This window comes from Flavobacterium davisii (genome assembly GCF_019565505.1).
In the GTDB taxonomy this organism is placed as follows: domain Bacteria; phylum Bacteroidota; class Bacteroidia; order Flavobacteriales; family Flavobacteriaceae; genus Flavobacterium; species Flavobacterium davisii.
Genome location: NZ_CP067378.1, coordinates 2651811 through 2709481, shown reverse-complemented (window position 1 = coordinate 2709481; position 57671 = coordinate 2651811). Strand labels below are relative to the sequence as shown.

Below are 57671 nucleotides of genomic sequence, written 5' to 3'. Positions count from 1 at the left end.
GAACTTACTTATTTTTTTGTCTATCTAAAGACTAAAGATGAGCAAACTATCACAATACCCAATTCTTTATTTTTGCAAAAATCCGTTTCTATAACCGAAAAACAAATTCCATCTATTTAAAAAAGTTATTAAATATTAAAACAAGTTTGTTTCTTTGCTTTTTATCTAAGAAAAGAACCTTAAAAGATTATTGATGAACGTTATTACAAACAAACCTTTACTTATGCTAACATAGCATTCAAATAGTCCTAAATAAATTAGTATTAAACAAAATTTTTCTTAGCCATTAAGATAATATAATGACTCGTATTTAAAATATAATCTTATGATAAAATTCTTCCAATACACAATATTTGTTTTTATTTTTTTGATGACCATACAATGCAAAAAAAACAATCATCAACCTGCTATTAAGAATCAAACAAATAATAGTATAACAGATGCCAAGGCTTTTTGCTTATATGAATATAAAGATTATTCTATCCTGAGAGTTACTACTCCATGGCCTGATGCCCAAAAATCATTTACTTATATTCTCAAAAAAAACAACAAAAACATCCCTGATAGTTTAAAACAATACACTCAAATCAACGTTCCTATTAAAAGTCTTGTGGTTACCTCAACTACTAATATTCCTTTTTAGAAATCTTGGGTGCAGAAAACAAGTTAATAGGATTTCCACATACTGATTATATTTCTTCTCATAAAACGCGGCAATTAATTGAATTAGGAAAAATCAAAAATTTAGGTGAGAATGAAAAAATTAATGTAGAACAATTAATTGATTTATCACCAAATGCTTTCGTTACTTTTGAAATAACTGGAAACAATCCTAGTTTAGATATTATCAAAAAAACAGGAATTCCTGTTCTAATTCAAGCCGATTGGATGGAGCAAACACCTCTGGGAAAAGCAGAGTGGATTAAATTTTTTGGTGCTTTAGTTGGAAAAGAAAAAGAGGCTAAAAACTATTTTGAACTAGTTAAAAAGAATTATTTAAAAACATTAGAAATCACAAAAACTACCCAACAAAACCCAACTGTGCTTTATGGTAAAATATATCAAGATCAATGGTATGTTCCCAAAGGTAATAGTTGGACAAGTGCTTATATACAAGATGCTGGAGGCTCCTATCTATGGAAAAATCTAGAAGGTACAGGAAGCAAACCTCTTAGTTTTGAAGAAGTATTTGAAAAAGGGCAAAATGCTTCAATATGGATTACTACAGAAGATGTTACGGATTGGATAAAGTTAAAAAAAATAAATACTCATTATGCTCAATTTAATGCTTATCAAAATAAAAAAGTTTTCACTTTTGAAGGTAAAAAGGGAAAACGGGAGGTACAATTTTCTTTGAGCTTTCACCTAGCCAACCTGACAAGGTTTTAAAAGATTATATTAAAATAATACATCCTGAATTATTACCTGATTATCATTTTACCTTCGTAACTCCCATACAATAAAAGTTTTGAAAAATAAGAAGCTGCTTTCTGGTTTTATTCTCCTAGGTATAATTCTTTTTGTATTAGATATATGCCTAGGTGTCGTTCAAATCCCTATACGTGATACGTTTCAAGTTTTAATTGGAAATAATGCTTCAAAACTTACTTGGCAGTACATTATTTTTAATTTTAGACTTCCAAAAGCTTTGGTAGCTATAACAGTAGGTGCAGCGTTACCTATATGCGGATTACTTATGCAAACTCTTTTTAAAAATCCATTGGCTGGCCCTTATATTTTAGGATTAAGTTCTGGTTCGAGTCTGATGGTAGCCTTCGTTATCATGGGAAGTAGTTACCTCCCTTCTTTTCTTATTCCTTTTTTTATCTCAACCTACGGAATTGCCATTGCCTCTATTATAGGATCCTTAATTGTTTTGATAGCCGTAATTTTAACCGCCCAAAAAATTAAAAATACAATGTCTATTCTTGTCATTGGATTAATGTTTAGCCATTTCACAAGTTCTATCATCAATATCTTAAGTTATTTCTCATCAGCTGAACAATTACAAAAATTTACTATTTGGTCTATGGGAAGTCTGGGAAATGTTAGTTGGCATAATCTTTATTTCATCCTTATCATTTGTGGTTTTACTTTACTTTACACAATAAAACTTCTTAAAAATTTAGATGCTCTTTTGTTAGGAGAAAATTACGCTAAAAGTTTGGGTATCCCTTATAAAAAAACAGTATATAAAACTATTTTAATAACAAGCATACTAACAGGTGTTCTTACGGCTTTTATCGGTCCTATAGCTTTTATCGGCTTTGCTATTCCACATATTTCAAAAATTATTTTTCAAGACAATCAACATCTTAGTTTGTTTACAACTACTATTTTAACAGGAATTTGTATTATGCTACTTTGTGATATTCTTTCACATAACTTTGAAGTAGCCATTCCTATCAATGCTATTACCTCTATAATAGGTGCTCCAATAGTCGTATGGCTTTTGGTAAAAAAACGTACTTTTAACTAATGGAAAATTCAATTATTATACAAACAAAACAGCTTAGTATTGGTTATACAATCAAAAATATCCAAAATTGTATTGCTCAAAATTTGAATTTAAATTTTCAAAAAGGAAAACTAATTACACTTATAGGGGCTAATGGAGTAGGTAAATCTACTCTTTTAAAAACACTCACTTCTATTCAAAAACCTCTTTATGGAGAAGTTATTTTAAATAATTTAAATATCCATCGATATACAGATCTTGAATTAGCTAAAAATTTGAGTGTCGTTCTTACTGAAAAATTACCTCCTAGTAACTTAACTATTTATGAATTAGTTGCTCTAGGTCGTCAACCTTATACCAATTGGCTAGGAACACTTACTGAAGAAGATCATACCAAAATAAAAGAAGCTCTAATATTGACCGAAATCACATCTATTCAACACAAAAAACATTATGAGATAAGTGATGGTCAATTACAAAAAGCATTAATAGCAAGAGCATTAGCTCAGGATACCTCTTTAATTATTTTAGACGAACCTACAACACATTTAGACTTACATCATAAAGTTTCTGTTTTTAAATTATTAAAGAAATTAGCCCATGAAACCCAAAAGTGTATTTTATTTTCTACTCACGATCTTGATTTAGCTATTCAAATAAGTGACGAAATGGTGGTTATGACTCCCGATTTTATTATACAGAATGAACCTTGTTTACTAATTGAAAAAGGAATTTTTAATCTCTTATTCAAAGATCATGATATTACTTTTGATAATGAAAAGGGAAAATTCTTATTTAAATAATTAAGATTTTATTCACATATTTCTGTTTCCAAAAGACTATATTTATTCTTCAAAATTTGAATTATGAAAAGCATCGTTTATTCTATATTTTTAATTATAAATTCTTTATTCATAAATGCTCAATTAAAACCAGTTGCTTATGCTGATGGCGATCAAAAACTTGAAGGCCTATTAGCACAACCCAAAAAAGAAGTGAAAAATAAAGCAGGTGTATTATTACTTCCTGCATGGATGGGCATTGATAACAATGCCAAAGAAAATGCAATGGAACTAGCCAAAATGGGCTATATTACTTTTGTTGCAGACATTTATGGTGTAGACAAAAGACCTCAAAACACAAAAGAAGCTGGACAACAAGCTGGATACTATAAAAACAATTATCAAGACTATCACAAACGCATTCAATTAGCCTTAGACCAACTTATACAAGCAGGTGCTAATCCAGACAAAATAGCAGTAATAGGCTATTGTTTTGGTGGTACTGGCGCTATTGAAGCTGCAAGAACAAACTTAAAAGTAAAAGGAGTGGTTTCATTTCATGGGGGCTTAGGACGAAATCCTGATAGATATATCGAACCTATAGTTCCAAAAGTCTTAGTATTACATGGTGCAGATGATTTTTTTGTTCCAGAAGCGGAAATCAAAGCGTTTCATGATGAAATGAACAAAGCTAAAGCGGACTGGCAAATGATTTATTATGCAGATGCAGTGCATGCTTTTACGCACAAAGATGCTGGTAACGACAAAAGTAAAGGCGTAGCCTATAATGAAAAAGCCGCAAAGAGATCTTGGGAGGCTATGAAACAATTCTTTGCTGAAATCCTTAATTAGAAAAAATACGGTATTTTTTTGTTAATTTTATCCAAAATCCACCAAAACAATATCGCCGTAAAAGAAACCAAAAAATATTTCACGACTATAAAACCGAAGGTTTTTTGAGGAAACATTTCATATACTAGTCGCATTGCATAAGGATGGGTTAAGTAAATCCCTAAGGAAAATGTACTATTAATTGAAGCATCTGAAAAGGATGCTTTTTCTTTTACGATACTAAAAGTCAACATACTCAATAAAGGTAAAACCAATAAAAAATCCATAGCTTTTACTTGCAGTTTATAATATACACCTGCCTCTATTAGCAATACAAGCCAAAATAAAGAATAATACTTTTTAAATTTTGAAATAACTCCTCTCCATTGATCATATAAAGTTCCCAAAAGCATCATTGGAAAACCAAAAAACAAAAAATTACGAGCAGTTCCTATACTTTCATATAAAAACTGAACTTCTAAATTGTGTATGTTTCCTGATTGCATTCCTATTTGATATCCATAACCAATCCCTAAAAGCAGGACTAGCAAAAGAAACTTAACGTTTAGCGAATAATTACGACTTAAATACAACAGACCTACAGCAATAGCTGTAGCTAATAAATACCACAAATGCCAATAGCCATAAATCAATTTTAAAATCATATTCCTATTAGAAAACCAACCCAAATTATAAAAGCGATATAAATCTGGTAAATAGATAATTTGCCAAACCACGTACAATAACAGTATTCGCTTAATATATTTCCATAAATAAGCTGTATCATTTAGTTTGTTTCGCAAAAAATAACCTGAGATTAAAAAAAATGTGGGAACGGCAATTCTGGTAATACCACTGGCTATTTCATAAGAAATCAAACCTTGGATACCTCCTATTCTAGAAACAGGAAAAATATGCAAGGCAATAACAAGAAATGCCATCAGTATTTTAAGGATGTCGAGGTTATTGTTGCGCATTACTTAATCTATATTTACGGATTTCAACATATTAAGTCCAGCTTTTGCCAATTCACTTTTCGGAAATTCCCTAATAGCTTTTTCATAGTATTCAATAGATTCGACTCCTTTTTGAATTTGACTATAACAAAATGCGATATTACAAAGTGTCTTTTCCCTGTAAGATATTTTTGAAGAGCTTAAAAGAAATAAAACCCTATAATCATCTAGCCATTTATTTTTTAAAAAAAAATCATAGCTTTTTTTAAATTCTGGAATTGCTTTTTGAAAATCTTTTTCTTTACAAAAGTTATTCCGTTTCTATGATTTTTAGCAATACCAAAACGTAATACAAATGCAATTACTAAATACGTTAGAATCGCATATAAAATAGGATCAGATATTTCTATCTTTTCATAGATATACAGAAAACTAAACATCAATAGAGCTTGCGGTATTAATGACAACCAGTTTACCTGTCTAATAATTGGCAAATTTGATGACATATTATTTCAATATTTTATTTATTTTCAAAATTTCTCTACTTCCACTACCTCCCCAGCTTTCAATCCATCTAACCCAATACTTCCTACACGTACACGAACCAATCTTAATGTAGGAAATCCAACAGCTGCGGTCATTTTACGTACTTGTCTAAATTTTCCTTCGGTAAGCGTAATAGAGAGCCAACTGGTAGGTCCGTGGCGTTCGTCACGTATACGCCTACCTTCACCTATATACTCAGGCAACACATCTATGATTCTGGCATCACAAGGCTTTGTGCTATAACGAACCCCTTTAACACCTATTTCTACTCCATTTTTCAGTTTTTCAATAGCATCAGGCGTTACAACACCATCTACTTGTGCATAGTATTCTTTTTCAACCGTTTTACTTCGCACCATTTCGCTCATCATTCCATCTGTGGTGAGCAATAAAACCCCTTCTGAATCTTCATCTAACCTACCTATTGCCATTGTACCTTCTGGGAAATCAAATAATTCGCCTAACTTTTTCTTATTTCGTTTTTTCTCGTAAATAAATTGGCTTAAATAGCCATGCGGTTTGTGCAATATAAAATGACGGTGTTTACTCATAAGGCAAAAATACAACAAAAGACCTAAAGGTCTTTATACAAGGCTTTCAAGATTTTTTTTCATGATTCCAAACACACAGCATTAATAATACATGCCCTTTTGCTTTTAAATAATTCTTAAGACGAAAATCCTTTATCAATAGTCTATAAAAATTAATACATTACTACAAAAATAATAATAACTCATTCATCTAAATTAACACAATATTAATTATAGAAAAACGTTATTGATATGCAATAAATAGTATCTTTGTATACTGAGACTTAAATAATACAAATGAACTTCAAATATTTTAAATACGGTTTTTTTGCGGTTTTTGGTTTATATTCCATTTCTGAATTATTACCTAAATCTAAAGGTACGAATACAGCTATTTTCTCATATTGGAATAACGTAAGTGTTCTTTTCAAAAAGATTTTTGATGAACAAGCAAAAGAATTACAAAGAAAATAAAAACCGGGGTTTAGAGCATTCAAAAGGCAAGTTACTTTTGAGTCAAACTTATGAAGGGCAATTACCCTCTCCAGAAATGATGGAAAAATACAACCAATTAGATCCTACCTTCGCAAACAGGATACTAATTATGACTGAAAAGGAACAAATTCATCAACATTCAATAGATAAAAGAAGCCAATTTGGAATCTTATTTTCTATGATAATTGGTATGTTTTTTGCTTTTTCAAGTGTATTAGTCATATCATATTTAGTATACTTATGTATTACAAAAGACTACCCTAAAACAGCCGCGACAATCGCTGTAGGAGTTATAGTAGGTATTGCAGGGGTGTTTCTATACAGAAGAAATACTTCTAAAAAAGAAGACTTATAACGCTATTTAATGAATTAATTTGACAATGTAATTCAGTCTATTTTTTATTATAAACAGATTTATAATAATTCCGAATTAATAATAAAAAACAAACAAGGTTATAATAAATCATACAATTATTTTTATGTTATCAATATATTTTTAGTATTATTCCCTTCTTTTTGATAATCCCTCTTTAATATCTATAAATGAATTGTAACTTCTTTTAATTTTTAGAAAATCTGATTAAATCCAAATTCAGCATTAGAAATCTATTTCACTTTATTTTTCTTCAAATTCAAGCACGTACTCAAATTTTAATCATCAAAATAGTTCACTATTTCTTCTTCTAAAATTTTCCGTGAGCACTTGAATTTATTGAAAATTTTTGTTTCACAACCAAGTCTAATGCGGAATCTGGGTTAAATTTCATTTTCAAATAAAAGAATCATTAATTACACTTTTAGTCTTAGTTGTTTTTCGAAAAACTTACACCTTCAATAGGTTTATTTTACTAACTCCCTCATTATGTAGAATTTTCATTACTCAAAAAAACAAACTTCAAAATAATAATAACTTCACACACAACTCACTTATTCCTTTACAAAAAAACAAACAAAAACTTAAAAACAAATTCCTAAATTTACACTTTGAACAAAAAAACAGAACCATGTCAGACACCCTTATTGTACTAGCCACATTCATCATTGCCTTAGGAATAGGAATTTACTTGGGAAAAATCATCTTTTCGGCTTCAGCAAAAACTACTACTGCTACTTTTGAGGAAAAAATTAACGGATTGCTTTCCCAAATCGAACAATTAAAATCACAATTTCAGTCAGAAAAAGGGACTTGGGAAAAACAATTATCTCATCTTAATCAAGAAAAAGATGGTATTCGCAATGAAAAAGAAGCCTTAGCTATTCAATTATCAAAAAAAGAAGTTGATTTTGATAATTTGTTGGAACGAAATAAAGAACAAAAGCAAGAAGTAGAACAACTTCAAGAAAAGTTTACTAAAGAATTTGAAAACCTTGCCAACAAGATATTAGAAGAAAAATCGACCAAGTTTACTGAGCAAAACAAAGAAAATATAAAAAATCTCCTTTCGCCATTACAGGACAAAATCCAAAACTTTGAAAAAAAAGTCGAAGATACCCACAAAGAAAGTATTGATTATCACGCTGCCTTACGCCAACAAATTTTAGGGCTACGCGAAATGAATGCACAAATGAGCAAAGAAACCCTTAACTTGACCAAAGCTCTAAAAGGCGATAGCAAAATGCAAGGAAATTGGGGCGAACTAGTATTGGAACGCGTACTCGAAAAATCAGGCTTAGAAAAAGGTAGGGAGTACGAAGTACAACAAAGTTTTACAAACGACGAAGGGCAACGCCTACAACCCGATGTCGTTATCAACCTGCCTGATGGCAAAAAAATGATTGTCGATTCGAAAGTTACCTTAACAGCTTATGAACGTTTTGTAAACGAGGAAAACGAAACCTTAAAAGAACAATACCTAAAAGAGCACGTACTTTCTTTAAAACGACACGTAGAGCAACTGGGCGAAAAAAACTACCACGATTTATACAAAATAGAAAGTCCAGATTTTGTATTGCTTTTCGTACCCATAGAACCCGCATTTGCACTAGCCTTACAAGAAGATGCCACCTTATACAACAAAGCGTTTGAACGCAATATTGTTATAGTAACTCCATCTACCCTACTGGCTACTTTGCGAACTATTGACAGTATGTGGACCAACCAAAAACAACAGGAAAACGCTTATGAAATTGCGCGTCAGGCGGGAGCTTTATACGATAAATTTGAAGGATTTGTTCAAGATTTAATCAAAATAGGCAAACGAATGGATGAAGCTAAAAATGAATATTCAGGCGCTATGAACAAACTAATAGAAGGTAAAGGAAACCTCATTACCAGTGTAGAAAAGCTAAAAAAAATGGGGGCTAAGGCTAAAAAATCACTTCCTGAAGCCATCATCAATAGAGCAGAACAAAATGAAAACAACTAAATAAAAAATAGTATATGCTAAAAAAAATTCTTTGGATAAGTCTAAGCACTCTTACTCTTTGCTTTGCTTTTTACTTTACCATTTTATACTATGCCTCTTATAGTGAAGGCACACGTACAGGTGAACTAATTAAATTTAGTAGGAAAGGTTATATCTTTAAAACTTGGGAGGGTGAATTAAGTCAAGGTCTTTCAGGTAATAAAATTTTTTCTTTTTCTATATTAGATAATGAAGACAACACGATTCAAAATTTAAAAAATCTAGAAGGTCGTTACGTAAAAATAACTTATATAGAACGTTACAAAACGTTTCCTTGGTGGGGAGATACCACTTATTTTGTAACGAATGTACAAGAAGAAAAATCACCTATTTTTAACCGATAGCATAGTACCCCTGTCTACCCTATCAAACAAACCCACTAACCTATATAATATGCTTTTTTCAAAAAAACACATGATGATGGGTATATCTTTTTCTATCTTCTTACTTACAAGTTGTAGTAAAGTAGAAGATGAACAAGCTATACAAACAACTGTGAAAGAGAATATAAGTAACGAATCAAAAGTAAAGCTCAAATTTTTAGATGAATACATTTATCCATTAAATGAAAACTTTAAAAATTTACCAATTGGAGGATTATCTGGTATTGATTATGATTTTGAAAACGATTTATATTATATCGTTTCTGATGATCCTAACAATCCTAGATATTACACAGCAAATATTGATATCAAAAACAATAAAATCAACAAACCTATTTTTACAGACATGTTTGTTTTTGATAAAAAGGCTCCTTTTTACTCTTCTACATTTTTAGATTTAGAAAGTATCTTATACCTAAACAATCAAATAATTATATCATCTGAAGGTAATATTTACGGACATCAAAAACCTAGCATATTTAGCTCTGATAAAAAGGAAATTTTTTATCAGAATTTACAGTTCCTAATATTTTTTTACAAGAAACACGCAATAATGGCTCATTTGAATCATTAACGAAGAGTTTTGATAAACAAGGAATATGGAGTGCTAATGAATTGCCTCTAAAAACAGATGGATCAGAACCTGATTTCCCTCAGACGAATTCTCCTGTTCGATTTACTTATTATGATCAAAACACAAGACAAGCCACAAAAGAATTTATTTACGAATTATCAGCTCTTACTCAACCAAGAATAAATGGTAATGATATGAACGGCGTATCAGATATTTTAGAGTATAAAAAAGATCATTTTTTAGTAATAGAACGAGCTTTTCAAAATGAAAATATTGTAAAAATATTTGACGCATCTATCACAACTAACTCTACCAATTCATTTGGCACAAAAAGTTTGAAATCAGAAAAATATATTCCTATGAAAAAAGAATTAGTTTTGGATTTTAATGATATAAAAAAGTTTTTAAAGCAGACTAAAATAGATAATATTGAAGGGATTACTTTTGGCAAAAATCAACCTAACGGCAATAGAACTATCATCGTTATATCAGATGATAATTTTCAACAATTTGGTCCCCAACTGAATCAATTTATTTTATTTGAATTAATTGAAAAATGATTATTAAGATATTTTTTTGTAATGAATAACACTTTTAAAACCGTAAATGATTCTAGAATAGTCATTTCAGAACTTATGCTCCCATCACATAGTAATTTTAGTGGTAAAATACATGGCGGTTATATTTTATCATTATTAGATCAAATTGCCTTTGCCTGTGCTTCTAAATTTTCAGGTCATTACTGTGTAACAGCATCAGTAGATACTGTAGATTTTTTAGCTCCAATAGAAGTGGGTGAATTAGTAACCCTTAAGGCTTCTGTAAATTATGTAGGTAAAACTTCTATGATTGTTGGCATACGTGTAGAGGCTGAAAACATACAAACAGGAGTAGTCAAACATTGTAATTCTTCTTACTTTACAATGGTTGCAAGAGATAAAACAGGGCAATCAACACCCGTTCGGGGCTTATTTTGAGCAACTTTGAAGATGTTAGACGCTTTTATAACTGCATTAAAAGTATTTCTAACAGAAAGGAAAAGCAACAACATGAGGACTATTTTAATTATAAAAGCCCAGAAGCTTTGACTCATTTATCAGCATACAACGTAAGGGTTAATTTTTAATCAATAAAGAGACTATTCTAAAAAGTATTAATTTTGTACTAAATCGCCAATCTAGTAGAAAGAAAACGAAACAAAATTAAGCAGCAGAATAAATACAAAACTTTTAGAAAAGTCTCTTTATTTCAGAATAATCTTAAAATACTCTTACTAAATTAAAACCAAAACTGATTTCTCCTTTGCTCCAATCACCTGCTGTTCTACCTAAATAACCTGTATCGTGCATGGCATTAGCATTGGTAAAAAACATTTGAAATATATGGCCTCCTGTTTCTAAATCTACTCCTACAGAAAGAGGATTTTTGAAATTTGAATTTTTAACCCTATTTAAGTGCGCAGCATAATCTACGTTTAAAGAAAATCGCTTACTTAACTTATAACGGCCTCCCATACCTACTGCAAATTGTGCATTTTTTTGCTCGGGATTAAGAACAACATTTTCATAGAAGAAAGTAGGAGCCAATTGTAATGTTAATTGATCATTAAACTTTCTTGACACTAATAATTGGGAATTATAAGAAAGTCTGTGCTTAAACTCTAGTAATGGATATGCTTCTTTTTCATAGCTGAATTAATCGCTAAAGCATTATATCCTACTATCGTAAAAGGAAACCCCTCTTTCTTTTGATTCATAATTTTGTACTTAATTCCCGCATCATAAGTCTTACCAAAAGTACTTCTTGAAAAATGTATAGTAACATCATCTACTAATCCATAAACCATTTTTAATTGAGTAGTTGCACCATCTAATCCAAAAAAGTTTTCAAATCCTGAATTTAAAAATCCAAAACGATGGGAAACTATAAAATACAAATCTCCTTTTGATGCCAATTTTGTTGACTCTAAATTTACAATCTTTAAAGATTTAAATGCTGATTCAACAACTTGTGAATCGTTATTTTCTACTCCTTTTAACAAATCATCTTGTGCTTGTAAATTATTACTTAACACAATTGAAAGTCCTAATAAAATTTTTTTTAACATACTTTTTAGTTTTTTAACATCTAAACATCAAATAAATAAATTACATTTGCTGTCATTTGTATAGACAAATATATAAAATTAATCACTAAAATTATTTATTATGAAAAAAACATTTTTGTTTTTAAGCTTTTTAACAATCGGTTTAGCAAGTTGCTCTAAGGACAATGAACCTGCTATTTCAACCCCTACCACCACTACCACGACTACTACTGGAGCAAAAGTAACTTATGAAGCAAACGCTAAAGCCGTTTTTACAAATAACTGTATACGTTGTCATGCTGCTTTTGATTCGTATAATGTTGTAAAAACAAACATCGATAAGATCTTAGATAGAATACAAAGAGATGGAGCTGGAGTTATGCCTAGTTCAGGAAAAATGCCTCAAGTTAATATTGATATTATAAAAAAGTGGCAAGCTGATGGCTTATTAGAAAAATAATTTTTTATAAAAAACTAAAGAAGCACACTTACCCCTAAAGTGTGCTTGTTAAAAAAATCAATTAATAATTCACTACTATTAAAACTATATATAAATTATGAAAATACTGTTTTACGCATTAATTCTATTTAGTAGTTTACATTCTTTGGCTCAAGAAAAAAGTATAGCAAAAAATGGGATTGTAACATTTGAGGCATCTGTTGCTACTTTTGAAGAAATAAAAGCGACTAGTTCCTCTGCTGTATGTGTCTTAAACTCTAAAACTGGGGATATAGCTTCTATAATAAACATTAAAACTTTTAAATTTAAAAACAGTTTAATGCAAGAGCATTTTAATGAAAACTATATGGAAAGTGACAAATTTCCTAAAGCTATTTTCAAAGGAAAAATAGAAAACTATAATACTTATAATTTTGATAACCAAACAAAGGTTCAAATAAATGGGACTTTTGAGATTCATGGAAAATCAAAAAACATGCTAGTTCCTGCTATATTAAAAAAAGAGGGAAATAATTATATTCTCAGTGCTAATTTTATTTTAAAACCAGAGGAGTTTAATATTGACATACCAAGTGTTGTTGGTTATAAAATTGCAAAATCAATAGAGGTGTCTACTACCTTTAAGTTAGTAGCCCAATAATTTCAAAAGAGGATTCTATTTTGGTTTTATTTTCTGTTTCTTAATCTATATTTCAGTATTTTCAAATTGATTTAAACGATCTATATGCAGAATTGTTGAGGTAAAATTATTGTTATGCTCATACATGGGTTTAAATTTAGCTCCATATATTATTTCATCAAATGTATAAGAAGTTCTTTTTACCACATTATTACTGAACATATCATCAAAAGCTTTTAAAAAAACCAATACTTCTCCTTTTTTAAATTTAAAATCATTTTCGGAAAAACCATAAAGTGGGCTATTTTCATCAATTATATGTACTAAAGTCCAACTTAGAGTCAATACATTTACATGATCATACTCAAGTTCTAATGGATAAAACTTATTTACCCACTTTTCTTTTTCCTTTACTTTTAAACCCAATGTTATTTTTGCTACTGCGTCTGTTAAAGTTGTATTTTTAAAGGGAGCTACTCTCATCATTAAAGCCAGACCTCCTTGAAAAGGCGTAACTAGTGCATTATGAGAAAATTTCAAATAAGCCCTAGGTTTACTAAATCTACCATACAGCAAACCAGTTGCTAATGCAAAAGCTAACAATCCCATAAGAGCTTCAATAGAGGCTATTGCACTTGTTAGAAAACCCTCTGGATTTATATGGCCATATCCTACTGTTGTAAAAGTTTGTGCACTGAAAAAATATGCTTGTCCAAATTTTTCTAATTCACTTACGGCCGTAATTCCATTCAAATGTTCAATCCCAATAATGTAATATATAGAAGCAAATAAAAAATTAATGATAACAAATACAGTTAAGATTATAAGATGAAATTTCCAAATAGGCAATTGTAATAACGTATGAAACCAACTAATTTGGTCAAATAAGGGGATTCCTGTTTTTACAACATTTGCCGATCCATCCTTACTAACAAAACGACCTCCATAATTTTCAGGATCAGAACCAAAACCTGTATGTTCATCAGTTGTTAGCTTCCTTGTTTTCCTTCCAAATACTGCCATCATTTTTTTTTTCGTAAATTTACCATATTTTTATAAAAAACATTAACTGTGAAATTAACTAAATTATTCCAATCCTTTTTTGAAAGTGAAAAAGCCAGTGGTATCATCTTAATATTCTGCACCATATTTTCTATAACTATAACCAATTCAACTTTTGGAGAAAATTATTCTCATTTATGGCATACTAAAATAGGTGGTTTTTCAATAGAGCATATTATTAATGATGGTTTCATGACTATTTTCTTCTTAATGATAGGCCTAGAACTAGAGCGTGAAATTTATATAGGAGAATTATCTAAAATTAAAAATGCCTTATTACCTATTTTAGGAGCCTTAGGAGGCATGATTGTTCCAGCAGGAATTTACTACCTCACCAATCAAAATACGCCATATACAAATGGAATAGGAATTCCTATGGCTACCGATATCGCTTTTGCCATTGGGATATTATCTTTATTAGGCAATCGAGTTCCTGTTTCTTTAAAAATATTTTTAACAGCTCTTGCCGTTATTGATGATTTAGGAGCTATAGTGGTCATTGCTTTATTTTATTCAACTGATCTGAACTGGATAAATTTAGGAATTGCTATGGGGATTTTTGGAATACTCTTAGTAATGAATAGAATGAAATTTTATAAACTTTGGCCTTATTTAATTTTAGGTATTATCATGTGGTATTTCATGTTGCATTCAGGAGTACATGCAACTATTACGGGTGTTTTACTAGCTTTTGCTATTCCATTTGAAGATGGAACGGAAAATACTATTTCGTACAAATTAGAACATGTATTACACAAACCTGTCGCTTTTTTAATACTTCCTATTTTTGCTCTAGCCAATACAGCCATTACACTATCTTTTGATAACAATGAAGGTCTATTGCCCAGTTATGGTTTAGGAATTATTCTGGGATTATCATTAGGTAAGCCATTAGGTATCACTTTTCTTTCTTGGCTATCTGTTAAGCTAAAATGGGCAAAACTACCAATAGATTTAAATTGGCCTACCATTTTAGGAGCTGGTATATTAGGAGGAATAGGATTTACTATGTCCATTTTTATAGCTCTATTAGCTTTTACAGATGCTACTATAATCAATAATTCTAAATTATATATTATTATTGGTTCTTTATTAGCTGGCATTACTGGTTTATTTTACTTAAAAGCCATTTTAAAAGAAAAAAAATAAGATTTTATATAATAAAACTTAAATCTATCCAAAAAGATTTAGATACCTCTCTCAACACAAGAACCTTATTTATACAAAATCAAGTACTCTAAAAAATAAAACAATAGATTTCTAAAATAATTCTATAAATTAAAACACGATAAAGTTATTCTTACTAAATAACCTTATCGTGTTTTATACATTATACTATTTTTATAAAAAGAGCACTTGAATCCAAATTCGGTATTATACCATTTAAGCTTCAAATTTACTATAATAAGATAGTGTAATTTCTCTTGATCGTGTATTCTGTAGTGAGTTTTGGTTTAGGTAATTTCAAAACTAAAATGATATTAGATATTGAACTTTGCAATGAAGATAAAATAGTACAGAAATAAAAATATAGGGATTTTTTTCTTGTAGCATGCGGGCAAAGACCGTAATTTAAACCAGATTACGCATTAGACTCGAACGAAATAAATTGGCAAAACAAATCTGTTCAACTTTACTTCTCTTCAAATCCGAATAAGTACTCAATTTTTAATCATTAAAATAGTTTATTATTTTTCTTCTAAAATTCTCCGTGAGCACCTAGATTTATTACTAAATTTTGTTTCTCAACGAAGCCTAATATGAAATCTGGGGTAAGCCGTATTAACCAATAAAAAGGAAATCTTTAAAAAAAATAAAAAGGTTGTCCAAAGGTAAAAAATCGAAACGTAATAGATTAAAAGTAAGTATCTAAAAGCAACTATTATACTTTTAATTCACCTCCTTTAATAATAGAAAAACAACATTATTATTTCATCATAATAAATTTAACTTTATCCTACTATTTCCAGAGCACCACCGCTCTTAAAAACTCTCCCTTAACTAAAAACAGCTAAATGGAGTTAAGTAACTTTTTAGACAACCTCTTTAAAGTTGGAGTTAACTAATAAATAGGTCTTTCTTATAGACTATTCATTTTTCTTATTTCTATAGTGTCTTCATAAAAAAAAACAAAATGGAAGGTTTTCCAGATTAGTAACAAGCAACTAACAAAGTCAGTTACAAAAACAAAACAACTATATATATAACCCAAACTCGTAATAATTGTAACGGGAAAACCTAACCATTTTGACATTCAAATTATAAAAACAGAAAAACTCTTTTTAAAATTAATTATCATGCACCATTTTCAGATCTTTTAAAATAGTTTCATAAGCTAAAATTGCATTTATAATATTATTTTTATCAGCAAAAGGGGTTATAGATTTTTGACAGCTTTCTGTCTCTGATATAAAATTTTTAATTGCTTCATGTTGTTTATCTAAAAATTTATTATATCCTGAATTTTCAGGTATCCCTACATCTTGCATAGATATACCTGCCTTATTAGTTAGAGCTATAAAAGGGATTCTGTTTGTTAAAACCCGAATACGCTCTAAGTATAGTTCTACCAAGCCCCCTTTTTGCATTTGTTCTAATTCCTTCTTTTCGTGAAATCTAGTAACACGTGCCGTCGGATCAATTATACTTTTTGAAACATTTTTATTTTGAGCGCTTAGATTGTTAAAAAATGTTAAAACAAAAAAAGCCAGAGTTAAAATCTTCTTCATTTTATTAATACTTTTACATATCACAAAAATAAATAACCTTTATTTTAACAAAGTTGACCGCCGTCAATATTTTAAAGAAACTATTTTTTCATGAGCTTTGATATAACGAAATATACTTTTAGAAGTCACGAACTTCTTAAAAACGTAAAACCAAAATTTTTACAAGAATTAAATGCTAACAAAACAATTGAAAGTTATCATAAAGGGCATATTCTTTATGAAGAAGCCACGGAAGCTAAAGCTGTATATAAATTAATAAAAGGAAAAGTAAAAATTGAGCAACTAAATCAAGATGGAAAAACCAGAATTGTGTACATTTTTGTTGAAGGCGAATTTTTTGGCTTTAGACCTTTATTGAGTAACGAGAAACATCCTGTAACAGCCATTTTATTAGAAGATAGTAAAGTAGAAATTTACGAAGGAAACAAGTTTATCGAAGTAACTAAAAAATCGCCCAATTTATCATTTAACTTAGTTCAAATTTTAAGTTTCGAATTCAATGTTTGGATCAATTTAATCACCTCTCTCTCTCATAAATCCGCAAAAGAAAAAATTGCTTTAATTTTACTTATTCTAGATGAGAAATATAAATTGGAAAAAGAAGAATATGAAATATCCATGACAAAATCAGATATAGCTAAATACTCTGAAACTTCTGAAGAAACAGTCGTTAGGGTAATTAGTTTTTTCGAATCAGAAGGACTTTTAGTCAATCATAGTAGAAGTATAAAAATTGTTAATATCAAATTACTTTCTATTATTTCTGAAGGGTTTTAACTTTTAAAAATCAGTTAATTAATAGATTTTTAAAAGTTAATCTGTAATTTTCTAAAATTTTAATCTTATCTAAAACGCCATAGAATTTATTATTTTTAAGAACAACCAAATGATTCGTTTTTACAGTATCGAATTTGTTCATTATATCATCAATATCTTCATTAATATTAACGACTAAAAAAGTTTTTGACATAACCTCTTCTACTTTTGTAAACTTAGCTTGAAAAGGATTAAACAAAAGTTTTTTCACTGTATCATAATATACCACACCTAATACTTCTTGTTCTTTATTTAATACCGGAAAAATGGTTTGTTCACTATCTACTATTACCTCTATAATCTTATCTAACAGATCTTCTGGAGATACCGTTTGAACACGAAGATCTATCAATTTTGCTACTTCTATACTTTGTAATACATTTTTATCTTTATTACTTGTAAAGACATCACCAGAATCGGCTAATACTTTTACATCCATAGAATGTTCTTCAAATCGTTTAGAAACTGCATAACTTACAGATGATACGATCATGAGGGGGATCATTAAATCATATCCTCCTGTTATTTCACCAATCAAAAAAATAGCCGTCAAAGGAGCATGAAACAAACCGCTTAATATACCTGCCATTCCGACTATGGTAAAATTCGTTACAGGCAACTGCGAAATATCTAGTACATTAATTATTTTTGCTACTACAAAACCTAAGTAAGACCCTACAAATAAAGATGGTGCAAAATTACCTCCATTACCTCCACTACCTAAAGTAATTCCTGTTGCTATAGATTTCACAAAAACAATAACTCCTACAAAAAAAATAAGAATCCATTTCTCATTTTTCACACACTCTAACAATGTGTTTTCTAAAATTTTTTCTGGATGCGCTGTCGATAAAATTTTAATACTTTCATAACCTTCTCCAAATAAAGTTGGAAAAAAGAAAATTAGAACAGCTAAAACTAGGGCGCCAAAAATGGCTTTTGCATAAACTCGTTCCGAAAAATGATTAAAAAAATGCTCTATTTTTCTAAATGTACGAGCGTGATAAACAGAAACTAAACCAGCTAAAACGCCTAATAGGATATAAAAAAAAGTATTGGAAAAATTAAATGGTTGTACTTTTTGAAAACTCAAAATAACCTCGCCACTAATTATTATTTTACTAACTAAAGCGCCTGTTGCAGCAGAAATCATAATAGGGATAAACGCAGAAATAGATATATCAGCTAATATAACTTCAATAGTAAAGAGAACTCCTGCAATAGGTGCATTAAATGCTGCTCCTATACCAGCAGCTACTCCACAAGCTAATAATAATATTCTATTTTTTTTAGATAATGAATAACTTTGCGCGTAATTGGAGCCGAATGCTGCTCCTGTAATAACAATTGGGCTTTCTAATCCTGCTGAACCACCTAAACCGACCGTTAAAGAGCTGGTCATAATTTGGGCATACATTTGTTTTCTGGGTACAATTCCTCCTTTTTTAGCAATAGAATGCAAAATTTTTGCGCTTCCCTTTTCTATACTTCCTCCTAAAAATCGTTTGATTACGAAAACTGTTAAAATCAAACCAACAATTGGTAGTATACTATTAGGATAAGGCAACTTTAAGTATTTATTGAGTAAATTAGCCCAAATAAAAACTTTATGAGCAAACGTTTTAAGGAAGATTACAGCAAAGGATACTGAAATAGCAATTGCTACACTAGATAAATACAAAAAATTCCGCTCTGAAAGCATTTCTTTTGCTTTAAAAAGAAATACTCTAAACGAGCAAAAAGGGTTCTAAAAAAAAGTTGGATTTTAGCTGAAACTCTCCTAGGCATAATTTAGTTTATAGTATGCCAAATATAAATAATAATAAAAGAAAATTTTGATAAAAAAGAGGTTCTACAAAAAGAGTGAGTTTGTTTCAACTCTCTTTGTTGTTCTCAAAATAAAAACAAGTCACATTATAATAGTAATAGTGTGACTTGTTTGGGTTAAAGGTATCTATAAAACATTGAAAATACTTCTTTTAAGATATTTCTTTGTTATACATTATTTTGTTAGATACATTTTTCTTCTAGAATATAGCTCATAGAATTGATCGTCTTTTAAATCGTCAATAAATAAAATACTTTCCCCTGTTGATTTCATCTCTGGTCCTAATGCTTTATTAACTCCCGGGAATTTATTGAATGAAAATACGGGTTGTTTGATAGCAAAACCGTTTAATACTGGGTTAAAATTAAAATCAGTAACTTTTTTCTCTCCTAGCATTACTTTAGTAGCATAATTTACATAAGGTTCGCCATAAGCTTTTGCAATAAATGGCACGGTACGGGATGCTCTTGGATTGGCTTCTATTATATAAACTGTGTCTTCTTTAATGGCAAATTGAATATTAATTAAGCCTACTGTTTTTAATGCTTTTGCAATTTTTTCGGTATGATCTTTTATTTGTTGCATTACAAACTCTCCTAAGTTAAATGGAGGCAATGTAGCATTACTGTCACCAGAGTGTACACCACAAGGCTCAATATGCTCCATAATTCCTATTATATACACATTCCCTTCTGCATCACAAATAGCATCTGCTTCTGCCTCAATAGCCCCATCTAAATAATGGTCTAACAATAATTTGTTATTTGGTATATGTTTTAATATTTCAATTACGTGTTCTTCTAGTTCTTGTTTGTTGATTACAATTTTCATTCCTTGGCCTCCTAATACATACGAAGGACGCACTAATAATGGAAAGTCTAATTCATCGGCTAATCGTACTGCTTCTTCAGCATTTTCAGCTACTCCAAATTTAGGAAATGGTATATCTAATTCTGTTAATAATTCTGAAAAACGTCCTCTATCTTCTGCTAAATCTAAAGCATCAAAACTTGTTCCGATTATTTTGATACCATATTTACTTAATTTTTCAGCTAATTTTAAGGCGGTTTGACCTCCTAATTGTACAATAACGCCTTCTGGTTTTTCATGACGAATGATATCGTAAATATGTTCCCAAAATACGGGTTCAAAATATAATTTATCAGCGGTATCAAAATCAGTCGAAACTGTTTCTGGATTACAGTTAATCATGATTGTTTCATAACCACATTCTTTGGCTGCTAAAACACCATGAACGCAAGAGTAATCAAATTCAATTCCTTGACCAATACGGTTGGGGCCAGATCCTAAAACTACTATTTTCTTTTTATCTGAAACAACACTTTCATTTGCTACATAATGAGAGCCATCTGCTTTTTCAATTTCTGCTTCAAAGGTGGAATAATAATAAGGTGTTTGTGCTTTAAATTCAGCTGCACAGGTATCTACTAGTTTATAGACTCTCTGAACATTCATTTCCTCTCTTAGAGTGTGTATCTGACTTTCTAAACAGCCTAACATGTGTGCTATTTGACGATCACCGTATCCTTTTTGCTTAGCTTCTAGCAAAAGTTCTTTTGGCAAAGTATCTAATTTGTATTTAGATATTTCTTTTTCTAATAGATAAAGGGCTTCATATTCTTTCAAAAACCACATATCAATTTTTGTAATTTCATGAATTCTTGATAATGGAATACCCATTGCAATTGCATCATAAATCACGAAAACGCGATCCCAACTTGCATGTGTTAACTTATCGATGATTTGTTCATAATTTTTATATCCTTTACCATCAGCACCTAACCCATTTCGCTTAATTTCTAAAGATTGAGTAGCTTTATGTAATGCTTCTTGAAAAGAACGTCCAATTCCCATTACTTCACCTACCGATTTCATTTGAAGTCCCAATGTTCTATCAGAACCTTCAAATTTATCAAAATTCCAACGCGGTATTTTTACAATGACATAATCTAATGTAGGTTCAAATAGGGCCGAAGTTGATTTTGTAATTTGGTTTTGTAATTCGTCTAATGTATAACCTAAGGCTAACTTGGTTGCTATTTTAGCAATTGGATACCCTGTAGCTTTAGATGCCAATGCTGATGAACGTGACACGCGAGGATTAATTTCAATTGCTACGATATCTTCTTTATCATCTGGAGAAACAGCAAACTGAACATTACAACCACCAGCAAAGTTTCCTATACTTCGCATCATGTGCATAGCCATATCGCGCATTTTTTGAAAAGTAGTGTCGGATAAGGTCATAGCAGGTGCTACTGTAATACTATCGCCAGTATGAATTCCCATAGGATCCATATTTTCAATCGTACAGATAATTACTACATTATCATTTTTATCACGTAATAACTCTAATTCATATTCTTTCCATCCTAAAAGTGCCTTATCTATTAATACTTCATGTATGGGGGAAGCCTCTAAACCACGAGTTAACAAGGCATCAAAATCTTCTTTTTTATGAACAAAAGCAGCTCCTGTTCCTCCTAATGTAAAAGAGGGACGAATTACTAATGGAAAACCAAATTCTTGTGCAATTTCTTTACCTTTTAAAAAGAATTAGCTGTTTTAGCGGGTGCTTGAGGAATGCCTATTTTGTTTAATAGATCTTTAAACTGATCTCGGTCTTCTGTAATATTAATTGCATTTACATCAACTCCTATTAATTTAACATTAAAATCTTTCCAAATTCCTTTATCTTCCGCTTCCAAGCATAAATTTAAAGCTGTTTGCCCTCCCATTGTTGGTAAAACCGCATCAATTTGTGGATGCGCTTTAAGGATTTCGATAATAGATTTTGTAGTTAATGGCTTTAGATAAATATGATCTGCCATAGAAGGATCCGTCATAATGGTAGCGGGATTGGAATTGATTAAGATTACTTCAATTCCTTCTTCTCTTAATGAACGAGCAGATTGAGAACCTGAGTAATCAAATTCGCAAGCTTGACCAATAATAATAGGTCCTGATCCAATAATTAAAACCGATTTAATAGAGTTGTCTTTAGGCATTTTGTGTGTTGTTTGGCGCTGTTAACCAGCAATATTAGTTGTATGAAATATTGATTTGTAATAAAATTAAAAAAATATTATCAGAATTAAATTTTTAAAAAAAGGCGTTACCAATAAAAGTAACGCCTTTGTATAGATTGTCAAACAATCATTATTTTTTGTGTCTTGGTTCAGAAGAAACGGTTAACTTATGTCTTCCCTTAGCACGACGACGAGCAAGAACTTTTCTTCCGTTTGCAGAAGCCATTCTTTCCATAAATCCGTGTTTATTTCTTCTTTTTCTTTTCGATGGTTGAAATGTTCTCTTACTCATAGCTTTTTATCTTTAAAATCCTGTATATTTATCTAGTTATTTGGTTTTCTCAAAACCGAGTGCAAATATACAATCATTTTTTATTCCTGCAAATGCTTTTTCAAAATAATATCAAAAAAACATACAATTTTTACCAAATGACTTAAAAAGTTCACTTTATTTCTTAATATAACTTTTCTATATTTGCAGCATATTAAAAAGCAATTAACATGTTTCACAGAAATATTAAATTAGTATTAGCAGCTTTGCTAATTGTTACAGGAATCTGGCAATTTACAGAAAATAATATCGGTAATGGTATCTTCTTATTTTTACTGTCTATAATCCCTATATTTTTATATTTTCGTAATGAGTATATTTTACTTGCATTCTTAAAATTAAGAAATCAAGATTTTGCAGGAGCTAAAAATTGGCTAGACAAAATCAAGAATCCTGAAACAGCTTTAATCCAAAAGCAACAAGGTTATTACAACTATCTGAATGGATTGATGGTTTCTCAAACCAACCTAAATCAAGCTGAAAAGTTTTTCAAAAAAGCTATTTCATTAGGTTTGTCTATGGATCAGGATTTAGCATTAGCCAAATTAAATCTAGCAGGAATAGCATTATCTAGGAGAAGGAAAATGGAAGCTACTACATTTTTGAATGAAGCCAAAAAATTAGACAAACATAATATGTTAAAAGATCAGATAAGTATGATGAAAGAGCAATTGAAAAGAATTTAACTACAAAATATGTTAAAGTTTAAAAACCGCACCTAACAAATGCGGTTTTTTTAGTATATTTAGGGTAGATAATCGAAAAAAATACTGTTAATCGAATATTTTATTCCATTAAAAGTGAGCGGTTTATCTTCGCAGCAAATAATAAACATGAAAAAGTTATATTTCTTAATAGTTGCGTTATATTCCCTTTTTAGTTTTTGCCAAGATAAGGTAATAACTATAAGTTTTCCTGACGCATTAAGAGCTCATTTAGCCAAGTATAATGAAAAAGTTAACTATGCTTACGAAAAAAATGATATCAAAACTTCTAAAATGTTATTTGATTCTTTAGTTAAGTTTCATCTAAAAGGAACGCATTTTGAAGACTATACATTCAAAACATTCGAAAAAAGAACAATCCAGCTAAGTAGCATTCAAAAACCTATCTTTATTTTAACCTATGCCTCTTGGTGTGTTCCTAGCAAAGGAGAATTTCAAGCTTTAAATAAATTAGCAGAAAAACATGCCAAGGATATTAAGTTTATTTTATTATTTTGGGACAAACGAGAAAATATTAAAAAAATAGCTCGAAATTTTAACCATAACATTGAAGTTTGCTATGCTAATGAGTCTTATAAAAATGATGCTCCTATAGTAGCTCATTTAAAACATACATTAGGATTTCCTACTTCCTATTTTTTAGATGAAAAACTAAAAGTAGTTGATATTAAACGAGGAGGAGCACACCCTCAGTCTAATATCAGTTTTTCAAATGCTTTAACAATGAACTACGACACGTTTAATCTTGGTTTAAAATCTATCTTTACTGAAAAAGAATGATCGAAACTCAAATTTCTGATTCTAACTAGTTATTTTTCTAAAAACATTTTACTTCCTATAAGAATTAATATAATGCTGAAAACTTTTTTCAGCATTTTTTGATCTAAACTAACGGCTAACTTGCTCCCTACATAACTTCCTACAACAAAAAACAAAGCAATAACAGCAGCATATTTCCAATTTATATAGCCTTCTTTATAATAATTAAAAACAGCTAAAGCTGTAACAGGCACGACCAACACCGCCAAACTAGTTCCTTGTGCTTGATGTTGTGAAAAACCTAAAACAAAAACCATCATAGGCACCATTATTATACCTCCTCCTACTCCTACCAAACCACTCAACACACCTGCTAATAAACCTGTAATTACTAAAACAATTATCGTTATTATATTCATACGCTCAAAATTTTATTTACACCCATTCTTTTTTATTTATTAGTCTTTCTTTCTGACAAACCTTTTCTGATAATACTCTACTATTTTCATTTCATTGGCAAATCTAAAATATACTTTTTCTTATTTGGATTATCCAGCTTTACATCTCGTAACCATGGATTCATTAATTTCAATTCTTTGTAATTAACACCTTGACTTTTAGCAAATTTAGCTAAATCTGTAATAGTACTGTCGATTTCTATCTTTTTTATCTTTAATGGCTTATATAGATCATTTTCATTTAAGCTAAATCCGTAATGTTTAGAATTTTCCATAATTTCTTTGAGTGCTAAAATTCTAAAAACATATCGAAATGTTTCATCTGTAAGTAGCAAATCGTAATAATTAGTAACCAATTGTTGATTAATAGCCTTTTGTAAACCATTCATACCTCCATTATATGAAGCTGCTGCTAAAGTCCATGAACCAAATTTTTCTTTTGCTTTCAATAGATATTCACAAGCAGCCTGCGTTGCTTTTTCTAAATGATAACGTTCATCAACTCCTTCTGTAATTTCCATGCCTTTTTCTTTAGCAGTTTGAGGCATAAATTGCCAAAATCCTTTTGCACCTGAAGGAGAGGTTGCATTTGTTAAAGAACTTTCTATTACGGCTAAATACTTAAAATCATCTGGCACATTATTTTTAGCTAAAATAGGCTCTATAATTGGAAAAAAACGGTACGCTCGTTTAATAATCATGATAGTAGAACCGTGCATATATTCATTAATAACCAATTCACGATCTAATCTTTCACGAACATCAGGTATATCTAGGGGCACTTCTTCTCCACAGAAATCAATTTTTACAGGAAAAAAATGGTTATTCTTCCAGCTTACTAATCCAAGACCAATACACAAAACAAAAAAAACAATAATTTTAATCTTCATTTTATTCTACTATTAATTTAGGTAAATTTTCATTTAACCATTTATATTTATTTAAAATCATAATATGAGTACCTCCTCTAACATTTATCCATTTTTCTATATTTTTTACAGGAAAGACTTCATCCGCATCTCCTTGAATATGAATTACTTTTAAATCAGGTTGATCTCTTTCCCAACAAACAACTTGTTCTATAGCCCAATCTAGATATTCTTTTTCTGTACGAGTCATAAATTTTTTGTACAACTCAATTCTTTGCTTTACAATTCCTTTTCCAAAAACATATTTAGCTAATGTTTCTATATTTTTGCTAACCCAGTAGGTAATAACTTATATAATTTCGTTGCCTTTGCAATTTTCATTCTTTTAGGCAATTCTTGATTACTTTTTACACTTGAAATAATGATTACTTTTTTAGGCTGAACAAATTGGGCCATTTCTTGTACTAGAATACCTCCAAACGAAACGCCTATCAAAATAATATTTTCTCCTACTATTTTTTCTGATATTCTTTGAGCATAATGTACAAGAGGTTCTTGAAAATGTGGCATTTCCCATTCTAAAAAATGCACATCAAAAAAATCTTCTGGTAATTGAATTCGTTCAAAAATTTTTGAACTGGCTGCCATTCCCGGCATAAAATATACTTGAAACTTAGACATTACTGTATTTTATTAAATTTTGACTAAATTATTTATTCTAGCGATAAAACAGTAGCTTTAAAAAAACTTTTTCTTTAAAATTGCAAAAAAAATAAAATGAAAAATTTAGTTCTTAAGTGGAAAATAGCTTTTAAAATTTTCCCTATTATTTTGATTGTTGGAATTTTTAAATTAATGAGTCATTACTACAATTTTGAACTAATGGAACTCAATGCGCTTTTTACTAGTTTAGTAGCTGGAACTATTTTTTTAATTGGTTTCTTGATTAGTGGTGTATTATCCGACTATAAAGAAAGCGAAAAGTTGCCTACAGAACTAGTTGTTTCTATGCGTACTTTACAAGATGATACACTTACCATTATTAAATCTAAAAATTCTGAAGCAGCGAAATTTTTTTTACAATACCAAAAGAGCTCCCATTTTTAATTAAAAAATGGCTTTACAGAACAGAAAAAACTTCCGCTATTTTAGCATTTATCAGCAATATTAATGAACATTTAGTTCATCTTGAAGAAGAAAATATTCAAGTTAACTATATCATAAAAATAAAGAATGAACAAAATCAATTACGCAAGACCATTATGAGGATGGATACGATACGAGATACGGATTTTGCTGTATCTGCTTATGCTATTGTTGAGGCCATGGCTTTATTAACTTCTATTGGATTAATCATTATAAATATAGAACCTTTTTTAGCTGCAATGTTTCTTACTTTATTGATTACTTTCTTAATTTGGTATATGCTTTTTTTAATCAAAGATTTAGACAATCCATTTGACTATGTTGAAAATGGCGAAACAGGAACTGAAATTTCACTTACTCCTTTACATGATTTCATTGCTGAAATTTAAATTCATTACAAGGAGTACGTCATCCAAAAAGCACTTTACAAATAAGAACGCTACATAGGCATCATGCTAGCTTTATAAACAAAATTCAAAAAGCATTGCGTTTAATGAATTCAGCAACAATGAACATTCATTTTTTAATGTTAAATTTTACTAAATTTAACAAATTTTTTTATGAAATATTTTATATGTGCATTAATGCTTGCGCTAAGTACAGGAATGCAAGCCAAATTTTTAAAAGCAAAAGTATATTATACTAACGGAACGCAAACGGAAGGTTTTGCCAAACTTGTTGAATGTCCTGATAGGAAAGTATCCTTTAGAAAGGAACTAGATGGTGATACTGAAAAAATAAAATCAGATGAACTAGATAAAATAGAGTATACTACAGAAGATGGCGACAAATATGTAGCTGAAAGAATGAAACATTGGTCTTTTGATCTTTTAAGTTTTGGGTTTGATTACTCAAAATCAAAAAAATGGTTTTATTTTATTTATGAAAAAGCAAACATTAAGGTTTATACTATCGAAACCATGACTAGGTCAACTTTTATAAATAGCGGATATGTTACCTCATTTGGCGATGTTACTTTCTTTTTTAAAAAGAAAGGGGACGAAGTAATATATTGGGGCTTAAAAGAATCTAAAGCTGCCGCAACTGTACATATAGGCAGAGGGGGTATGATTAAAAAAATGTTAGCAGAAATGTTTAAAGGCAAATGTAAAAGTGCTGATGAAGATGTTGATAAAATAGAATATAATTATAGATCACACAAAGATTACTTAAAGATTGTTGATATAATTATAAAGTACAAATGCAAATAAAACACTATAAACTAGTAGTATAACTAGCGTTTTTAGTACAGCAGCTATTAAAGTATATAGCTGCTGTTTCTATTTTAACCCAAATTCCGCATTGGAAATCTATTCCACTTTGTTTTTCTTCAAATTCAAGCACATCCCCCATTTTTATTCATCGAAATAGTTGCCTATTTCATCTTATAAAATTTTCCGTGAACACTTGAAGTTATTGAAAAATTTTGTTTTACAACGAAGTTTAATGCGCAATCTGGGTTTAAGAAACTATTTTTATACGAACTCCATTCTTACACTTCCGTCCTCATCTATTTTTGATAGTTTTACCTGACGCAAAGTATTTACTAATTCTGGATTCCACGGTGTTTTTACCTTTACATAATTTTCTGTAAAGCCGTGAATATAGCCTTCTTTATTTTCTCCTTCAAAAAGTACTGTTTTATTGGTACCGATTTGAGTTTCATAAAAGGCACGACGTTTTTTTACAGATAAACCACGCAACATTTTTGAACGTTTGGCACGTACATTTCCCGGAACTACCCCTTCCATTTGAGCAGCTTCTGTATTATCTCTTTCTGAATAAGTAAATACATGAAGATATGATATATCCAAAGTATGTAAAAAGTTATAGGTTTCTAAAAACAATTCATCTGTTTCGCCTGGAAAGCCTACAATTACATCTACACCTATACACGCATGAGGCATTACTTCTCGTATTTTAGCAACACGATCTGAATATAATTCTCGTAAATAACGACGCTTCATTTTCTTTAAAATAGTATTAGACCCTGATTGTAATGGAATATGAAAATGAGGAACGAAAGTTCTACTTTGCGAAACAAAATCAATTGTTTCATTCTTTAACAAATTAGGTTCTATTGACGATATACGTAATCTTTCGATACCATCTACTTTATCTAATGCTTGAACTAGTTCTAAAAAAGTATGTTCGTGTTTTTTATTACCAAACTCGCCTTTCCCATAATCTCCAATATTAACACCGGTTAAAACGATTTCTTTAATTCCTCTTCCAGAAATTTCTTCTGCGTTTTTTAAAACATTTCCCATTGTATCACTACGAGAAATTCCTCGAGCTAAAGGGATGGTACAATAGGTACATTTATAATCGCATCCATCTTGTACTTTTAAAAAAGCACGGGTTCTGTCACCTATAGAATAACTTCCTACATAAAAATCAGCTTCCTGAATTTCGCATGAATGTACCTCTCCTAAGTCATTTTTAGAAAGATCATTCAAGTAATCTGTTATTTTAAATTTTTCAGTTGCCCCTAAAACTAAATCAACACCATCTACAGCTGCTAACTCTTCTGGTTTTAACTGTGCATAACAACCTACTGCGGCGACAAAGGCTTTTTCGTTAAGCTTCATTGCTTTTTTTACAATTTGCTTAAATTGTTTATCAGCATTATCTGTAACGGAGCAAGTATTAATTACATAAATATCGGCTACTTCTTCAAAATCTACTCGATCAAAACCTTCTTCCTGAAAATTTCGTGCAATGGTGGATGTTTCAGAAAAATTTAATTTACATCCGAGCGTATAAAACGCTACTTTTTTTTATTTTTCATAATTCGTTGTCAATCAATGAAATCGTTGTCAAAAATTGAGGTTACAAATTTAACTCGTTTTTTTGGTTTAAAAAACAGTAGTTTATTTACTCTCAACAAAATTTATTTAGAATGGCTGGTTTACCCCAAATTACGCTTTGATAACTTATTAGAAATAAAATGACTTGATACCTAAAAGAACAGACCTTTTTATGCTCTATGCAAAAAACTATATCTGCGATAAAAAATTTTCGTCGATTTTGTTCTTCTTTGTCCTTTTGTCTTCATTACAATATCTATTGCGCAATCTGGGCTAAAACAAATACTGATTTTAGATTTTAAAATATAACAAGCAACTAAAACAATTTGTTTGGCTTATCAAATGATCTTTATAAAATTGGTATTTTTTTTATTTATGAAAGGCTTTAGGTGCTAACATATTTTCTGGATTTAGAATATCGTCTAATTGTTCTTTAGAAAGGATATTATGTTCTAAAACTAAATTGTATACACTTTTACCTGTTTCTAGTGCTTCTTTAGCTATTTTAGTACTGTTTTTATATCCTATATATGGATTTAAAGCGGTTACAATGCCTATACTATGTAGTACCATTTCACGACAATGCTCTTCATTGGCTGTAATACCTTCAATACATTTTTCTCTTAAAGTATCCATCGCTTGGCTCATTAATTGCATCGATTCAAGAATAGCATAAATCAGCACTGGCTCCATGACATTTAATTGTAATTGCCCTGCTTCGGCAGCCATAGTAACGGTTAGGTCATTTCCTATTACACGAAAACAAACTTGGTTCATTACCTCTGGAATAACAGGATTTACTTTTCCCGGCATGATAGAGGAGCCCGGCTGCATAGGAGGTAAATTAATTTCGTTTAATCCACAACGAGGTCCTGAGGATAATAATCGTAGGTCATTGCATATTTTTGACATTTTGATTGCCATACGTTTTAACGCTGACGAATAAATAACATAAGACCCCGTATCAGGTGTTGCTTCAATTAAATTGGGAGCTGATACTATAGCTAGATCGGTTATTTTGGCTAATTTTTGAGCGCATAACTGGGCATAACCTATTGGAGCATTTAAGCCTGTACCAATAGCAGTTGCTCCCATGTTAATTTCTAAAAAAAGGTTTGAATTTTGGGTTAATCGTTCTATTTCTTCTTCTAAGGTTGCCGCAAAAGCTTCAAATTCTTGTCCTAATGTCATCGGAACTGCATCTTGTAACTGTGTCCGTCCCATTTTTAAAACATGTTTAAATTCTTCGCCTTTTTTTCTAAAAGAGGTTATTAATTCTTTTAAATGGGAAATCAGATTCATATTAGAGCGTATCGCTCCAACTTTTATGGCTGTCGGATAGGCATCATTTGTAGATTGTGATAAATTTACATGATCATTAGGAGAGCAAAATTGATACTGCCCTTTTTCATATCCCATAATTTCTAGGGCTCTATTAGCTAAAACTTCGTTGATATTCATATTGGTAGAAGTACCTGCTCCACCTTGAATCATATCAACTGGAAATTCACTATCAAACCTTCCTTCAATCACTTCTTTAGAAGCTTGTACAATGGCATTCTTTATGGTTTCTTCGAGTAATCCTAGCTCAAAATTTGTTTCAGCTGCAGCCCATTTCACATAAGCTAACCCTTTTATAAATTCAGGAAATTGATATAATCTTACTCCTGAAATATTAAAATTTTCAATGGCACGTTGCGTTTGCACTCCATAATAAGCATTTACAGGAACTTGTAAATCACCTAATAAATCGTTTTCTATTCTATACATTTTTTCAAAGCTAAAAAACCACGAATTTACATTCGCGGTTTCTTATTTCAATTTATTTTTTAATTATTCTTTTCTATATTTTTTAGTTTCTTCAAAGATATGTTCTAAAATTTTAACATCTTGTTCTGAAAATTCAACATGACGTCTTCCCATTACAATTTTAGCTGTTTGAAAGGCTTTTGATGTAAGATAGGTCGTAAAACCAGAAGCTCCTCCCCAAGAAAAACTAGGAACAAAATTACGTGGAAATCCTGATCCAAAAATATTAGCAGAAACCCCCACTACGGTACCTGTATTAAACATGGTATTAATTCCGCATTTACTATGATCACCCATCATTAATCCGCAAAACTGAAGTCCTGTACGAGCAAAATTTTCTGTTTCATAACTCCAAAGTTTTACTTCTTCATAATTATTCTTTAGATTAGAGTTATTGCTATCAGCTCCTATATTGCACCATTCTCCTAATACTGAATTGCCTAAAAAACCGTCGTGTCCTTTGTTAGAGTAAGCAAATAAGACAGAATTATTAATTTCTCCTCCTACTCTACTATGAGGTCCTACTGTGGTAGCTCCATAAATCTTAGTTGCTAATTTTACTTGTGCTTCTTCACACAAAGCAAAAGGACCACGAATAACAGATCCTTCCATTATTTCGGCATTTTTACCAATATAAATAGGACCTGTAGAGGCATTAAGTGTTACAAATTCTAACTTAGCTCCTTCTTCTATAAAAATATTTTCAGGTGCTATAACGTTCACTGACTTTGGTATAGGTTGCGAGGTTCTTCCTTCTGTAACTAATTCAAAATCTTCACGAAGTGCAACATCATTTTTGGCAAAAATATCCCATGTATGTTGTATTGTAATACAATCTACTGTACATTCTATTATTTCAAAAGTATCAAAATCCACTTCTTGATTTTCTTTACTATAAAAAGCAACTACTTCTTCTTTATAAAAAATAGCTTGATTTTCTTCTAAAGATTTTACCATTTCTACTAATACATCGTTGGGTAAAAAGACGCATTAATCATGACATTTTCATCCATTTCTACCATAGGGTATTTTTCTGACAAATATTCCTCAGTTATGGTTGTGGTGGTATATCCTAAGAATTTTTCCCATTTTTCGCGAATAGTTAAAATTCCTACTCGAATATCAGCTACAGGTCGGGTAAAAGTAAATGGAAGTAAAGCATTACGTACATTTCCATCAAAAAGTATGTAGTTCATATATATTTAAATTTTATCTAAAGGTATTCAAAAAGTCGGCTATTCTCTTTATTTAAATCCGTTTAATTCATTATACTATAATTGACATAAGAAACAATGGATTATAAATCTTTTCCTCTTTAAAAAGGAACGCAAACTAAATAGTAATTCTTTACTTTCGGAATATCTTTTATTTTAACATTTCAAAAATAAGCAAATTCCATTTTTAAATTAGAAATTTCTAATAAATTTCAAAAAAATGGTAAAATAAAAAAGCACCATACAAATGGTGCTTTCTAACTATTTTGATTTCAATATTATTTATTGAATTTAGCGTATTTAGTCTTGAATTTATCAATACGTCCAGCTGTATCAACCAATTTAGATTTACCAGTATAAAAAGGGTGAGAAGAACGAGAGATCTCCATTTTGAATACTGGATACTCTACACCTTCATGTGTAATTGTTTCTTTAGTTTCAACTGTAGATTTTGTAATAAATACGTCATCATTTGACATATCTTTGAAAGCTACTAATCTGTAATTTTCTGGGTGGATTCCTTTTTTCATAATAAATCTGTTTATGTTTTGCTGTTTTTATTCTTGATGCTTTTATCTCTAAAAGGTATTGAACTACAACGGCTTTTGTAATATTTTATTTTTAATTTAAGTCGCAAATTTAATACATTTTTTTAATATACAAATTATTATGTAACATTTTTAATATTAAAACTACTTACTATCAAAATACTTATATTTGTTAAACTAAATTTAGAACATCAAATTATGAATGAGATTATCAAAAAAAATGGGGTTCAATACGGATTAGTAATAGGGCTTATTTCAATATTAACGACGCTTTTCATTTACCTTATCAATATTGAATTATTTACTTCAGGTTGGATTACCTTTGTTAAGTATAGCCTTTACTTGATTATAATCATCCTTTTACTGAGAAAAACGCAAAAAGATTTTCAAACAGGCATTACATTTAAAGAAACTTTTACTACCTATTTTATAGCTACTATTATTGGAATAGTTATGGGGACTTTTTTCGAAGTAATTTTATTTAACCTTGTGGATCCTTCTCTAAAACAAAGCGTAAAGGAAATTATAATTAAAGAAACGGGGGAATGCTTCAAAAATTTGGAACACCTAGATCCGTTATTAAAGAATCTATTAAACAAATTGAAAATCAAGATCAGTTTTCGATAGCTAACTTTTTTAAAGGAACTCTTTTTACAATTTTAATAAGTGCAATTTTTGGTTTAATTTTGTCTGCATTTTTCAAAACAAAATCGTCAAATCAACTATAAAAGTGGATATATCAATTATAATACCTTTATTAAACGAACAAGAATCATTACCAGAATTGACTTCATGGATTGAACGTGTAATGACTCAACACAATTATTCATACGAAGTCTTATTTATAGATGATGGAAGTACGGATAATTCTTGGCTCGTTATACAGCAATTGGCATTAAAAACGAAAATCTTAAAGCCATTCGTTTTTTGCGTAATTACGGAAAAAGTCAAGCTTTACATGCTGGTTTTGCCAAGGCAAAAGGAAATGTAGTCATTACGATGGATGCCGACTTACAAGACAGTCCTGATGAAATACCGGACTGTACCAGATGATTACAGATGAAAATTTTGATTTAGTTTCAGGCTGGAAAAAAAAGCGTTATGACAATACATTAACTAAGAACCTGCCTTCTAAACTTTTTAATGCAGCCGCTAGAAAAACATCTGGTGTACAACTTAATGATTTTAACTGCGGTTTAAAAGCTTACAAAAATACGGTCATAAAAAACATAGAGGTTTTTGGCGAAATGCACCGCTATATACCTGTATTAGCTAAAAACGCAGGTTTTAAAAAAATTGGAGAAAAGGTTGTACAGCATCAAGCCCGCAAATACGGTGAGTCAAAATTCGGAATTGATCGTTTTGTAAATGGTTTTTTAGATTTGATTACCATCTGGTTCTTAGGTAAATTTGGAAAAAGACCCATGCACTTATTTGGTCTGTTGGGTACTCTCATGTTTATGATTGGTTTTTTGTCCGCAGGCTACATAGGGGCTGTTAAACTTTGGAAACTTTACACCCATCAAGAAACAATCTTAATTACCAATAATCCTTGGTTTTACATAGCTTTGACCACAATGATTATAGGAACTCAATTATTTTTAGCAGGATTTTTGGGTGAAATAATTCTTCGTACCAAACACAATGAAGAGCGATATAAAATTCAAGAAATCTTATAACCTAAATAAATTGAGCTCAACTATTAGCGGAATCTTTAAGAGCATTCTCTAATACTTGCTCTAACTTTCTTAAAACAATACAGGCTTTGTTTTTAAAAAATTAGAAATCTTTATTTTATAGAGATCAAAACATAAAAATAAAAAGCCATAATAAAACTAAAAAATTGACTATAAAACCAAAAGAATTATGCACATTGAACAGGCAATTTTAGAAAAAGTAAATATTTGGTTAACACCCACTTTTGACGACGAAACTCAAGAATCTATCAAGGAAATGATGACTTCATCACCTAAAGAATTAGAAGAAAGTTTTTACAAAAACTTAGAATTTGGAACGGGCGGTATGCGCGGTGTTATGGGAATAGGGACCAATAGAATTAACAAATATACTTTGGGTAAAAACACTCAAGGTTTATCTAATTACTTAAAAAAATGTTTTCCAAACGAAGAAATAAAAGTTGCTATTGCTTATGATTGTAGGGCTAACAGTAACACACTAGCAAAAGTTGTTGCTGATGTATTTTCTGCTAATGGAATTAAAGTATTTTTATTTTCTGAATTAAGACCTACTCCTGAACTATCATTCACAGTACGCCATTTAGCTTGCCATGTAGGTATTGTTCTAACAGCGTCACACAATCCACCTGAATACAATGGTTATAAAGTGTACTGGCAAGATGGCGGCCAAATTGTTCCTCCACAAGATAAAGAAATCATACAGGCTATTGAAGCGCTAGAATATAGTGATATAAATTTTGCTTCTAATCCAGAACTTATAGAATATATAGATCAGGAGATCGACGATGCTTTCCTAAAAAGCACACTTGAAAACGCTAGTTTTAACACAACAGCTGAGGCTAAGAAAAACTTAAAGATTGTTTACACTTCATTACATGGCACTTCTATAAAGGTAATACCTAATGTTTTGAATGCGGCTGGATATAATGATTTAAATATAGTAGAAGAACAAGCCATTCCAGATGGTCGTTTTCCTACTGTCAAATCACCTAATCCCGAAGAACCAGAAGCACTTAGTTTGGCAATTGATTTGGCCAATAAAATAAATGCTGATATCGTTATAGGAACTGATCCTGACTCGGATCGCCTAGGAGTGGCTGTACGAAACAATCAAAACAATATGATTCTTTTAAATGGGAATCAAACGATGGTTATTATGACCGCATTTTTATTAGAGCAATGGAGAAAATCTAATAGGTTAACAGGTACTGAATTTATTGGATCTACTATTGTTTCTACCCCTATGATGCTTGATTTAGCAGAAGCTTATGGAGTAGAATGTAAAGTAGGATTAACAGGATTTAAATGGATTGCTAAATTCATTAAAGATTTTCCAAACCAAAAATTTATTGGAGGAGGTGAAGAAAGTTTTGGTTTTATGGTAGGCGATGCTGTTCGTGATAAAGATGCTGTAGGTGCTATTTTATTAGTTTGCGAAATTGCTGCGCAAGCAAAAGAAGCTGGCAAAACATTATATCAGAGACTAGAGGAACTTTATGTGGATTTTGGTTTTTATAAAGAACATCTTATTTCTATTACAAAAAAGGAATGGATGGCGCAGCAGAAATCCAACAAATGATGAAGGATTTACGCGAAAATCCAATGGAAGAAATCAACGGAAACCGTGTGGTTTGTGTAGAAGACTATCAAACATCAAAAGGTAAAGACCTCATGAATAATGAAGAATTCGACATTAACATTCCTAAATCGAACGTATTGATTTATTATTTAGAAGATGGAAGTAAAATATGCGCACGTCCAAGTGGTACAGAACCTAAAATTAAATTTTATTTCAGTGTAAACTGCACCATCGAATCGGTTGATGATATACCCGAAGCGGAGAAACAATTGGACGAAAAAATTAAAAATATCATTAACGATATGCAATTGAACTAATGGATCATAATTTAAAAAAAATAATTCCATACGCATTAAGATACAGAACAAATATTATTTGGAATATTACATTCAACATCCTTTATGCTTTGTTCAGCACACTCTTAATGGTATCTATTATGCCTACTCTAGAGGTTCTCTTTAAACAAAATACAAAAATTAGTAAAAAGCCTATTTACACAGGTTTATCTAATTTAAAGGATTTTTTATCAAATTCTTTTAATTATAAATTAACTGAAATTTCAGATGAATATGGTAAACAAAACGCTTTATTAGTTGTTATAAGTATTGTAATCATTACAGCTTTATTAAAAAACTTATTTAACTATTTAGGATCCAGACAGGTTACAATATTAAGAAATGGTGTATTAAGAGATCTACGTATTAAGTTATATAGCAAAATTATTAATCTCCCCGTTTCTTATTATTCAGATACTAGAAAAGGAGATGTTATGGCTCGTATGTTAGGAGATGTGGGAGAAGTTCAAAATTCCTTTTTCCAAATCTTAGAACTTATCGTTCGCGAACCAATGACTATCGTCTTTTCTATTATTGCTATGTTATTTATTAGTATAAAACTTACCTTATTTGTTTTTATATTTATTCCTATTTCAGGATTTATAATTTCAAGAATTGGTAAAACATTAAAATCTAAATCGCAAAAAGCCCAACAGGAACAAGGTATTTTTATTTCTATTTTAGACGAAACTTTATCAGGATTAAAAGTTGTAAAAGGATTTAATGCAGAATCTATTTTCATTCAAAAATTTAATGATTCTGTTAATCGTGTTTTAAAATTATCAAACAGTATAGCAAATAAAAACAATCTATCCTCTCCTATGAGTGAATTTTTTGGTATCGTAACTATTGCTACTTTATTATGGTATGGAGGTCATTTGGTTTTGGTTGAAAAAAGCCTTGCTGGAACAGCCTTCATTGGTTATATCGCATTAGCTTACACTATTTTACAACCTGCTAAATCTATTTCAAAATCTTCTTATCAGGTAAAAAGTGGTCTAGCTGCCGCTGAAAGGGTTTTTACTTTACTAGAACAAGAAAGCCAAATAGTAGATTTACCAGATGCTCTAGATAAAAAAGATTTTACAAATTCTATCAAAATTGAGAACATTCATTTTGCTTATGCAGATGACAACAATGTCTTAAAAAATTTTACTATTGACGTTCCAAAAGGAAAGACCATTGCATTAGTAGGTCAATCTGGATCAGGAAAAAGTACAATTGCCAATTTACTTACTCGTTTTTATGATGTAAATGAAGGAAAAATAAGTATAGATGGAACCGATATTAAGGAAATTTCAATGCAGTCTTTGAGATCTTTAATGGGGATTGTTACACAGGACTCTATCTTGTTTCACGATTCTATAAAGAATAATTTATTAATTGGTAAACCTACAGCTACTGATGAAGAAATTATTCATGCTTTAAAAGTTGCTAATGCGTATGAATTTGTAATCAATTTACCTAATGGTATAGAGACCAATATCGGTGATGCAGGTGGAAAATTATCTGGCGGACAAAAACAACGTTTGTCTATTGCAAGAGCAGTATTAAAAAATCCGCCAATCATGATCCTTGATGAAGCTACTTCTGCTCTTGATACAGAGAGTGAAAAATTAGTACAAGTGGCTCTTGAAAACATGATGCAAAACAGAACTTCTATCGTAATTGCTCATAGACTTTCTACTATACAAAAAGCAGACAATATTATTGTGATGCAAAAAGGAGAAATTGTTGAACAAGGCACACACAGCGAATTACTTGCTAAAAATGGTACTTATTCGAAACTTGTCATGATGCAAAGTTTAGAATAAAAACTATAAAAAATGCCCCCTAAAGTTAATAACTGTTTGGGGGCATTTTTTTATTATCAAAGATTTTTACATTTTAAATTCTTGGGCTACCCAATCTTTTTTTATATCTACATAAAAATAATGTAATCCATCTGTTTTATCAAAAGCACCGTTTTTATTACGATCATCTATTGTTCTAAAAAATATTTTATTTGCTGTTTCTACATAGTTCCAATCTATTAACTCCTGCATATCAACTGAAATTTTAGTGAATTTATCTCCTAAATCAGTACTTAAATACAAAGATTTTACATCATAAGAATCTACTTTTCCATCTTGATTTGTATCATTATCTGCCATAACATATACTAAAATATTTTTAGACTTAAGATATGTCATTCGTTCAATTAAAACAGATTTATCTGTTAATACATGCAAAGAATCTTTTCCTATTTCTTGAAATTTAATATTTTGTAAATATCCTGTAAGTTCTTCATCTAAGACACTTGATACGTTAAATCCATTCATATCCATTTTATCTCCTTCATAACTTCCTTTTTTCAAATCACTCACTCTAAGTTCTCCTATAGGATAAATTAACACATTGGAGGTCGGAAACTGTATGGGTAAATCCGCTACTAATAAACGAGTGGTATCTTTCTTTCTTTCAACTTGTTTTACTGGCTTATCATATTTTACTTTCGGTTTGGGTTCTTCTTTACAACTTCCAAATGAAATAATAAAAGGTAAAAAATATAAAATCTTTTTTTTCATGATTATCCTATTTAATCTAAATATACCCATTTTTGTTTATATTTTCACATTTAATTTTATACTAAACACGCGTGTTGTTAAATAATTAGGAACTCCGTATTGATTTTTAGTATATACATCCCGCACCCATGTGTTCGTAATCGAGTTTTGGTTATTGAACATATTAAAAATTTCAATTCCAAGGGCTAGTTCTCTAAAGTGTCTTAACCAATTATCTTTCTCTTTTGATCTAGCTCTATCGGTAAAAACATACGAAAATCCAATATCGGCTCTACGATAATCTCTTAATCTTGATTGGTATTCGTAAGGATTAGCATACGATGGTGATCCTCCCGGCAAACCTGTATTATAAACTAAATTAAGATACATTTTTAAAGCAGGTATATTAGGAATATAATCTTGAAATAAAGCTCCAACCTTGAGTCTTTGATCAGTAGGACGTGCTATATATCCTTTATCATCTATTGACTCTTGTGTATCCATATAGCCAAAACTTAACCAAGATTCCGTTCCCGGTATAAATTCCCCATTTATTCTAAGATCTATTCCTTTAGCATAAGCCTCCGCATTATTAAGAGCTCTGTATCGTATCCGAACATTATCTATTGTATAAGGATTTACATTATTCATATCTTTATAATACAATTCCGTGACTAATCTAAAAGGGCGTTTCCACATTTTAAAACTAAAATCATGTCCTAAGACTATATGAGTAGATTCTTGCGCCTTAACATTGGGTTTAACGATTCCTAAAGAATCTCTTAATTCTCTATAAAAAGGGGGTTGATGATACCAACCTCCTGATATTCTAAAAAACATATCCTTGTTCCAGTTTGGTTTTATAGCAAATTGTGCTCTTGGACTAAAAACAACTTGACTTTTTCCTATGTTAACCCCATCTGTGACGCTCCAGTTTTGCGCTCTTGCTCCTACATTTAAAAACAATTCATGTTCTTTCCATCTCAAACGCCTATTCCACTGAAGATAAGCTGAAAAACGATTAATATTTGTATAATTAATAGCTCTAACACTGTTATAAGGTACTAAAGGCCCTTGATAAACTGTATAAGGTTCTTCTTTTTTAGGAAATATTTTGGGAGGGTTTAGTAAAAAACCTGCTGAATCAATCACTTCCCACTCTCTAATTCTATCTCGTATACTCTCTCGTGTATATTTAAATCCCCAATCTATTTGATTTTCTTTTTCTTATGATTTCCTTTAAGCTCTGTATTAATGATCAAAGCATCCAAATCATTACGAGCATGTGTGAGCTGACTGCCTATTCCTCTAGAATATTCAACATTGCCAAAGCTAGAATCACCTAGATTAGAATTTATCTCTCCTAATCGATATTCTGCCATTATATCATAATATTCTTGTTCAATAGTATGATAGATTGAATTAATCCATTTTAAATTGGAGTCATCATTTATCTTATAATTAACTTTTATAGCACCAAAAGTAGTCATATAAGCATCCTTTTCAGTTCCATCATATTGTACTAATAAAGCCATCGGTTCTTGTAAAGATCCAAAATTAGTTTGTCTAGAAAAAGGCCTATAATCGTATTTATTTTGTGATAAATTACCTAAAAACCCAAATTGCCATTTAATATTTGGAGTAAAAGTTATATAGGTTTGTAAATCCGCAAATCGTGGCTTAAAATTAGTTTGTGTTTCTTGACTTTTTACTAACAAACTATTATCTCGATAACGAATTCCTGTAATAGCATTCCATTTTTGATTTTTTGACACATTATCCATTGAAACACTTCCTCCTAAAAAGGAAGCTTCAAGGGAAGCTCCAAATTTAGTTGGTTTTCTATAAGTTATATCTAATACGGAAGATAATTTATCTCCATATTTAGCCTGAAATCCTCCAGAAGAAAAATCAACATGCTGAATTAAGTCTGTATTTGTAAAACTTAGCCCTTCTTGTTGTCCTGATCGAATTAAAAAAGGACGGTATACTTCTATTTCGTTTACGTATACTAAATTTTCATCATAATTACCTCCTCTTACAGCATATTGTGTACTTAATTCATTATTAGAATTTACTCCCGGTAGTGATTTTAAAATATTTTCTACTCCAGAATTAGCTCCCGGTATCAATCGAATAGCTTTTGGTGATAAGGTCGTAATGCCCTCTACTCTTTTTTTACTGTTATTCGATATGACAATTTCGCCTAACTGCTCTGTTGTACTTTTTAATACTACATTAAATTCATAATCTTCACTAGGGATTAAGTTCTAACGAAATAACAGCTGATTTTAAAGATAAATGTGTAAACTTTAAATTTGATTTTACTTTTGAAGGAATGGCTAATTGATAGAATCCATTTTCATTTGTCTTGGTACTTTTTTGTTGAAATGATACATTAACTCCTTCTACAGGATTGTTTTCTTCATCCAAAACAATTCCTTTAACTCTGGCAATTTGTCCTAAAAGGCTAAATGAAAATAGAAGTAATAAAAAAGAAAATTTAGTTTTCAAAATTTACAGTTTTGTTTTATAAAAATTTGATTCAAATGTAGTTGTATTTCCTAAATTATCCACTACTTCTAACTTAAAATCATTTTTACCATTTATAAATTTAGAATCGGAAAAAAATGAATTAATCTATTTAATTTAGGTTCATATTCCATTAATATCCATTCATTGTTTAAATACGCATTATAAGATTTAATACCCGATAAATTGTCTGAAATAAAGATTTTCAACGAATCTTTTGAAGTTAAATCTTCAGCCATTTTAAAATTAGGTGCATAAATTTTAGGTGCTATCGTATCTTTTGCAATAAAAAACTTTCCGAGTTTTTTTGTTTTAATTATAAACTGATCTTCTTTCTTAATTGTAAAATTATATTCTATTCTGCTATGATCTAAATTAGCTATAAACATTTTTTCACGTTCTTCTTTAGGTAAATGAGACACATCAAATGTAATGGTCATAGGTTTATTAATTGCTACGGACTCATCATGTAAGTACAGCTCTTTATCCTTTACATCAAATTTTATATAAAAATCTTCATAAAACGTTTGTTCTGGAATGAATACAGAAATCCCTTCTTTTGAATACAATTGCTCAATTTGAGATTTTAAAAAATAGGGAGTTTTAGGCGGATTATTCACCATAGAACTATTCGAATTTGAAAATTCTATGGGAATAATTAAGGTATTTTTATTGCCATGAAAATCATAAATTTCTATTTCATAGTTTAAGTTATAATTGGGTTCTACTTTTAGTTGTCCGTTATTTATTTTGTGCTTAATAATATTTTCTGGAAATATATACCCCACAAAAAGTTTTTGAAAACGTTGATGTGTTTTTTTGTATCTTGGATAATCAATAAAACAGTTTATATGTTTTGATTCATCAAAAGAAAAACTATCAAATTGATAATTAAAATAAGGTGTTCCGTTTAAAAATGCGTTTAACTTGTAAATTCCATTTTTCCCAAAATTAAAATCGGATACATCATGAGCGTTTATTGCAAATCCTATGGTATCTTTGGCTTTAACTGGGGTGGCAAGATAAGTCCCATCTGATTGTAAACTTAAAGGAACCATAATAGGTTGAGAAGAACCATTAACTATAGCATTTATAGATAAGGCATAAGCATATAATCCTTCTATAGAAGGCGCTTTTGTATCTTTTACTAAAGTATCATATCCAAACAAGAAAGGATTCATAATAAACTCTGTTTTTGTATTTCTTATTTCGAAATGCAAATGAGGACCACTAGAACCTCCTGTATTGCCTGTATAACCTATTAAATCCCCTTTTTTACAACTAAAAAATTGTCTTTTAAGCGTAATTCTAAAACAAAGGTTTTATCTGCATATTGCTTTTCCCGAACATACCGATCTATTGTTTCTGAAAAACGCTGTAAATGCGCATAAACGGTAGTATAACCATTAGGATGATCTATATACAAACACTTTCCATAGCCATAAGTGGAAACGTTTAGACGAGAAACAAAACCATCTGCAGTGGCATACACTGGAAAACCTTCTTTTTGTTGGGTTCTAAAATCAATTCCTGAATGAAAATGATTAGGTCTAAGCTCACCAAAAGAACCTGCTATATTTAAATTAATATTTAGCGGAGAACCAAAATAATCTTTGGGGTATTTATCTTGTGTAAATGCTACAAGAGAAAAAAATAAGAGAAAAAACCAAAACTTTTTAACCATATCATAATAATTACAGCTGTAAACTTAAAAACTTTCTTTATTTCTGCTAAGATAACGATTCCTTTTACATTATTTCAGTCCTATTTTTTTATTTTTAAAAGTTTCATTTTAAAACGATTAAGAATAAAAAATTGATAATTATCATTTTTTTCCTCAATCTTATTGTTAAAATACATTTTAAAATTTAAATTTGTGAAGTGATGTAATGTATTTTTGTTACGATGAGTAAACTAGACGTAATAACTGATTCTCTTGAAGTTAAGATTCAGGAACTTTTCCAAAAAATGGAAAACCTAAAACTTGACAACCAAGAACTAAGACTGAAACTTAGATATTCGGAATCAATTATTATAAAACAAGGAGAAGACTTAAAAAAAATAAAGTCGGAACTTGACTCTGTCAAAATTACAAACTCACTTTTAGGTAGTGACGAATTCAAAAGAGATACGAAACTCAAAATAAATTCATTAATCAAAGATATAGATTATTGTATAGCACAACTTTCTGATTAGAAAGCATAATGAGTGAAAAACTAAAAATAGATATTTCGATAGCAGAAAGGGTTTACCCTCTAACAGTAGATCCTAGCCAAAAAGAAAGCTTACTAAAAGCTTCCCAAAGGGTTGACTATATGCTAAAACAGTTTGAACAAAATTATGCTGTAAAGGATAAGCAAGATTTACTCGCCATGTGTGCTCTACAATTTGCCACTCAAGTAGAACAAAAAAATGAGGAAATAACAACCTCAAATCTACAAGTGACAGAAAAGTTAAAAAAGTTAAATGATTTATTAGACAAACATCTCTAAACAGAATAAAAAGTACGTTCTTAAAAAATTAATAAATTTAGAAACACTACCTACATTAGTACCCATTTGATAAACTCAACACTAACGTTTAAAAAGGGCAAATCATCAATACTATAGCAGGCCTTTCAGTAGGAAGCTTGAACATTGAGTTAACCCAAAACTTGTACATACCGAGTTTATACAACTTTTCTAATGTAGGTTTTTTTATACATAACACTTAACACAGACTATGGACATTTTAATAGTAATTATTATTGGAATTCTTGGAGTTGCAACAGGTTTTGGTATTGCAAAATACTTAGAAAAAACCAATGTATCTACCTTGATTAAAAACGCAAAGAAAGAAGCTTCTTCTATCTTAAAAGACGCTAATACAGAGGCTGAAAACATCAAAAAAGATAAGATATTACAAGCCAAAGAAAAATTCATTGAATTAAAAGCTGAACACGAACAGGTTATTTTAACTCGTGACCGAAAAGTTGCCGAAGTAGAAAAGAGAACGCGCGACAAAGAATCACAAGTTTCTAATGAACTTGCTAAAGCAAGAAAATTAAACGATGAGGTTGAACACAAAATAAAAGAATACGATTCAAAAGTAGAAAACTTAGAAAAGAAAACTACTGAAATCGAAAAAATGCACAGAGCACAAGTAGAACAACTAGAAACTATTTCTGGTCTTTCTGCTGAAGAAGCCAAAAATCAATTAATGGAAAGCCTAAAAGCAGAAGCTAAAACAAATGCTATGGCTCACATTCAAGAAACCATAGAAGAAGCTAAAATGACGGCTCAACAGGAAGCCAAAAAAATAATCATCAATACCATTCAACGTGTAGGAACAGAGGAAGCTGTTGAAAACTGCGTATCCGTATTTAACATAGAATCAGATGATGTAAAAGGTAGAATAATTGGTCGTGAAGGCCGTAACATACGTGCTATAGAAGCGGCTACTGGAGTTGAAATCATTGTTGATGACACCCCAGAAGCAATCATCTTGTCTTGCTTTGACCCTGTAAGGAGAGAAATTGCCCGTTTATCCCTACATAAATTAGTAACAGATGGACGTATACATCCAGCTAGAATTGAAGAAGTCGTAGCAAAAACTACAAAACAAATAGAAGAAGAAATTATTGAGGTAGGAAAACGTACTGTAATTGAATTAGGCGTTCATGGATTACATCCTGAATTAATTAAGATAGTAGGACGCATGAAATATCGTTCTTCATACGGTCAAAACTTACTACAGCACTCCAGAGAAGTAGCAAAGCTTTGTGGTATTATGGCCGCTGAACTAGGACTAAATGTAAAACTAGCCAAAAGAGCAGGACTTTTACACGATATAGGTAAAGTTCCTGAAACAGAAAGCGATCTACCACACGCTTTATTAGGTATGCAATGGGCTGAAAAATACGGCGAAAAAGAAGATGTATGCAACGCCATTGGTGCACACCACGATGAAATAGAAATGAAATCTTTAATTGCTCCAATTATTCAGGTTTGCGACGCTATTTCTGGTGCTAGACACGGAGCCAGACGTCAAGTTCTAGATTCTTATATTCAAAGACTTAAAGACCTAGAAGACATAGCTTATGGCTTTGGTGGAGTAAAAAGTGCGTATGCTATTCAAGCAGGAAGAGAATTAAGAGTAATCGTTGAAAGCGAAAAAGTAAATGATGAAATGGCAGCGAAGTTATCTTTTGATATTTCACATAAAATTCAAACCGAAATGACTTATCCTCGGTCAAGTAAAAATTACTGTAATTCGCGAAACTAGAGCCGTTAATATAGCCAAATAAAAAAACAAAAGAGCGTCTAATTTTTAGATACATATATCAGAGGATTAATAAAGATCCTTTATTTTTAACCCCTGTTTTTTAGAGTAAAAGCCTTAAAAACAGGGGTTCATATTTCTAATACATTTTTATCAGTTCTTCAAAAAATAAAATTCAAAAAAGAGATGACAACTTTACTTTGAATATTTAAACCCAGATGCCGTATTAGAATTCGTTGTGAAACAAAATTTTTCAATAAATTCAAGTATTCACGGAGAATTTTAGAAGATGAAATAATCAACTATTTCGATGAATGAAATTGGAGTACGTGTTTGAATTGAAAGAAAAATAAACTGGAATAGATTTCTAATGCGGAATTTGGGTTAAAAACCATCTTATCCTTTTTTACCAAATTATTAAAAGCATTAGATATTTAGTATAATTACTTTATTTTTTTTCAATCTCCTCATCTAGGAGAAAAATTTTCCGTACTTTTTTATTCTTTTTCTTTTCATCACAAGAACCTATAGATTTAAAAAAGAATAAATCTTACAAAATAATATTCTCTCATGACTAAAAAGAGAATATTATTTTACACCTCTTTAACTTTTTCAAGGAAAAATATCACTTCTTAAAGTAAACTTTAAAAACAGAACCTATACCTAATTTACTATCAACACTAATCTTTCCTCCCATAGCCTCTACTTGATTTTTAGCGATATACAAACCAATCCCTGTCGACTCTCGGTTTTTATGAAAGGTTTTATAAGGTCCAAATACTGCTTCTTGATATTTCTTTAAATCAATCCCTATTCCATTATCCTCAACACACAAAACATCATATTCTACATTATGAAGCAATTCTTTTTCTAAATAAAACGAAATGAATTTATCTTTTTATTAGAATCTGCGTATTTAACAGCATTCGTAGTCAAGTTAAGAATCACACTTTCTAAATAAGCTGGAATAAAAGAAACTTCCATTCCTTTATCTACCTCCAAGGTTATCGTAATCTCTTTAGCACAAATCATTTCTTTTAATACAGATAATGATTTTTCTATATAGCATCGTAAATTATTACTTTGTTTTTCATTAATAACTTCTGCTTGTACTCCCACCAAATCTACTAAATTATCTATAGTTCCTTTCAATTCATTGTATACAATTTGCAAACTTTTAATAACTTCTTCGGTAGAAACATAACCATTTTTATAAAAAGACAACAGCATATAAAAATTTTCTGTGTGACTTTTCAAATTATGTGAAACAATATGAGCAAAATTCATCAATTTCCCTTTTTGATTATTTACTAAATCAAAAGTTTCTCTAAGTTTTTGTTCTTTTTCCTTTTGAATCGTAACATCTGTATGAGTCCCGATAATCCTCAATGGTTTCCCTAAAGCATCTCGTTCAATAACTTTTCCTCTATCTAAAATCCATTTATATACTCCATTACACAAAACACGATGATAGGTTTCATAATAAGGTATTCTTTCTTCCAAATGTTCTTGTATATTATAAAAATAAATTTCTCTATCATCTGGATGCACTAATTTATCCCATTCTTCAGGATTTGAAATCAATCCTAAATTTCCTTTACTTATTTCTAAAATTTTAAGAGATTGTGCCGAATAAAACACTTCGTTGGTAACCAAATTCCAATCCCAAACACCTATTTCAGAGGCTTGATTAGCAAATTGATTTCTTAAAGCCTCTATTCTTTTCTCCTCTTCTATCTTTTTTTGTTTCGTAATGTCTGAAATAATTCCAAAGAAAGAAACCTTATCACTTTCGCTTTCCGCTGTAGCTAACATCTTATACCACCTTAGTTCTTTGGATAGTACAACTCTAAAATCTAAATCTAAACTAGCTAAATCTTTTCTACTTTTATCTATAGCATTTAAAATTCTAGACTTATCCAACGGAAATACCACCTTCTTAAAAACACCCAAAGGATTACTTCTAAACATTTCAATATCAGATTCAAAAAAATCATAATGAGATCCTTGTAGATAATCAACAATTAAAAAACCATCTAAATCTACAGAAAACTGAAAGAAAAGTAACGACTGATTAGAAATTATTTTATTTAAAAAAAAATGTTCTGATGACCCTAATTGCATTTTTATTTTTTTAAAAAACAATATTAAACAAAAATATTTATAATTATAATTTAACATATACAAAACTGATAGATACGGTTTTATATAAATCTCCATTAGATAAAATTATTTTTTTTGCCTAATATAGCTTTAATTAACAAACAATTAACATAAAAATCACACTAATGCAGGATTATAAAATACTTTCACATACCATCCTAACATTTTATTCGCAAAATGTATCTAAAATAAAATTACCGTTTATCATCCTCTATTTCTTTCAAAACAATCACCTAAGATCTTTTATCTTCTGATTGCGCCACCCCTCCTATTATTAAAATGACAAGGAAATTTAAACTAAAACTTTTGCATTTTATCATCTTCAGTTCTTTTTCATCCTAATCACGAGATCAACTCTATTATAAAGATAAAAAGTAGGAAGAAAACAAAATTTATACGAATTATTTTTAGATACAATATTATTTTACCAGAATAAAACCACTATAACTTCTTTACACAAGCAAAGAAATAAAAGAATACTGAAAGTTTAAATTATACAACTTCACATTTACTTCAAAAAACCCACCCTCTTTTTACATTATGAAAACTAATAGATATGGATAGATTTTTAATACTCTTATTAAAAACTGTTATATTTTCAAAAAAGCTCTTAATTAAATTTTGTGTGGTGAATACTCTTCAGGAGATTTATTATTTTAAATATAAATAAAGTTTTTTTATTAGTGCTAACTCAAAATATTCGATAATACAATTAGGTAGTAAAAGTTAAAATAAGATTATCAAATGAATATTCTATTGAAAAAAAATTAGATAACAAAAAAAGATTCCTTAAATTTCTCCACAGGTTTTGGACTTGGCATCTTTTGATCTCTAAAATAATCACATATTTAAAAACAATAAAAAAGCCTGAAACAACATATTGCGTTTCAGGCCTTGTAGCGAAGACGGGAGTTGAACCCGTGACCTCAGGGTTATGAATCCTGCGCTCTAACCAACTGAGCTACCTCGCCTTTTATTCTGTTGGTAACATCCTTCCCGAATGCGAGTGCAAATTTACAACTAAATTCAAGTTACGCAAACTTTTTTTCTACTTTTTTTATTTTTTTTTCATAAAAAAACACAATCATCTAATAAACAACTAATTAAAAAACAAAAAAAAATAAACTTTTAATGCGCATTAACACAAAACAAATCATCATTTAATATCTCTACACAAAAAGACAAATAAAAAACATTTTACTTGTTTTAATAATTCATATTATCTATATTTCGAAAAAAAATCATTATGAACAGCAAAATACGATACGAATTAGAGTTCCCTATACATTCATCCCCTCAATTACTATATCAATATATATCAACACCATCTGGATTACAAGAATGGTTTGCTAATAATGTCAATTCAAGAGGTGATTTTTTTACATTTAAATGGGACGACTCTGAAGAAAAAGCACGTATTTTTTCTAAAAAGACAGGCGAAAAAATTAAGTTTAAATGGGTTGACGAGGAAAACAAAGACACGGAATACTACTTTGAACTTAGAATATTAGAAGATGATATTACGAAAGATGTTTCTCTAATGATAGTCGATTTTGCTGAAGAGAATGATCTATCAGAAGCCAAAATGCTTTGGGAAAATCAAATTTCTGATCTAAAACATGTTTTAGGCTCTATTTAAAAAAGAATATAACTTATCTTTGTCCCGATTTATCGGGATTTTTTATGGATATTTTTTCTACTTTACAAGACAACAGAGCTTTCTTATATGGGGATGCCGTTTTTGAAACTATAAAAGTACTAGACAATAAAGTACTTTTTTTAGAGGATCATTATTTTAGACTAATGGCTTCTATGCGTGTTTTAAGAATGGAAATTCCTGCAACCTTTACCCTAGAATACTTTGACGATATAATTTTAAAAGCAGCAAGAGCATTAGAAATAGAAAAATCTGCTCGTGTTCGTTTTAATGTTTTTAGAAAGAATGGTGGTTTTTACCTACCTCAAACGAATGAGGTAGTTTATTTTGCAATTGCAACACCTTTAGAAGAAACGGCATACCAACTATCTAAAACAATTTATGAAGTGGACATATACAAGGATTTTGTAATTACAAAACAACTTTTATCTACTATTAAAAGCACTAATAGAATAATTAATGTAACAGGAAGTATTTATGCTAAAGAAAATCAACTTAATAATTGCCTACTTCTAAATCAGGAAAAAAATATAGTGGAGGCTTTAAACGGTAATATTTTTATGATTAAAGATAACGTTTTAACCACACCTCCTCTTTCGGAAGGCTGCATAAATGGAATTATGAGAAAACAACTTCTTACAATAGCTCAAAACATAGAAAGCCTAAAAATAGAAGAAAGAGCTATATCCCCTTTTGAATTACAGAAAGCAGATGAGCTATTTATAAGCAATGTTATTAAAGGCATACAACCCATAACAAAGTATCGCAAAAAAGACTACACAACTAACATATCTGAATTATTAATAACAAAACTAAATATCAAAATAAGACTCCATTAATTATACATAGGATTTTCGGGAGCATTTGACCAAAATAAATACTCCCCTCCTTGTTCTATTATTTTTCCCTCCAAAAATTAGAAGAGCATCTTCCTATTATATTATTATTCAAATGATTTTCCGATATAATCCAAGAATTAGACTCCAATTCACTTTGTAATTGTTCTGCATCCCATCCTGAATACCCTAAGAAAAAACGTATATTATTTCTACTTATTTTCCCACCATTTATAAGCTCTTTTGTCTGTTGAAAATTACCTCCCCAATAAATCCCAGATGCTATTTCTACACTACCTGAAATTAAATGAGGAATATTATGTATAAAATACAAATTATCTTGCTCTACAGGGCCTCCATTATATATTTTAAATGAAGCTGAAATTTCAGGAATTAAATCCTTAATTGTATAATTCAAGGGCTTATTTAAAATAAAACCAACAGATCCCTCTTCATTATGATCTGCCAACAAAACCACAGATCTGTTAAAAGATAGGTCACCTATAACAGAGGGTTCGGCTATTAACAAATGCCCCTTTTGTGGTTTAATCACTATCATACCTATTCTTTTTCATCTAAATTTAACAAAAAAAATAATTGCAAACAAAATATAATCAAAAAAAAATAAAAAAAGCCACGATTTAACGCGGCTTTTTATGTAATATTTAAAAACTATTATTTATTAACAGCTCCTTCTAATTCTGCACCTGCTTTGAATTTTATTACGTTTTTAGCTTCTATCTTAATAGTATTTCCTGTTTGAGGATTTCTTCCTTCTCTAGCCGCTCTTGTAGATACTGACCATGATCCGAAACCTACTAAAGCAACTTTACCACCTTTACTCAAAGTTCCTTCAACATTACTTAAAAATGATTCTAATGCAGCTTTTGCAGCAGCTTTAGTAATACCTGCATCAGCAGCCATAGCATCGATTAAATCTGATTTGTTCATAATAATTAGTTATTAATTGATAGGTTAATATTAATTCTAAGCCCCACAAATTTAGTAGGATTTACTTAGCGCACAACATTTTTAACTCTTTTTTATTCTTTTTGCTATAAAAACTACTTTTTAAGTAAATCAAAAATATTTTTTGAAAGAAAATACTGATTTTAATGTAATTTATTCTACTCTTATATCTTCTGAAAAATGCACTCCATTTAATAATTCTTGAGCACTCATTCTTTTCTTTCCCGGAAATTGCAAAGATTTTATATTTAAAAAACCTTCTGCTAGAGCGATACGAATTTCTTTTTTAGTATATATTACTTTTCCTATAGTTAATTCATGTACTTTCCGTTCTTTTTCAACTTCATACAATTTAACGTTCCATTGTTCTTCTTTATCTATAAAAGTACAATAAGCAGCAGGATATGGAGCTAAACCTCTTATTTGATTATAAACAGCATCTAAGCCTTTATCCAAATCAACTTTACAATTATCTCGATCTAATTTATAAGCCGTTTTGATTTCAGGCGAATCCTCTTGCAAAACAGTAATTACGTTATTGGCCGCTATTTTCTCTAAGGTTTCTACGACTGCCTCACAACCTAATCCCATTAAACGATCATGCAATTGTCCTGCGTTTTCATCTGGTAAAATAGCTGTTTCTTTACTTAAAATCATAGCGCCTGTATCAATCTTATCATCAATAAAGAAAGTTGTAACGCCTGTTTTAATTTCTCCATTAATAATAGCCCAGTTAATAGGTGCTGCACCGCGATATTCTGGCAACAAAGAAGCATGAAGATTAAAAGTCCCTAATTCTGGCATCTTCCAAACAACGACAGGCAACATACGAAATGCTACTACAACTTGTAAATTTGCATTTAAGGATTTTAGTTCTTGCAAAAAAGCATTATCTTTAAGATTGGTTGGTTGCAATAAATGCAATCCTTTTTCTAAAGCGTATTCTTTAACAGCCGAATACTTCATTTTCTGTCCTCTCCCAGCTGGTTTATCTGGAGCTGTAATAACTCCAACTACTTCATAATTATTTTCTTTTACAATGGCATCCAAAATTCCAACAGCAAATTCTGGGGTTCCCATAAAAACGATTCGTAATGATTTCATCATTTAATAATAAATTGATTTTTATGATCTAATTGGATCATATTATATTCTAACATTTCCTTTAATATTTCTAAAAGGATCTTTTCTTCTATATCTACTTTTTCTAGTATTTCGCGAGAGTTCAGTCCTTGATTTTGTAATATTTCAAGCAATTGCTCTATTAGAGCTTTTTTATTGAAGTTTGTTTTGTTTTGTTTTAAACAATAAGAACAATTTTTACAATCTGAAATACCTACTTCTCCAAAATAAGTAAGCAATAATCTATTTTTACATTGTTTTTCATCATTAACATAAGCTATAACAGCAGCTAATTGACTTTTTTTTGTAAGATTTTGTTTTTCTAAGTATTTTGCTATTCTATTAATTGTACGTTCATCTTCTCTTACTTCTAAAAAAGTTATTTTAGATTCATTTTGAATAATTAATAACTGAACTATATTTTTTTCTTTTAATTTATTTAGTAGAGCTAATACTTCTTCTTCTTTACAAAATGCTTGTTTTGCTACAAAAGCAGTGTTTATATTGGTTTGAATTTCAAAAATACCAGGATAATTTCTTAAAATAGTGGTAATAACAGCTTCTTCCTCTGGATGAAGACTTACATATCGTATGACTTCTTTTGATTCTATTATAAATTGAAGTTGTACTTTTTCAGTTTGTTCATTAGAGAGGGAAATAATTCCTTGTCTATCTAAAAATTGCAGTGCATTAAAGGTTTTTAAAATAGGGAAATTATAGTGTGTGCAAAATTTATTTAAACTGAATGTAAATTCTTCATTAATTCCTTCACCGTAAGGAATTTGAAAATAATTACATATTTTTTTGTAGATTTCTTTCAAAAAAATAACATCTGGCAAGACATTAAGAAATTGCTCTTCGGCATGAATTACATCATTAGAAGAAGCAATCATGATAGCAAAAGCTTTCTGTCCTCCTCTACCTGCTCTACCTGCTTCTTGATAATAACTTTCTAAATTTTCGGGAAGATTAACATGTATAACAGTCTTAACATTGGGTTTATCAATTCCCATTCCAAAAGCATTTGTTGCAATCATAACTGAGCAACTTTCACTCATCCATAATTCCATATTTTTAGTTTTATCTTTAGGAGATAATCCTCCATGATAATAGGTTGTACTAAACCCAAGAGCATTCAATTGGGTTGCATAATCTGAACACAATTTTCTATTTCTAACATATATGATTGATGGTTCTGGATTTTTCGTTAAAATTTGCTTAATTTTATAAAGCTTATCTTCTGATTTTATAACATGATAACTTAGATTATCTCGCAAAAACGATTTTTTAAAAATTTGAGGATTAGTCAATCCTAAGTTTTGTAATATATCTTCTTGAACCTCTGGAGTTGCTGAAGCTGTAAGCGTAACAAATGGTACTTTTGGAAAGTCTTTTTTTAGTTTATTAATTTTTAAATAAGAGGGTCTGAAATCATGCCCCCACTGAGAGACACAATGTGCTTCATCTATTGCTATCAAATTAATTGATAGGCTTTTAATTCGATCTAACACCCAATCTTGTTCTAATCTTTCTGGAGATAGATACAGAAAACGATAATTACCAAATTGACAATTATCTAACAATTGTATGAGTTCCTCTGCATGAGTTCCTCCTGTTAAAGCAATGGCTTTAATACCTCTTTTTGAAGTTGATTTACTTGATCTTTCATCAAGGCGACTAATGGCGATACAACTAAACATATCCCTTCACTGGTCATTGCTGGAACCTGAAAACAAAGTGATTTACCTCCTCCTGTTGGAAGAAGCGCAAAGGTATCATGTCCCGCTAGAACTGATTCGATAATTTTATCTTGAACAGATCTAAAACTATCATATCCCCAATATTTTTGAAGAATTTGTAATGCTTTTTGCAAAAGTTAATTATTTAAATCAGGCTAAAGTTAAGAACTTTAACAAACTTATCCAATTACTTTAAGATGGTTAAAAATAAAATCAACTCGATATTCTACTGTACCTGTAGGAACTTCGATTAATTGATAACCGTACTTTTGGTAAGTAAGTTTCAAATGTTCATAAATGACTTTTGCTTGTTCGAAATTTTCATAACGTGCTTCGTCACTTATATATATATCTTCCCAAGGAGGTAAAACAAAAACGGTATCATAACGCGTTTCATGGCATTGTGTATCAAAATGTTCGGGATAGTCATCTCCTATAAAATCCATATAAGCTAATACATCAGGTACGCCTCGATCAATAAACACCAAATGATCTTCTTCATTTTGGGCATTTTCAAACTGTTTAATACGTCCATCTAATAACATTTGACTAAACAACAAGGGCTCTGTTAAAAATAACTGATCAATTCCTTGTTTTTTAGCTTCTAACGTTACCTCGCGCGAAATCTCGGGATAACAAACATATCCTTTTTCAACTAAACTATTGATAATAGTGGTTTTACCTGTACCAGGTCCACCTGTAATTACAATGACTCCTCTTTTCAAAACATCAATTTCAAGAGCGCAAACTTAATCAAACTATTTGTTTTTTAAAAATGAAAATAGTTCTTATGTTCTGTAAACATGATTTTATTTTCTTTAGATCTTGATTAATTTTTTATTTCTATTCAAAATTTACTTATGAAACACATTTTCCCTTAAAGGAATAAATAAAAGATAAAGTAAAAGATTGACTTTCAAAAAAACCATTAAAAAGCTTATATTTGCCTATATTTATAATGTAGAAGATGGATAAAAAAACCACTGAATTTTATATTCGATTAAAAGAGGAATTAAATGCTGTAAATAAAGTTTGGCCTTCAAAATATTTATATAAATTTATAGTTCCTACTGACACACACAAAATAAGTGCAGTAGAAAAGGCTTTTGATTGCATGGGAGCTATAATAGACACTCGTCAGTCAAAAAATGGAACTTTTACTAGCATATCAGTTGATGTAGTAATGCCTAATGCAGAAGAAATCATAAAAAAATACCAAGAAGTATCAACTATCGAAGGGATAATTTCATTATAAGATGAGTACAAAATTTAATGCAGATCAAGTTTTAGAGGCTATTCATTTTTTAGAGTATAACTCTGAAAGAAAATCGCTTGCTATACCCGAGTACGGACGCCATCTACACAACTTAATTAATCAAGCCATTACGGTTGAAAATAGAGAAGAGCGCAATAAACTGGCAAAATACATTATTGGAGTTATGGGTGGAATGAACCCGCATTTACGGGATGTTCCTGATTTTCAGCACAAACTTTGGGATCAATTATTTATTATGTCTGATTTCCAACTAGATGTTGATTCTCCCTATCCTATCCCAACTCGCGAGGTTATCAATATGAAGGCTGCTCCATTACCATATCCTCAAAATTTTCCAAAATATCGTTTTTACGGTAACAATATTACCTACATGATAGATAAAGCGAATGAATGGGAAGATGGAGATCTTAAAAATGCCTTAATTCGTGTGATTGCAAATCACATGAAAAAAAGTTATTTAAGTTGGAATAAAGATACGGTTACTGATGCTGTTATATTTGAACATTTGTATGAATTATCGGGAAGAAAAATAAATCTTTCTTCTGCTACTGAGGAGCTTTCTAACACTCACGATTTAATGCGTACCAACAAAAGAACATCTAACAAGATGCAGAGTAGTAGTGGCAGCAGTAACAACAACAGCAAACATAAAAATCAAAAAAACATTCTACCAAAAAGACCTTTTAAAAAAAATAACTAAGAGCCTAGAGCTCCATAACCTATAATTCAAAACATGGGAACTTTTAAAATTGAAGGAGGAAAACCTCTTAAAGGAAATGTTCAACCACAAGGTGCTAAAAATGAAGCATTACAAGTTTTATGCCCTGTACTTTTAACTTCTGAAAAAGTACGCATAACGAATATACCTGACATCATTGATGTCAACAAACTAATTTCTTTATTAGGTAACTTAGGTGTTAAAATCCAAAAGAATGGCCCCGGAGATTATACTTTTCAAGCAGACGAAGTCAACATAAATTATTTAAAAACAGAAACTTTCAAAAAAGAAGGAGGTAGTCTTCGTGGCTCTATTATGATTATTGGTCCTTTATTAGCTCGTTTTGGTTGTGGTTATATTCCAAAACCAGGAGGAGACAAAATTGGACGCCGCCGTTTAGATACACATTTTGAAGGTTTTATAAATTTGGGTGCAAAATTCCGATACGAAAGAGCCGATCATTTTTATGGAGTAGAAATAGATGGACGACTAAAAGGAACTTATATGCTTTTAGACGAGGCATCTGTTACGGGCACAGCTAACATTGTAATGGCTGCTGTACTAGCAGAAGGAACTACAACAATATACAATGCAGCATGTGAACCTTATTTACAACAGTTATGCAAAATGCTGAACGCAATGGGTGCTAAAATTAGCGGTATTGGCTCAAACTTATTAACTATTGAAGGAGTAGAATCATTAGGAGGTTGTGAACATCGCATTTTACCAGACATGATTGAAATAGGCTCTTGGATAGGACTAGCCGCTATGACAAGAAGTGAAATTACCATAAAAAATGTAAGTTGGGAAAATCTTGGTGTAATTCCTAATGTATTTAGAAAATTAGGTATTTCCATCGAGAAAAAAGGAGACGATATTTACATTCCTGCTCATACTGAAGGATACGAAATTAAAACAGATATTGATGGTTCTATCCTAACAATAGCAGACGCACCATGGCCA

The 57671-nt window shown here is 30.3% G+C and carries 48 protein-coding genes, 1 tRNA gene and 14 pseudogenes (2 of these 63 cut by a window edge); 34 read left to right on the top strand and 29 right to left on the bottom strand.

Going from position 1 to position 57671, the window contains the following annotated elements:
* The 6 genes from JJC05_RS18930 to JJC05_RS12875 all read left to right on the top strand — a co-directional run.
* On the top strand, positions 1-120 hold the 3' portion of the coding sequence (locus tag JJC05_RS18930) for a mechanosensitive ion channel domain-containing protein (RefSeq protein ID WP_374226305.1). Its footprint begins 111 nt before the window's first position; only the last 120 of its 231 coding nucleotides appear in the window; its start codon lies off the left edge, out of view; its stop codon occupies positions 118-120.
* A 205-nt stretch (positions 121-325) separates the two neighbouring features.
* Entirely contained in the window at positions 326-643 is a 318-nt protein-coding gene (locus JJC05_RS17545) for a hypothetical protein (protein WP_258929001.1), read from the top strand.
* 5 nt (positions 644-648) lie between these two features.
* On the top strand, positions 649-1389 hold the full coding sequence (locus JJC05_RS12890) for an ABC transporter substrate-binding protein (protein ID WP_258928998.1): 741 nt from the start codon (positions 649-651) through the stop codon (positions 1387-1389).
* A 79-nt stretch (positions 1390-1468) separates the two neighbouring features.
* Positions 1469-2479 carry an iron chelate uptake ABC transporter family permease subunit gene (locus JJC05_RS12885; protein ID WP_088391583.1) on the top strand — a complete coding sequence of 337 codons (1011 nt, stop codon included), beginning with the start codon at positions 1469-1471 and terminating at the stop codon, positions 2477-2479.
* A complete protein-coding gene (locus tag JJC05_RS12880; RefSeq protein ID WP_105195900.1) occupies positions 2479-3261 on the top strand; it encodes an ABC transporter ATP-binding protein in 783 nt (260 codons plus the stop codon). Before JJC05_RS12885 ends, JJC05_RS12880 begins: the two co-directional genes overlap by 1 nt.
* A 63-nt stretch (positions 3262-3324) precedes the next feature.
* Positions 3325-4092: a dienelactone hydrolase family protein gene (locus tag JJC05_RS12875; protein ID WP_105195899.1), complete on the top strand. Its 768-nt coding sequence runs from the start codon at positions 3325-3327 to the stop codon at positions 4090-4092.
* On the opposite strand, the gene JJC05_RS12870 is transcribed toward JJC05_RS12875, so the two are convergent.
* Together JJC05_RS12870 and JJC05_RS12865 are read right to left on the bottom strand one after the other, a co-directional pair.
* Entirely contained in the window at positions 4089-5048 is a 960-nt protein-coding gene (locus tag JJC05_RS12870) for an acyltransferase family protein (protein WP_105195898.1), read from the bottom strand. The genes JJC05_RS12875 and JJC05_RS12870 overlap by 4 nt on opposite strands.
* A gap of 509 nt (positions 5049-5557) precedes the next feature.
* Positions 5558-6124, bottom strand: a complete 567-nt coding sequence (locus JJC05_RS12865; protein WP_127822745.1) for a pseudouridine synthase — start codon at positions 6122-6124, stop codon at positions 5558-5560.
* A 276-nt stretch (positions 6125-6400) separates the two neighbouring features.
* Between JJC05_RS12865 and JJC05_RS12860 the strand changes: the two genes are divergently transcribed.
* The 6 genes and pseudogenes from JJC05_RS12860 (at position 6401) to JJC05_RS12830 (ending at position 11086) form a co-directional block, all read left to right on the top strand.
* Positions 6401-6577, top strand: coding sequence for a hypothetical protein (locus tag JJC05_RS12860; protein ID WP_164849039.1), 177 nt, complete (start codon positions 6401-6403; stop codon positions 6575-6577).
* Positions 6546-6953 carry a DUF2335 domain-containing protein gene (locus tag JJC05_RS12855; protein ID WP_235877540.1) on the top strand — a complete coding sequence of 136 codons (408 nt, stop codon included), beginning with the start codon at positions 6546-6548 and terminating at the stop codon, positions 6951-6953. Before JJC05_RS12860 ends, JJC05_RS12855 begins: the two co-directional genes overlap by 32 nt.
* 649 nt (positions 6954-7602) lie before the next feature.
* Positions 7603-8964, top strand: coding sequence for a DNA recombination protein RmuC (locus JJC05_RS12850; protein WP_235877538.1), 1362 nt, complete (start codon positions 7603-7605; stop codon positions 8962-8964).
* A 14-nt stretch (positions 8965-8978) separates the two neighbouring features.
* Positions 8979-9347, top strand: coding sequence for a DUF8785 domain-containing protein (locus JJC05_RS12845; RefSeq protein ID WP_235877536.1), 369 nt, complete (start codon positions 8979-8981; stop codon positions 9345-9347).
* A pseudogene (locus JJC05_RS17540) lies at positions 9310-10520 on the top strand (esterase-like activity of phytase family protein). Before JJC05_RS12845 ends, JJC05_RS17540 begins: the two are co-directional and overlap by 38 nt.
* Before the next feature lie 21 nt (positions 10521-10541).
* Positions 10542-11086, top strand: a pseudogene (locus tag JJC05_RS12830) (acyl-CoA thioesterase).
* 133 nt (positions 11087-11219) lie between these two features.
* Here the strand turns inward: JJC05_RS12830 and JJC05_RS18925 are convergent.
* Positions 11220-12067: pseudogene (locus JJC05_RS18925) on the bottom strand (DUF5777 family beta-barrel protein).
* Between the two features lie 100 nt (positions 12068-12167).
* Here JJC05_RS18925 and JJC05_RS12820 point away from each other — a divergent pair.
* Both JJC05_RS12820 and JJC05_RS12815 read left to right on the top strand, forming a co-directional pair.
* Positions 12168-12506 (top strand): cytochrome c, encoded by a 339-nt coding sequence (locus JJC05_RS12820; RefSeq protein WP_088392699.1) that lies wholly within the window; start codon positions 12168-12170, stop codon positions 12504-12506.
* A gap of 97 nt (positions 12507-12603) precedes the next feature.
* Positions 12604-13146: a YceI family protein gene (locus JJC05_RS12815; protein ID WP_105195887.1), complete on the top strand. Its 543-nt coding sequence runs from the start codon at positions 12604-12606 to the stop codon at positions 13144-13146.
* Between the two features lie 45 nt (positions 13147-13191).
* Here the strand turns inward: JJC05_RS12815 and JJC05_RS12810 are convergent, their stop codons facing one another.
* On the bottom strand, positions 13192-14151 hold the full coding sequence (locus JJC05_RS12810; protein WP_309597332.1) for an ion channel: 960 nt from the start codon (positions 14149-14151) through the stop codon (positions 13192-13194).
* A gap of 45 nt (positions 14152-14196) precedes the next feature.
* Between JJC05_RS12810 and nhaA the strand changes: the two genes are divergently transcribed.
* Positions 14197-15336 carry a Na+/H+ antiporter NhaA gene (nhaA, locus tag JJC05_RS12805; protein WP_088392695.1) on the top strand — a complete coding sequence of 380 codons (1140 nt, stop codon included), beginning with the start codon at positions 14197-14199 and terminating at the stop codon, positions 15334-15336.
* A 1139-nt stretch (positions 15337-16475) separates the two neighbouring features.
* On the opposite strand, the gene JJC05_RS12800 is transcribed toward nhaA, so the two are convergent.
* Positions 16476-16916 (bottom strand): hypothetical protein, encoded by a 441-nt coding sequence (locus tag JJC05_RS12800; protein ID WP_127822740.1) that lies wholly within the window; start codon positions 16914-16916, stop codon positions 16476-16478.
* A 90-nt stretch (positions 16917-17006) separates the two neighbouring features.
* On the opposite strand from JJC05_RS12800, the gene JJC05_RS12795 reads away from it, so the two are divergent.
* Positions 17007-17693 (top strand): Crp/Fnr family transcriptional regulator, encoded by a 687-nt coding sequence (locus tag JJC05_RS12795; RefSeq protein WP_088392691.1) that lies wholly within the window; start codon positions 17007-17009, stop codon positions 17691-17693.
* 10 nt (positions 17694-17703) lie between these two features.
* Here the strand turns inward: JJC05_RS12795 and JJC05_RS12790 are convergent.
* The 3 genes and pseudogenes from JJC05_RS12790 to rpmH all read right to left on the bottom strand — a co-directional run bounded on the left by JJC05_RS12790 (position 17704) and on the right by rpmH (position 22902).
* A pseudogene (locus JJC05_RS12790) lies at positions 17704-19520 on the bottom strand (chloride channel protein).
* A 214-nt stretch (positions 19521-19734) separates the two neighbouring features.
* A pseudogene (carB, locus tag JJC05_RS12785) lies at positions 19735-22589 on the bottom strand (carbamoyl-phosphate synthase large subunit).
* Between the two features lie 151 nt (positions 22590-22740).
* Positions 22741-22902: a 50S ribosomal protein L34 gene (gene rpmH / locus JJC05_RS12780; protein WP_026979292.1), complete on the bottom strand. Its 162-nt coding sequence runs from the start codon at positions 22900-22902 to the stop codon at positions 22741-22743.
* Positions 22903-23111: 209 nt separating this feature from the next.
* On the opposite strand from rpmH, the gene JJC05_RS12775 reads away from it, so the two are divergent.
* Together JJC05_RS12775 and JJC05_RS12770 are read left to right on the top strand one after the other, a co-directional pair.
* Positions 23112-23627: a hypothetical protein gene (locus JJC05_RS12775; RefSeq protein ID WP_088392685.1), complete on the top strand. Its 516-nt coding sequence runs from the start codon at positions 23112-23114 to the stop codon at positions 23625-23627.
* Between the two features lie 147 nt (positions 23628-23774).
* On the top strand, positions 23775-24446 hold the full coding sequence (locus JJC05_RS12770; RefSeq protein ID WP_235877533.1) for a TlpA family protein disulfide reductase: 672 nt from the start codon (positions 23775-23777) through the stop codon (positions 24444-24446).
* A gap of 29 nt (positions 24447-24475) precedes the next feature.
* Here the strand turns inward: JJC05_RS12770 and JJC05_RS12765 are convergent, their stop codons facing one another.
* The 3 genes and pseudogenes from JJC05_RS12765 to JJC05_RS12755 all read right to left on the bottom strand — a co-directional run bounded on the left by JJC05_RS12765 (position 24476) and on the right by JJC05_RS12755 (position 26433).
* Positions 24476-24844 carry a sulfite exporter TauE/SafE family protein gene (locus JJC05_RS12765; protein ID WP_105195882.1) on the bottom strand — a complete coding sequence of 123 codons (369 nt, stop codon included), beginning with the start codon at positions 24842-24844 and terminating at the stop codon, positions 24476-24478.
* 86 nt (positions 24845-24930) lie between these two features.
* A complete protein-coding gene (locus tag JJC05_RS12760; RefSeq protein WP_235877531.1) occupies positions 24931-25773 on the bottom strand; it encodes a lytic transglycosylase domain-containing protein in 843 nt (280 codons plus the stop codon).
* Between the two features lies 1 nt (position 25774).
* A pseudogene (locus JJC05_RS12755) lies at positions 25775-26433 on the bottom strand (YqiA/YcfP family alpha/beta fold hydrolase).
* Positions 26434-26529: 96 nt separating this feature from the next.
* On the opposite strand from JJC05_RS12755, the gene JJC05_RS12750 reads away from it, so the two are divergent.
* The 3 genes from JJC05_RS12750 (at position 26530) to JJC05_RS12740 (ending at position 28109) form a co-directional block, all read left to right on the top strand.
* A complete protein-coding gene (locus tag JJC05_RS12750; RefSeq protein WP_235877530.1) occupies positions 26530-26859 on the top strand; it encodes a hypothetical protein in 330 nt (109 codons plus the stop codon).
* Between the two features lie 161 nt (positions 26860-27020).
* Positions 27021-27287, top strand: a complete 267-nt coding sequence (locus tag JJC05_RS12745; protein WP_235877529.1) for a hypothetical protein — start codon at positions 27021-27023, stop codon at positions 27285-27287.
* 171 nt (positions 27288-27458) lie between these two features.
* Entirely contained in the window at positions 27459-28109 is a 651-nt protein-coding gene (locus JJC05_RS12740) for a hypothetical protein (protein ID WP_123901281.1), read from the top strand.
* A gap of 4 nt (positions 28110-28113) precedes the next feature.
* Here JJC05_RS12740 and JJC05_RS12735 read toward each other — a convergent pair whose 3' ends face one another.
* The 5 genes and pseudogenes from JJC05_RS12735 to JJC05_RS12715 form a co-directional block, all read right to left on the bottom strand.
* On the bottom strand, positions 28114-28251 hold the full coding sequence (locus JJC05_RS12735; protein WP_164849036.1) for a hypothetical protein: 138 nt from the start codon (positions 28249-28251) through the stop codon (positions 28114-28116).
* Between the two features lie 122 nt (positions 28252-28373).
* Positions 28374-29678: pseudogene (gene mtaB / locus JJC05_RS12730) on the bottom strand (tRNA (N(6)-L-threonylcarbamoyladenosine(37)-C(2))-methylthiotransferase MtaB); the annotation flags it as partial.
* A 399-nt stretch (positions 29679-30077) separates the two neighbouring features.
* Complete coding sequence (aspA, locus tag JJC05_RS12725) at positions 30078-31478, bottom strand: aspartate ammonia-lyase (protein WP_127822738.1); 1401 nt, start codon at positions 31476-31478, stop codon at positions 30078-30080.
* A gap of 63 nt (positions 31479-31541) precedes the next feature.
* Positions 31542-32713: pseudogene (locus tag JJC05_RS12720) on the bottom strand (GlmU family protein).
* Positions 32714-33009: 296 nt separating this feature from the next.
* The gene (locus tag JJC05_RS12715; RefSeq protein ID WP_014165095.1) at positions 33010-33261 is read right to left on the bottom strand and encodes a type B 50S ribosomal protein L31; all 252 of its coding nucleotides are present in this window, start codon (positions 33259-33261) and stop codon (positions 33010-33012) included.
* 216 nt (positions 33262-33477) lie between these two features.
* Between JJC05_RS12715 and JJC05_RS12710 the strand changes: the two genes are divergently transcribed.
* The 5 genes and pseudogenes from JJC05_RS12710 to JJC05_RS12695 all read left to right on the top strand — a co-directional run bounded on the left by JJC05_RS12710 (position 33478) and on the right by JJC05_RS12695 (position 38704).
* Positions 33478-33906, top strand: a complete 429-nt coding sequence (locus JJC05_RS12710) for a DUF4199 domain-containing protein (protein ID WP_258928935.1) — start codon at positions 33478-33480, stop codon at positions 33904-33906.
* Positions 33825-34007, top strand: a complete 183-nt coding sequence (locus JJC05_RS17525; protein WP_258929754.1) for a hypothetical protein — start codon at positions 33825-33827, stop codon at positions 34005-34007. Before JJC05_RS12710 ends, JJC05_RS17525 begins: the two co-directional genes overlap by 82 nt.
* A gap of 2 nt (positions 34008-34009) precedes the next feature.
* Positions 34010-34958, top strand: a pseudogene (locus JJC05_RS12705) (glycosyltransferase family 2 protein).
* A 187-nt stretch (positions 34959-35145) separates the two neighbouring features.
* A pseudogene (locus JJC05_RS12700) lies at positions 35146-36872 on the top strand (phospho-sugar mutase).
* Positions 36872-38704 carry an ABC transporter ATP-binding protein gene (locus tag JJC05_RS12695; protein WP_088391996.1) on the top strand — a complete coding sequence of 611 codons (1833 nt, stop codon included), beginning with the start codon at positions 36872-36874 and terminating at the stop codon, positions 38702-38704. The pseudogene JJC05_RS12700 and the gene JJC05_RS12695 overlap by 1 nt, the downstream one beginning before the upstream one ends.
* A gap of 66 nt (positions 38705-38770) precedes the next feature.
* Here the strand turns inward: JJC05_RS12695 and JJC05_RS12690 are convergent, their stop codons facing one another.
* From JJC05_RS12690 to JJC05_RS17520, 4 genes and pseudogenes are all read right to left on the bottom strand, one after another.
* Entirely contained in the window at positions 38771-39457 is a 687-nt protein-coding gene (locus JJC05_RS12690; protein WP_088391994.1) for a hypothetical protein, read from the bottom strand.
* Between the two features lie 36 nt (positions 39458-39493).
* Positions 39494-41953: pseudogene (locus JJC05_RS12685) on the bottom strand (TonB-dependent receptor).
* 89 nt (positions 41954-42042) lie between these two features.
* On the bottom strand, positions 42043-43149 hold the full coding sequence (locus tag JJC05_RS12680; RefSeq protein WP_258928933.1) for a hypothetical protein: 1107 nt from the start codon (positions 43147-43149) through the stop codon (positions 42043-42045).
* Positions 43150-43229: 80 nt separating this feature from the next.
* Positions 43230-43652, bottom strand: coding sequence for a M23 family metallopeptidase (locus JJC05_RS17520; RefSeq protein ID WP_258928931.1), 423 nt, complete (start codon positions 43650-43652; stop codon positions 43230-43232).
* Between the two features lie 221 nt (positions 43653-43873).
* Between JJC05_RS17520 and JJC05_RS12675 the strand changes: the two genes are divergently transcribed.
* The 3 genes and pseudogenes from JJC05_RS12675 (at position 43874) to rny (ending at position 46253) form a co-directional block, all read left to right on the top strand.
* On the top strand, positions 43874-44164 hold the full coding sequence (locus tag JJC05_RS12675; RefSeq protein ID WP_088391988.1) for a hypothetical protein: 291 nt from the start codon (positions 43874-43876) through the stop codon (positions 44162-44164).
* An 8-nt stretch (positions 44165-44172) separates the two neighbouring features.
* Complete coding sequence (locus tag JJC05_RS12670) at positions 44173-44460, top strand: cell division protein ZapA (RefSeq protein WP_088391986.1); 288 nt, start codon at positions 44173-44175, stop codon at positions 44458-44460.
* Positions 44461-44689: 229 nt separating this feature from the next.
* Positions 44690-46253, top strand: a pseudogene (rny, locus tag JJC05_RS12665) (ribonuclease Y).
* A gap of 600 nt (positions 46254-46853) precedes the next feature.
* Here rny and JJC05_RS12660 read toward each other — a convergent pair.
* The 3 genes from JJC05_RS12660 to JJC05_RS12650 form a co-directional block, all read right to left on the bottom strand.
* Positions 46854-47090, bottom strand: coding sequence for an ATP-binding protein (locus tag JJC05_RS12660; RefSeq protein ID WP_235877528.1), 237 nt, complete (start codon positions 47088-47090; stop codon positions 46854-46856).
* Positions 47091-47098: 8 nt separating this feature from the next.
* On the bottom strand, positions 47099-48352 hold the full coding sequence (locus tag JJC05_RS12655; protein ID WP_235877526.1) for a PAS domain-containing protein: 1254 nt from the start codon (positions 48350-48352) through the stop codon (positions 47099-47101).
* Positions 48353-49288: 936 nt separating this feature from the next.
* Positions 49289-49362 (bottom strand) — tRNA-Met (locus tag JJC05_RS12650).
* A 275-nt stretch (positions 49363-49637) separates the two neighbouring features.
* Between JJC05_RS12650 and JJC05_RS12645 the strand changes: the two genes are divergently transcribed.
* Both JJC05_RS12645 and JJC05_RS12640 read left to right on the top strand, forming a co-directional pair.
* Positions 49638-50030: an START-like domain-containing protein gene (locus JJC05_RS12645; protein WP_088393463.1), complete on the top strand. Its 393-nt coding sequence runs from the start codon at positions 49638-49640 to the stop codon at positions 50028-50030.
* Between the two features lie 44 nt (positions 50031-50074).
* Positions 50075-50887, top strand: coding sequence for an aminotransferase class IV (locus JJC05_RS12640; protein ID WP_105195831.1), 813 nt, complete (start codon positions 50075-50077; stop codon positions 50885-50887).
* On the opposite strand, the pseudogene JJC05_RS12635 reads toward JJC05_RS12640, so the two are convergent.
* From JJC05_RS12635 to JJC05_RS12615, 6 genes and pseudogenes are all read right to left on the bottom strand, one after another.
* Positions 50884-51443 (bottom strand): annotated as a pseudogene (locus tag JJC05_RS12635) (YqgE/AlgH family protein). The gene JJC05_RS12640 and the pseudogene JJC05_RS12635 overlap by 4 nt on opposite strands.
* A 116-nt stretch (positions 51444-51559) precedes the next feature.
* Positions 51560-51835, bottom strand: a complete 276-nt coding sequence (locus JJC05_RS12630) for an HU family DNA-binding protein (protein WP_088393457.1) — start codon at positions 51833-51835, stop codon at positions 51560-51562.
* Positions 51836-52006: 171 nt separating this feature from the next.
* The gene (fmt, locus tag JJC05_RS12625; protein WP_105195919.1) at positions 52007-52957 is read right to left on the bottom strand and encodes a methionyl-tRNA formyltransferase; all 951 of its coding nucleotides are present in this window, start codon (positions 52955-52957) and stop codon (positions 52007-52009) included.
* Entirely contained in the window at positions 52957-53868 is a 912-nt protein-coding gene (locus JJC05_RS18435) for a RecQ family zinc-binding domain-containing protein (protein WP_309597484.1), read from the bottom strand. Before JJC05_RS18435 ends, fmt begins: the two co-directional genes overlap by 1 nt.
* A gap of 24 nt (positions 53869-53892) precedes the next feature.
* Positions 53893-54848, bottom strand: a pseudogene (locus JJC05_RS18430) (RecQ family ATP-dependent DNA helicase); the annotation flags it as partial.
* A 45-nt stretch (positions 54849-54893) separates the two neighbouring features.
* The gene (locus JJC05_RS12615; protein WP_088393451.1) at positions 54894-55439 is read right to left on the bottom strand and encodes an AAA family ATPase; all 546 of its coding nucleotides are present in this window, start codon (positions 55437-55439) and stop codon (positions 54894-54896) included.
* Between the two features lie 242 nt (positions 55440-55681).
* On the opposite strand from JJC05_RS12615, the gene JJC05_RS12610 reads away from it, so the two are divergent.
* The 3 genes in view from JJC05_RS12610 to murA are tightly spaced (at most 33 nt apart) and all read left to right on the top strand, a layout consistent with a single transcriptional unit that may run on beyond the window.
* Positions 55682-55969 (top strand): DUF493 family protein, encoded by a 288-nt coding sequence (locus tag JJC05_RS12610; RefSeq protein ID WP_088393449.1) that lies wholly within the window; start codon positions 55682-55684, stop codon positions 55967-55969.
* A gap of 1 nt (position 55970) precedes the next feature.
* Positions 55971-56690, top strand: a complete 720-nt coding sequence (locus JJC05_RS12605) for a DUF4290 domain-containing protein (protein WP_088393447.1) — start codon at positions 55971-55973, stop codon at positions 56688-56690.
* A 33-nt stretch (positions 56691-56723) separates the two neighbouring features.
* On the top strand, positions 56724-57671 hold the 5' portion of the coding sequence (gene murA / locus JJC05_RS12600; RefSeq protein ID WP_105195828.1) for a UDP-N-acetylglucosamine 1-carboxyvinyltransferase. 363 nt of this gene lie beyond the right edge of the window; the window shows 948 of its 1311 coding nt (coding positions 1-948); the start codon lies at positions 56724-56726; its stop codon lies beyond the right edge, outside the window.

Bases quoted from the DNA above. Each gene is read 5' to 3' on its own strand.
- aspA (WP_127822738.1), bottom strand. From the start codon at position 31,478: ATGTATAGAATAGAAAACGATTTATTAGGTGATTTACAAGTTCCTGTA.
- JJC05_RS12865 (WP_127822745.1), bottom strand. From the start codon at position 6,124: ATGAGTAAACACCGTCATTTTATATTGCACAAACCGCATGGCTATTTA.
- JJC05_RS12770 (WP_235877533.1), top strand. From the start codon at position 23,775: ATGAAAAAGTTATATTTCTTAATAGTTGCGTTATATTCCCTTTTTAGT.
- JJC05_RS12740 (WP_123901281.1), top strand. From the start codon at position 27,459: ATGAAATATTTTATATGTGCATTAATGCTTGCGCTAAGTACAGGAATG.
- JJC05_RS12795 (WP_088392691.1), top strand. From the start codon at position 17,007: ATGAGCTTTGATATAACGAAATATACTTTTAGAAGTCACGAACTTCTT.
- fmt (WP_105195919.1), bottom strand. From the start codon at position 52,957: ATGAAATCATTACGAATCGTTTTTATGGGAACCCCAGAATTTGCTGTT.
- JJC05_RS12610 (WP_088393449.1), top strand. From the start codon at position 55,682: ATGGATAAAAAAACCACTGAATTTTATATTCGATTAAAAGAGGAATTA.
- JJC05_RS12775 (WP_088392685.1), top strand. From the start codon at position 23,112: ATGTTTCACAGAAATATTAAATTAGTATTAGCAGCTTTGCTAATTGTT.
- rpmH (WP_026979292.1), bottom strand. From the start codon at position 22,902: ATGAGTAAGAGAACATTTCAACCATCGAAAAGAAAAAGAAGAAATAAA.
- JJC05_RS12850 (WP_235877538.1), top strand. From the start codon at position 7,603: ATGTCAGACACCCTTATTGTACTAGCCACATTCATCATTGCCTTAGGA.
- JJC05_RS17525 (WP_258929754.1), top strand. From the start codon at position 33,825: ATGCTTCAAAAATTTGGAACACCTAGATCCGTTATTAAAGAATCTATT.
- JJC05_RS12680 (WP_258928933.1), bottom strand. From the start codon at position 43,149: ATGAATCCTTTCTTGTTTGGATATGATACTTTAGTAAAAGATACAAAA.
- JJC05_RS12695 (WP_088391996.1), top strand. From the start codon at position 36,872: ATGGATCATAATTTAAAAAAAATAATTCCATACGCATTAAGATACAGA.
- JJC05_RS12800 (WP_127822740.1), bottom strand. From the start codon at position 16,916: ATGAAGAAGATTTTAACTCTGGCTTTTTTTGTTTTAACATTTTTTAAC.
- JJC05_RS12655 (WP_235877526.1), bottom strand. From the start codon at position 48,352: ATGCAATTAGGGTCATCAGAACATTTTTTTTTAAATAAAATAATTTCT.
- JJC05_RS12675 (WP_088391988.1), top strand. From the start codon at position 43,874: ATGAGTAAACTAGACGTAATAACTGATTCTCTTGAAGTTAAGATTCAG.
- JJC05_RS12820 (WP_088392699.1), top strand. From the start codon at position 12,168: ATGAAAAAAACATTTTTGTTTTTAAGCTTTTTAACAATCGGTTTAGCA.
- JJC05_RS12670 (WP_088391986.1), top strand. From the start codon at position 44,173: ATGAGTGAAAAACTAAAAATAGATATTTCGATAGCAGAAAGGGTTTAC.
- JJC05_RS12710 (WP_258928935.1), top strand. From the start codon at position 33,478: ATGAATGAGATTATCAAAAAAAATGGGGTTCAATACGGATTAGTAATA.
- JJC05_RS12735 (WP_164849036.1), bottom strand. From the start codon at position 28,251: ATGGGGGATGTGCTTGAATTTGAAGAAAAACAAAGTGGAATAGATTTC.
- JJC05_RS12855 (WP_235877540.1), top strand. From the start codon at position 6,546: ATGAACAAGCAAAAGAATTACAAAGAAAATAAAAACCGGGGTTTAGAG.
- JJC05_RS12860 (WP_164849039.1), top strand. From the start codon at position 6,401: ATGAACTTCAAATATTTTAAATACGGTTTTTTTGCGGTTTTTGGTTTA.
- JJC05_RS18435 (WP_309597484.1), bottom strand. From the start codon at position 53,868: ATGATTGCTTCTTCTAATGATGTAATTCATGCCGAAGAGCAATTTCTT.
- JJC05_RS12745 (WP_235877529.1), top strand. From the start codon at position 27,021: ATGGATACGATACGAGATACGGATTTTGCTGTATCTGCTTATGCTATT.
- JJC05_RS12690 (WP_088391994.1), bottom strand. From the start codon at position 39,457: ATGAAAAAAAAGATTTTATATTTTTTACCTTTTATTATTTCATTTGGA.
- JJC05_RS12605 (WP_088393447.1), top strand. From the start codon at position 55,971: ATGAGTACAAAATTTAATGCAGATCAAGTTTTAGAGGCTATTCATTTT.
- JJC05_RS12765 (WP_105195882.1), bottom strand. From the start codon at position 24,844: ATGAATATAATAACGATAATTGTTTTAGTAATTACAGGTTTATTAGCA.
- JJC05_RS12750 (WP_235877530.1), top strand. From the start codon at position 26,530: ATGAAAAATTTAGTTCTTAAGTGGAAAATAGCTTTTAAAATTTTCCCT.
- JJC05_RS12630 (WP_088393457.1), bottom strand. From the start codon at position 51,835: ATGAACAAATCAGATTTAATCGATGCTATGGCTGCTGATGCAGGTATT.
- JJC05_RS17545 (WP_258929001.1), top strand. From the start codon at position 326: ATGATAAAATTCTTCCAATACACAATATTTGTTTTTATTTTTTTGATG.
- JJC05_RS12640 (WP_105195831.1), top strand. From the start codon at position 50,075: ATGGATATTTTTTCTACTTTACAAGACAACAGAGCTTTCTTATATGGG.
- JJC05_RS12845 (WP_235877536.1), top strand. From the start codon at position 8,979: ATGCTAAAAAAAATTCTTTGGATAAGTCTAAGCACTCTTACTCTTTGC.
- JJC05_RS12760 (WP_235877531.1), bottom strand. From the start codon at position 25,773: ATGAAGATTAAAATTATTGTTTTTTTTGTTTTGTGTATTGGTCTTGGA.
- JJC05_RS12880 (WP_105195900.1), top strand. From the start codon at position 2,479: ATGGAAAATTCAATTATTATACAAACAAAACAGCTTAGTATTGGTTAT.
- JJC05_RS12810 (WP_309597332.1), bottom strand. From the start codon at position 14,151: ATGATGGCAGTATTTGGAAGGAAAACAAGGAAGCTAACAACTGATGAA.
- JJC05_RS12870 (WP_105195898.1), bottom strand. From the start codon at position 5,048: ATGCGCAACAATAACCTCGACATCCTTAAAATACTGATGGCATTTCTT.
- JJC05_RS12875 (WP_105195899.1), top strand. From the start codon at position 3,325: ATGAAAAGCATCGTTTATTCTATATTTTTAATTATAAATTCTTTATTC.
- JJC05_RS17520 (WP_258928931.1), bottom strand. From the start codon at position 43,652: ATGGTTAAAAAGTTTTGGTTTTTTCTCTTATTTTTTTCTCTTGTAGCA.
- JJC05_RS12815 (WP_105195887.1), top strand. From the start codon at position 12,604: ATGAAAATACTGTTTTACGCATTAATTCTATTTAGTAGTTTACATTCT.
- JJC05_RS12645 (WP_088393463.1), top strand. From the start codon at position 49,638: ATGAACAGCAAAATACGATACGAATTAGAGTTCCCTATACATTCATCC.
- JJC05_RS12715 (WP_014165095.1), bottom strand. From the start codon at position 33,261: ATGAAAAAAGGAATCCACCCAGAAAATTACAGATTAGTAGCTTTCAAA.